At 39.8% G+C, this 44,288-nt stretch carries 42 protein-coding genes and 3 pseudogenes; 17 read left to right on the top strand and 28 right to left on the bottom strand.

Annotated elements, in window-relative coordinates:
* Positions 1-227 precede the first annotated feature (227 nt).
* Entirely contained in the window at positions 228-575 is a 348-nt protein-coding gene (locus tag BFU02S_RS04620; RefSeq protein WP_066367231.1) for a YojF family protein, read from the top strand.
* A 20-nt stretch (positions 576-595) separates the two neighbouring features.
* Complete coding sequence (bshB2, locus tag BFU02S_RS04615) at positions 596-1,261, top strand: bacillithiol biosynthesis deacetylase BshB2 (protein ID WP_066367228.1); 666 nt, start codon at positions 596-598, stop codon at positions 1,259-1,261.
* 32 nt (positions 1,262-1,293) lie between these two features.
* On the opposite strand, the gene BFU02S_RS17630 is transcribed toward bshB2, so the two are convergent.
* Positions 1,294-1,647, bottom strand: a complete 354-nt coding sequence (locus tag BFU02S_RS17630) for an HAD-IIB family hydrolase (protein WP_369690642.1) — start codon at positions 1,645-1,647, stop codon at positions 1,294-1,296.
* Positions 1,648-1,697: 50 nt separating this feature from the next.
* Positions 1,698-2,147, bottom strand: a complete 450-nt coding sequence (locus BFU02S_RS17625) for an HAD family hydrolase (protein ID WP_369690641.1) — start codon at positions 2,145-2,147, stop codon at positions 1,698-1,700.
* 154 nt (positions 2,148-2,301) lie between these two features.
* Here BFU02S_RS17625 and BFU02S_RS16970 point away from each other — a divergent pair, with 154 nt between their 5' ends.
* Positions 2,302-2,457 carry a hypothetical protein gene (locus BFU02S_RS16970; protein ID WP_169797574.1) on the top strand — a complete coding sequence of 52 codons (156 nt, stop codon included), beginning with the start codon at positions 2,302-2,304 and terminating at the stop codon, positions 2,455-2,457.
* A 32-nt stretch (positions 2,458-2,489) separates the two neighbouring features.
* Here BFU02S_RS16970 and BFU02S_RS04605 read toward each other — a convergent pair whose 3' ends face one another.
* The 16 genes and pseudogenes from BFU02S_RS04605 to BFU02S_RS04530 all read right to left on the bottom strand — a co-directional run bounded on the left by BFU02S_RS04605 (position 2,490) and on the right by BFU02S_RS04530 (position 19,041).
* On the bottom strand, positions 2,490-3,596 hold the full coding sequence (locus BFU02S_RS04605) for a PRK06851 family protein (protein ID WP_066367226.1): 1,107 nt from the start codon (positions 3,594-3,596) through the stop codon (positions 2,490-2,492).
* 450 nt (positions 3,597-4,046) lie between these two features.
* Complete coding sequence (locus BFU02S_RS04600; RefSeq protein ID WP_066367224.1) at positions 4,047-4,754, bottom strand: ABC transporter ATP-binding protein; 708 nt, start codon at positions 4,752-4,754, stop codon at positions 4,047-4,049.
* Position 4,755: 1 nt separating this feature from the next.
* Positions 4,756-5,532: an ABC transporter ATP-binding protein gene (locus BFU02S_RS04595; RefSeq protein WP_066367222.1), complete on the bottom strand. Its 777-nt coding sequence runs from the start codon at positions 5,530-5,532 to the stop codon at positions 4,756-4,758.
* Positions 5,510-6,481 (bottom strand): branched-chain amino acid ABC transporter permease, encoded by a 972-nt coding sequence (locus BFU02S_RS04590; RefSeq protein WP_066367219.1) that lies wholly within the window; start codon positions 6,479-6,481, stop codon positions 5,510-5,512. Before BFU02S_RS04590 ends, BFU02S_RS04595 begins: the two co-directional genes overlap by 23 nt.
* A 15-nt stretch (positions 6,482-6,496) precedes the next feature.
* Positions 6,497-7,375 carry a branched-chain amino acid ABC transporter permease gene (locus BFU02S_RS04585; RefSeq protein WP_066367240.1) on the bottom strand — a complete coding sequence of 293 codons (879 nt, stop codon included), beginning with the start codon at positions 7,373-7,375 and terminating at the stop codon, positions 6,497-6,499.
* Positions 7,376-7,505: 130 nt separating this feature from the next.
* Positions 7,506-8,693, bottom strand: coding sequence for an ABC transporter substrate-binding protein (locus tag BFU02S_RS04580; protein ID WP_066367218.1), 1,188 nt, complete (start codon positions 8,691-8,693; stop codon positions 7,506-7,508).
* A gap of 358 nt (positions 8,694-9,051) precedes the next feature.
* A complete protein-coding gene (locus BFU02S_RS17580; protein ID WP_066367215.1) occupies positions 9,052-10,146 on the bottom strand; it encodes a cell wall-binding repeat-containing protein in 1,095 nt (364 codons plus the stop codon).
* A 124-nt stretch (positions 10,147-10,270) separates the two neighbouring features.
* The gene (locus tag BFU02S_RS04570; RefSeq protein WP_066367213.1) at positions 10,271-11,008 is read right to left on the bottom strand and encodes a hypothetical protein; all 738 of its coding nucleotides are present in this window, start codon (positions 11,006-11,008) and stop codon (positions 10,271-10,273) included.
* Between the two features lie 130 nt (positions 11,009-11,138).
* Positions 11,139-12,995 carry an ABC transporter ATP-binding protein gene (locus BFU02S_RS04565; RefSeq protein WP_066367239.1) on the bottom strand — a complete coding sequence of 619 codons (1,857 nt, stop codon included), beginning with the start codon at positions 12,993-12,995 and terminating at the stop codon, positions 11,139-11,141.
* Positions 12,996-13,009: 14 nt separating this feature from the next.
* Positions 13,010-14,734, bottom strand: coding sequence for an ABC transporter ATP-binding protein (locus tag BFU02S_RS04560; RefSeq protein WP_066367209.1), 1,725 nt, complete (start codon positions 14,732-14,734; stop codon positions 13,010-13,012).
* A 163-nt stretch (positions 14,735-14,897) separates the two neighbouring features.
* Entirely contained in the window at positions 14,898-15,245 is a 348-nt protein-coding gene (locus tag BFU02S_RS04555) for an ASCH domain-containing protein (protein WP_066367207.1), read from the bottom strand.
* A 76-nt stretch (positions 15,246-15,321) separates the two neighbouring features.
* A pseudogene (locus tag BFU02S_RS04550) lies at positions 15,322-15,537 on the bottom strand (GMC oxidoreductase); the annotation flags it as partial.
* Positions 15,538-15,851: 314 nt separating this feature from the next.
* Positions 15,852-16,523 (bottom strand): ABC transporter permease subunit, encoded by a 672-nt coding sequence (locus BFU02S_RS04545; RefSeq protein WP_235841980.1) that lies wholly within the window; start codon positions 16,521-16,523, stop codon positions 15,852-15,854.
* 157 nt (positions 16,524-16,680) lie between these two features.
* Entirely contained in the window at positions 16,681-17,478 is a 798-nt protein-coding gene (locus BFU02S_RS04540; protein ID WP_066367201.1) for a DUF2705 family protein, read from the bottom strand.
* A gap of 6 nt (positions 17,479-17,484) precedes the next feature.
* Entirely contained in the window at positions 17,485-18,369 is an 885-nt protein-coding gene (locus tag BFU02S_RS04535) for an ABC transporter ATP-binding protein (RefSeq protein WP_066367197.1), read from the bottom strand.
* A gap of 48 nt (positions 18,370-18,417) precedes the next feature.
* Complete coding sequence (locus BFU02S_RS04530) at positions 18,418-19,041, bottom strand: TetR/AcrR family transcriptional regulator (RefSeq protein WP_066367194.1); 624 nt, start codon at positions 19,039-19,041, stop codon at positions 18,418-18,420.
* A 384-nt stretch (positions 19,042-19,425) separates the two neighbouring features.
* On the opposite strand from BFU02S_RS04530, the gene pepT reads away from it, so the two are divergent.
* Positions 19,426-20,661, top strand: a complete 1,236-nt coding sequence (gene pepT / locus BFU02S_RS04525) for a peptidase T (RefSeq protein WP_066367191.1) — start codon at positions 19,426-19,428, stop codon at positions 20,659-20,661.
* Positions 20,662-20,749: 88 nt separating this feature from the next.
* Positions 20,750-20,875, top strand: coding sequence for a DUF4023 domain-containing protein (locus tag BFU02S_RS16255; RefSeq protein ID WP_084360986.1), 126 nt, complete (start codon positions 20,750-20,752; stop codon positions 20,873-20,875).
* A gap of 44 nt (positions 20,876-20,919) precedes the next feature.
* On the opposite strand, the gene BFU02S_RS04520 is transcribed toward BFU02S_RS16255, so the two are convergent.
* The 5 genes from BFU02S_RS04520 to BFU02S_RS04500 form a co-directional block, all read right to left on the bottom strand.
* Entirely contained in the window at positions 20,920-21,522 is a 603-nt protein-coding gene (locus BFU02S_RS04520; protein ID WP_066367187.1) for a hypothetical protein, read from the bottom strand.
* 14 nt (positions 21,523-21,536) lie between these two features.
* Complete coding sequence (locus BFU02S_RS04515) at positions 21,537-22,715, bottom strand: ParM/StbA family protein (protein WP_066367186.1); 1,179 nt, start codon at positions 22,713-22,715, stop codon at positions 21,537-21,539.
* A 606-nt stretch (positions 22,716-23,321) separates the two neighbouring features.
* Positions 23,322-25,067, bottom strand: coding sequence for a L,D-transpeptidase family protein (locus BFU02S_RS04510; RefSeq protein ID WP_066367183.1), 1,746 nt, complete (start codon positions 25,065-25,067; stop codon positions 23,322-23,324).
* 175 nt (positions 25,068-25,242) lie between these two features.
* Positions 25,243-25,743 (bottom strand): preQ(1) synthase, encoded by a 501-nt coding sequence (queF, locus tag BFU02S_RS04505; protein ID WP_066367181.1) that lies wholly within the window; start codon positions 25,741-25,743, stop codon positions 25,243-25,245.
* A 354-nt stretch (positions 25,744-26,097) separates the two neighbouring features.
* The gene (locus BFU02S_RS04500; protein ID WP_066367179.1) at positions 26,098-27,378 is read right to left on the bottom strand and encodes an MFS transporter; all 1,281 of its coding nucleotides are present in this window, start codon (positions 27,376-27,378) and stop codon (positions 26,098-26,100) included.
* A gap of 220 nt (positions 27,379-27,598) precedes the next feature.
* Between BFU02S_RS04500 and BFU02S_RS04495 the strand changes: the two genes are divergently transcribed.
* The 5 genes from BFU02S_RS04495 (at position 27,599) to BFU02S_RS04475 (ending at position 34,283) form a co-directional block, all read left to right on the top strand.
* Positions 27,599-28,846, top strand: a complete 1,248-nt coding sequence (locus BFU02S_RS04495; protein ID WP_066367177.1) for a dicarboxylate/amino acid:cation symporter — start codon at positions 27,599-27,601, stop codon at positions 28,844-28,846.
* 115 nt (positions 28,847-28,961) lie between these two features.
* Positions 28,962-29,645, top strand: coding sequence for a response regulator (locus BFU02S_RS04490; protein WP_066367172.1), 684 nt, complete (start codon positions 28,962-28,964; stop codon positions 29,643-29,645).
* A gap of 187 nt (positions 29,646-29,832) precedes the next feature.
* Positions 29,833-31,434 carry a DcuS/MalK family sensor histidine kinase gene (dcuS, locus tag BFU02S_RS04485; protein WP_066367236.1) on the top strand — a complete coding sequence of 534 codons (1,602 nt, stop codon included), beginning with the start codon at positions 29,833-29,835 and terminating at the stop codon, positions 31,432-31,434.
* Between the two features lie 78 nt (positions 31,435-31,512).
* On the top strand, positions 31,513-32,892 hold the full coding sequence (locus BFU02S_RS04480) for an NAD-dependent malic enzyme (RefSeq protein ID WP_439950987.1): 1,380 nt from the start codon (positions 31,513-31,515) through the stop codon (positions 32,890-32,892).
* Between the two features lie 266 nt (positions 32,893-33,158).
* Positions 33,159-34,283, top strand: a complete 1,125-nt coding sequence (locus BFU02S_RS04475; protein WP_066367166.1) for an N-acetylmuramoyl-L-alanine amidase family protein — start codon at positions 33,159-33,161, stop codon at positions 34,281-34,283.
* 112 nt (positions 34,284-34,395) lie between these two features.
* Here BFU02S_RS04475 and BFU02S_RS17215 read toward each other — a convergent pair.
* Together BFU02S_RS17215 and BFU02S_RS04470 are read right to left on the bottom strand one after the other, a co-directional pair.
* A pseudogene (locus BFU02S_RS17215) lies at positions 34,396-34,654 on the bottom strand (type II toxin-antitoxin system RelE family toxin).
* Positions 34,623-34,880, bottom strand: coding sequence for an XRE family transcriptional regulator (locus tag BFU02S_RS04470; RefSeq protein ID WP_066367164.1), 258 nt, complete (start codon positions 34,878-34,880; stop codon positions 34,623-34,625). Before BFU02S_RS04470 ends, BFU02S_RS17215 begins: the two are co-directional and overlap by 32 nt.
* Before the next feature lie 512 nt (positions 34,881-35,392).
* On the opposite strand from BFU02S_RS04470, the gene BFU02S_RS04465 reads away from it, so the two are divergent.
* Genes BFU02S_RS04465 through BFU02S_RS04455 form a run of 3 tightly spaced genes read left to right on the top strand, consistent with a single transcriptional unit; the run spans position 35,393 to position 36,411 of the window.
* Positions 35,393-36,007, top strand: a complete 615-nt coding sequence (locus BFU02S_RS04465) for an RNA polymerase sigma factor (RefSeq protein ID WP_066367162.1) — start codon at positions 35,393-35,395, stop codon at positions 36,005-36,007.
* On the top strand, positions 35,994-36,155 hold the full coding sequence (locus BFU02S_RS17475) for a YvrJ family protein (RefSeq protein WP_066367153.1): 162 nt from the start codon (positions 35,994-35,996) through the stop codon (positions 36,153-36,155). Before BFU02S_RS04465 ends, BFU02S_RS17475 begins: the two co-directional genes overlap by 14 nt.
* 4 nt (positions 36,156-36,159) lie before the next feature.
* Positions 36,160-36,411, top strand: coding sequence for a helix-turn-helix domain-containing protein (locus tag BFU02S_RS04455; protein WP_066367150.1), 252 nt, complete (start codon positions 36,160-36,162; stop codon positions 36,409-36,411).
* A gap of 134 nt (positions 36,412-36,545) precedes the next feature.
* Here BFU02S_RS04455 and BFU02S_RS04450 read toward each other — a convergent pair.
* Positions 36,546-37,016: pseudogene (locus BFU02S_RS04450) on the bottom strand (universal stress protein); the annotation flags it as partial.
* A 313-nt stretch (positions 37,017-37,329) separates the two neighbouring features.
* Between BFU02S_RS04450 and rsbW the strand changes: the two are divergent.
* Positions 37,330-37,800 (top strand): anti-sigma B factor RsbW, encoded by a 471-nt coding sequence (gene rsbW / locus BFU02S_RS04445; RefSeq protein WP_066367147.1) that lies wholly within the window; start codon positions 37,330-37,332, stop codon positions 37,798-37,800.
* Complete coding sequence (gene sigB, locus BFU02S_RS04440) at positions 37,778-38,548, top strand: RNA polymerase sigma factor SigB (RefSeq protein WP_066367144.1); 771 nt, start codon at positions 37,778-37,780, stop codon at positions 38,546-38,548. Before rsbW ends, sigB begins: the two co-directional genes overlap by 23 nt.
* 249 nt (positions 38,549-38,797) lie before the next feature.
* On the opposite strand, the gene BFU02S_RS04435 is transcribed toward sigB, so the two are convergent.
* Positions 38,798-39,127, bottom strand: coding sequence for a YflT domain-containing protein (locus BFU02S_RS04435; protein ID WP_066367143.1), 330 nt, complete (start codon positions 39,125-39,127; stop codon positions 38,798-38,800).
* 253 nt (positions 39,128-39,380) lie between these two features.
* Here BFU02S_RS04435 and BFU02S_RS04430 point away from each other — a divergent pair, with 253 nt between their 5' ends.
* Together BFU02S_RS04430 and BFU02S_RS04425 are read left to right on the top strand one after the other, a co-directional pair.
* Positions 39,381-42,131: a response regulator gene (locus tag BFU02S_RS04430; protein WP_066367140.1), complete on the top strand. Its 2,751-nt coding sequence runs from the start codon at positions 39,381-39,383 to the stop codon at positions 42,129-42,131.
* Positions 42,132-42,144: 13 nt separating this feature from the next.
* A complete protein-coding gene (locus tag BFU02S_RS04425; protein ID WP_439950986.1) occupies positions 42,145-42,999 on the top strand; it encodes a CheR family methyltransferase in 855 nt (284 codons plus the stop codon).
* 43 nt (positions 43,000-43,042) lie between these two features.
* On the opposite strand, the gene BFU02S_RS04420 is transcribed toward BFU02S_RS04425, so the two are convergent.
* Positions 43,043-44,179, bottom strand: a complete 1,137-nt coding sequence (locus BFU02S_RS04420) for a fused response regulator/phosphatase (RefSeq protein ID WP_066367138.1) — start codon at positions 44,177-44,179, stop codon at positions 43,043-43,045.
* Positions 44,180-44,288: the final 109 nt, after the last annotated feature.

The raw sequence follows: 44,288 nt of genomic DNA, 5'->3' as shown, positions 1-44,288 counted from the left end.
TTTCCTTCGGTGAATGACCATGCTTTTTCGTAAGTTATTTAACCTGTTTTTTTGCACCCCGAAAGAGAACTCTTTAAGTGATCAGGGCAGCCTTTCCTTTTTGACACTACTGTCCTCAAGCACCAATTTCGCATTTTTTGGTTGATTTTAGTATGATAATTACATTATGAACTATTCTATTGTTTAGAAAATAAATTGAACCTGTCATAAGGGAAAGGAGGAAGTTTATGGAAATAGCGGAGATTCAAAAAGTACAAGAAGCGATCAACAGCTTTGCCAATAAAGATGTCTACATTCACCTGGAAACGACAAATGGTGCCTATGCATCACATTTCAATCAGGGTTTCTTTTCTGCCGGCGCTTACATCCGCAATGCCCTTGTCCGCTATGAATTGGGGAAAATCACCGGGAACGGCCCTTATCGGGTTGGCTTAAAAATCAATCTTGGCTGGGTGTACGCAGAAGGCATTACGCATTATGAAATAGATGAACAAGGAAGACTGCTGCTTGCTGGACATGACTTTGACGGAAAACTGGCCGTTGCCCTGGAAATAAGTACGACTCCGTTTGAATAAGTAAGAAAGGAGAACCAGTCATGAAAAAAGAACGCCATGTCCTTGTCGTCTTCCCGCATCCTGATGACGAAGCATTCGGGGTATCCGGGACCATCGCTACCCATATTAAGAGTGGGACACCCGTGACCTATGCCTGCTTGACATTAGGAGAAATGGGACGCAACATGGGCAACCCTCCATTTACGAATCGGGAAAATCTGCCGAAAATCAGAAAAAAAGAATTGCAGGAGGCAGCGCATGTATTAGGCATTCAAGATCTTAGAATGCTAGGATATCGCGATAAAACGGTTGAGTTCGAAGATGAAGAAAAGCTTTCGAACCATCTGCTTTCCATCATCCATGAGGTAAACCCCTCACTAATCATTACCTTCTATCCCGGATATGCTGTCCATCCTGACCATGATGCCACCGGTGCGGGTGTCGTTCGTGCTGTCAGTAAATTAGCGCCGGATGCGCGGCCGACCTTACACTGTGTTGCATTCTCAAATAATTGTGTTGAAGAACTCGGAGAAGCCGATATCATTCACGATATCAGTCCTGTAATCGACAAAAAGCTTGCTGCTATCAAAGCCCACCGTTCACAAACGGAGTTTACCTTTAAAGATATGGCCGAAAAGTTAAAAAATCAGGATCCACAGGTAATGGCCCGAGTTCAATTTGAGCGATTTTGGACCTATAAATGGTAAAAAGCCCTCAAAACTAGAGGGCTTTTTACTATTTATAAAACGGAGAGAATAGCCTTTGCCACACCGCTTTCTTCATTTGTATGTGTAACCTCATCACAAAGAGACTTAATTTCGTATGTGGCATTTCCCATTGCCACAGCCTTGCCGACCCGCTCAAACATCGAAACATCGTTATAATTATCACCGATCGCCATCGTCTCCGATAAGGAGATGTTTTTCTCTTTGACAAAAGACTCCAGGGCAATGCCTTTTTGCGCATTTCGATTCGTAATTTCAAGATTATCATGACCTGAGGAAGTGACTGTCAATTCATCGAGACTGGCAAGCGTTTCTTCTGCCACTTTTAGCTTGTCCGCATCTAGGGAAAACGCAAGGAACTTATAAATATCATGTTCTTCTGAAGCAAAAAGCAGTTCATAATCTTCAACCGGATAGATTAAGCCGTCGTTGATCCTCGCTTGTGCCGCACGTGCCGCCTCATCTGATTCACATTGGGGTTGGCACTCAGAACAATATCAACAAGAATCGCCACCGCTTTATTGGGGTCAATTGTGTATGCTCCCTTATTGGTATACACTTCAAAATAAATATCGGCTTCTGCTAAACGGGCAGCTGCTGCCCTCGCCAATTGTTTATCAATGGGAGAGGAGGTAATGATTTCTCCTGCCTTCGAACGCACTTCAGCTCCATTGACACAAATAACCGGGCAGTTTAACCCTGCTTCTTCTAAAGCATAAGTAGCTTCCTGATAAGACCTGCCTGTCGACACGACTACTTCAATACCCCTTGCCTGTGCAGCCAAAATTGCCTGCTTATTTTCTTCACTAATTCGCTGCATCGAATTCAATAATGTTCCGTCCATATCAGTTGCAATACATTTGATCATGCCGTTTCACCCTTCAATTTCTTTTCAATAAATATTCTAACATGATTTGGAAGCAATTGCTCCTAATCAAATCTTCTCCCTTATTTTTTACATTTCCGGCACGCATAAACAAATCAGCTTCAACCAAACTAAAAACGTGACAGGAGGGATTTTCATGACAAAGAAGTACAATAGAGGAAGCGGGAACCAAAATTCACCAAAATCAGGCCACGCTGAAGCGGAGTTTGCTGCAGAATTTACCAGTGGTGATAATAGCAAAGGCAATAAACGTAATAAAGGACAGCAAAGCAAAACCAACCCGCATCAATAAAACGGGTGCCGGGACATTCCGGCACCTTATTCCTAGCCAAGGACCACTCCCTCAGCCAGTGCGTTGATTTCATCAACGATTTTCTTTTGGAACATTTCCACCACGGAAAAATTCATCGCGGAAATATAGATTGTCTCCAGCTCATCATGCAGCTGCTTCGCCCGAGCGAGCCAGCTTGTTGCTTCGGCCATTTTGGCTTTATATTCCGCCTGGATTTGGCTAATCATTTCTTCATACAACTCATCCGTTCCTGGCTCAATCAAAATCTCATACATATCTATAATTTCATCACCGTCACGGCTTGGGAAATATTCGTGCGGCTCTGTGCTGTCAAAAATCGCAATCCCCAGTTCACGGAATATCACCATATCGAGGCTGTTCGGGTCAAAGCCGCAATGATAAATTTCCACATCTACGCCGCGCTCCTCGGCCCCAGCGGCCAATTTTTTCAGCATTGTTGACTTCCCGGAACCAGGCCGTCCTTTAATGAAATAGCGCTTTTGGATTTCTTCTGTCAAATTTGGGATAAAGTCCACAGCACCTTTTGGAGTTGCCGCCCCTAAAAACCGGCGGCGGACATCCGGCTCCTTATTCAACTTCATTTTTCCAAAAAACGACTCAATTAGTTTATTTGTTAACTGATCAGCTTTTTCAAAATCCATGCTGTTAATATAAATTTTTTCCCAATCATCATGAGAGTCCAATGCTTCCTTGAAGGTAGCATAAGCTTTGTCAAAACTTTTGCTGATCTGATAGATCAATAATTGGATGGTCTGTTTATGAGCTCGCAATTTTTGGGCATCCCAAGCTTCACCAAGATTGATATACTCTTCTACTGCCCCAGGGGCCTTCGGTTCAATTATATGAGGTGCCGTTCCGTCGACAATTCCCACCTTTAGCGCCGGAATGATGACGCCATCAATCGAATCATTGTCGGAAGAGCAATGTAAAAATTCAATATCATAACCTTTTGCATTCCATTCCTGGCCGATTTTTTTCATTAATGACGATTTCCCGGTTCCAGGTCCGCCTTTTAAAATAAATAACCGGTCTAATCCCTGCAGATTGGAATCATACAAATTGTGGAATCCTCTAGCGGTATTGCCACCGGCAAAATAATTTTTAACTTTCCCTGCCATTTGTGAACACTCCTTATAAGCGGGTTCTAAAATATGCCTTTGGTAAATACTGTTTGACGATCACTAAGATTGATTCACAATATCCTATGCATTTGCCTATTATAGGTGAGTGCCTATGGATTTTCTTTAAGCAAAAATATTTTGGGGAATTTTTGTACAACTAGGGGGATGACTACAATGAAGTAAAAATAGATGAAGACCTTGTTTCTTGGGGCTTAACTACCGTTTTGGACTTCATCTCCCTAATGAAGACCTTTTTCCTCGCTTCTTACCTACCATTTTGGGCTTCATCTACCTAATGAAAACCACTTTACCCGGTACTCAACTTCCGTTTTGGCCTTCATCTACCTGATGAAGACCATTTCCCTCCTTCCCTACTTCGGTTTTGGGCTTCATCGAACCGATTCATTTTTTAATAGAAAAAGGGGCCGGATTACCGGCTCCCCCTGTTCAATGTCCGCCGAGATAGGCCTTTCGAATCTGATCACTATTACTTAGTTCAGCAGCGCTGCCATCCGCCACGATTTTCCCTGTTTCAATGACATAGGCACGGTCAGCAATCGACAACGCCATATGGGCATTTTGTTCAACAAGCAGAATCGTGGTTCCCGTTTTATTGATTTCCTCAATAATCCGAAAGATGGTTTTCACTAACAACGGTGCAAGTCCCATGGAAGGTTCATCCAAGAGCAGCAGCCGCGGCCGTGCCATCAGCGCCCGTCCCATGGCCAACATCTGCTGCTCACCGCCTGAAAGCGTGCCTGACAGCTGCTTGCGGCGTTCTTCAAGTCGCGGAAAAAGCTGATACACTTTGTCAAAGTCTTCGCGGATCTCTTTTTTATCCTTACGCAAATAAGCCCCTAGCTCTAAGTTTTCTTCAACAGTCATGTTAGCAAACACGCGGCGTCCTTCCGGAACCTGGGAAATTCCCCGTTTTACAATTAATTGCGGCAATTTGCCGGCTACATTTACATTTTCAAATATAATCTCGCCGGTTTTCGGCTTCAACAACCCGGAAATGGTTTTTAACAGCGTACTTTTTCCCGCACCGTTGGCCCCAATCAGCGTAACAATTTCTCCTTGATTAATGTCGAGAGAAACGCCCTTCAGCGCATGGATATTGCCATAGTATACATTGATATCATTTATTTTCAGCATGTTACGAGACCTCCTCGCCTAAGTACGCTTCGATGACTTTTGGATTATTTCGGATCTCCTCCGGAGTACCTTCGGCAATCAATTGACCATGGTCAAGCACATAAATTCGCTCGCAAATGCCCATCACAAGCGACATATCATGTTCAATTAAAAGGATGGTCAACTGGAATCGTTCCCTGATCAAAGCAATTAACTCCATCAGTTCCGCAGTTTCTTGCGGGTTCATTCCCGCGGCTGGTTCATCCAGCAGCAATAATTTAGGACCCGCGGCAAGTGCCCGGGCAATTTCCAAACGGCGCTGCTGTCCGTAAGGCAGATTCTTGGCCTTCTCATTCATCACCGTTTCCAGCTTAAATATCTTTAAAAACTCAATTGCTTTTTCATGCATTTCCCTTTCTCCAGAAAAATGGGAAGGGAGGCGGAAGATCGAACTTAAAATTGAATGCTTGGAAAGAGAATGATAAGCAACCTTTACATTATCTAACACCGATAATTCGCCAAACAAACGAATATTCTGAAAGGTACGGCTGATTCCCTTTTTCGTAATTTTATATGGAGCCTGTCCGTTTAGCTTTTCTCCTTCTAAGGAGATACTTCCTTCCGTAGGGACATAAACCCCGGTTAACAGGTTAAAAAACGTCGTTTTTCCGGCACCGTTCGGACCGATTAAACCGACAAGTTCGCCTTTATTTAATTCCAAGTTGACATCAGATACGGCCTTTAGCCCGCCAAAGCGGATTCCTGCTTTCTCTACTTTAAGCAACGGTGTGCTTGTCATTTTGCACTCCTCCTTTAGCGGTCTTGCCAACTTTAAAGAATGCGGTAATTTCCTTCGTTCCCATTAATCCTTGCGGGCGGAACAACATCATAACAATCAACACAAGACTATATATGACCATTCGGACTTCCGGGTAATTCGAGAGATAAGTAGAAATGATGGTTAATAGAATTGCCGCTATAACTGCCCCTGACATACTGCCCAAACCGCCCAGCACGACCAGAATCAGAATATCAAAGGATTTTAAAAAGCCAAAATTTGTCGGCTGGATGATATAAAAATTATGAGCATACAAGGCTCCGGCTACACCGGCAAAGAAGGCCCCGATCACAAAAGCTACTACTTTATAAAAAGTCGTATTGATGCCCATTGCGTCGGCAGCAATTTCATTCTCGCGAATGGCAATACATGCCCGACCGTGACGCGAATTAGTAAAGTTCGTAATTACAACAATAGTGATAATGACACAAGAGATGACCCAAGGCCAGGTCACCATGTGCGTAACCGACATACCGCTGGCCCCGCCAACATAATTCATATTTAAAAAGATAATCCGCATGATTTCGCCAAAACCTAATGTAGCAATAGCTAAATAGTCTCCCCTAAGTCTTAATGTTGGGATTCCGATAATTAATCCAGCAATAGCCGCAACTATACCGGCAACAATAATCGCAACTGGAAATGGCATTCCCAACTTCATTGTGATAATGGCAGAAGTATAGGCACCAACTGCCAAAAACCCGGCATGTCCAATCGAAAACTGTCCTGTAATCCCAATAATCAAATGCAGACTTACAGCTAAAATGATGTTAATTCCAATCAGGTACAGCGTATTGGTATAGAAAGAATCCAATATCTCCCCATTTATCAGAAATTGAATGACGATTCCAATGACTACGGCTAAAACGATTGAAAGCCAAAACCCTTTTGTATGCTTCATACCATTCATCGCTTAAGCCACCCCCTAAACCTTTTCCTTGACATTTTTTCCGAACAATCCGGCAGGCCGCAGCAATAAAATCAAAATTAACACGACAAACGCGACACCATCCCGCCAGAGTGAGAAACCCGCCGCACTGACAAACGACTCAATGACTCCAAGCAGCAGGCCGCCCACCATTGCCCCTGGAATAATGCCAATACCGCCTAAAACGGCCGCAACGAACGCTTTAAGCCCGGGGATAATTCCCATTAACGGATCAATCGTTGTGTAATACATCCCAAAAATGACACCTGCCGCCCCTGCAAGTGCGGAACCAATCGCAAAGGTTGCAGAAATCGTGTTATTTACGTTAATTCCCATCAATTTCGCAGCATCCATATCATGAGACACTGCCCGCATCGCTTTTCCGATTTTCGTACGGTGGACAATGAATTGTAATAAAACCATTAGGATAATAGACACAGCTAAAATCATAATGGATTGTCCGCTGATGACGACACCGAAAATTTTCAAATCGTGCAAAGGAACAACATTAGGGTAAGCTTGCGGCTGTGCACCGCGCAGATAAATCGTTCCGTATTCAATGAAAAGGGAGACACCAATCGCTGTGATCAAAGCAGCAATCCTCGTGGCATTCCTTAAAGGCTTATAGGCAATCCGCTCTATTAACATCCCAAAGACAGCGCAGGCCGCCATAGAGATGATTAGCGCTGGGAAAATTCCTAAGTGAAAATAGGAAATAGAATAAAAACCAATGAAAGCACCAACCATGAAGACATCCCCATGGGCAAAATTAATTAATTTGACGATTCCATATACCATTGTGTATCCTAGGGCAATTAGCGCATAAATACTGCCAAGTGAAATCCCATTAACAATCTGCTGAATCAGCTGCTCCATATCCGAAACTCCTTCCGATGAAATAGGAATTAACCCCCAATTTCCGAAAATTGGAATAGGGAACACATCATGCTCCCTATTCATATTCACTGCTATAAAATTTGACTGTTAAACGGACACTTCTGTCTTCCTATTCAGGATTAACCTTTGTTTTAAATACTTGTTCACCTTTATTGTATTCCAGAATAACAGCAGATTTGATTGGGTCATGGTTTTTGTCAAGCTTCATCTTTCCGGTTACAAGATCAAGACCATCGGTTGCAGCAAGCGCCTTTTCAATTTTTTGCGGGTCACCTGAGCCGGCACGTTTAATGGCATCCGCAAGGAAATAAACGGAGTCATATCCTAAAGCATTGAACGCATCAGGAGATTTGCCATTGTATTTTGCTTTAAATGCTTTGACAAAAGCTTGTACCTTTGGATCCGTATCCCCAGAAGAATAGTTGTTGGTAATAAATGTATTGTTTAATGCATCTTTCCCAGCAAGCTGTACTAGAGTTGGAGAATCCCAGCCGTCGCCGCCAAGCATAGGGACATTTAAGCCTAATTCACGAGCCTGTTTGACAATTAAACCTACTTCTTGGTAGTAGCCAGGAATATAGATAAATTCAGGATTTGTCGCTTTAATCCGCGTTAACTGAGAGTGGAAATCCGTATCTTTCGCCACATAAGCTTCCTCAGATACGACTTGTCCACCATTTTTCTTTAAATAATCTTTAAAGGATGCAGCAAGGCCCTTGGAATAGTCACTTGAACTATCAATCAGAACCGCAGCCTTTTTCACTTTTAGAGTATTTGTCGCAAACTTGGCAGCAACCGTCCCTTGGAATGGGTCAATAAAGCAGGTACGGAATGCATAATCATTTAGTTTGCCATCCTTGACCGTAACGACTGATCCCGTGCCCGATGGCGTTATGAATGGTACCTTGTTGTCATGGGCAATTTGCGCTTCTGCCAGCGTATCTGTTGTTGTTGCTGCCCCAATAATAGCAGAAACCTTATCTTGGGTAATCAACTTCAGTGCACCGTTTGTTGATTCCGAAGCATCCGATTTATTGTCAACTGTTACTAGTTGTAGCTTTTTGCCATCTATACCTTTTTTGTTGATTTCATCAATTGCGAGTTCAACACCTTCTTTAATGGATTGGCCATATGAAGCAACACCGCCGGACAATTCTAAGTTGGCGCCAACTTTAATCGTGCCGCCTTTGCCCCCGCTGTTTTCGGCTGTTCCACTCGTGCTTGAACTGCAGCCTGCCATGACTCCTGCAGCCAGCATCATCGACATGAACACTCCTGCAACTTTTTTCTTCCTCATTCGTTTTCCCCCTGCTTTCTAAATTTTTAGATGTTTCAACTTTTACAAAAAAAAATAATATTCTGAAAACATTGTACATAATAATTTTCATTTCGTCTAGTATTATTTACGTATTATCCTAAAATAATTTGAAAAATAATATTTTTCTAATAATATAGCATTTACCTTGCAGTCATCTAAGATAATTTACTTTTTTATACATAAACCTCCATGAAACGAATTATTTTGTCTAAATATGAATGAATAACAAAAAAGGAGAACTTACGTGAAGCTCTCCCATGTTTATTATTATTCTATTTTTCCACATGAATTGCATTCATTAGGCTGATTGCCATGAATGAAAAGAGCAAGCTCTCTTTTATTTAATCCAAGCTCCGTCCTTGCCAAGCTTGTAGGATCCAATCTTGGTGTTTGCAGCCATATGTCCATCGCTATATAGATAGTACCATTTATTTGATACTTTTACCCAACCGCTTTTCATGTCGCCGTTTACTGAATCAAGGTAGTACCATTTGCCACTCATATAGAACCAGCCAGTCTTCATAGCACCGCTATTATCGAAGTAATACCATTTATTTGATACTTTTACCCAGCCGGTCTTCATAGCGCCACTGTTTTCCAAATAGTACCACTTGCCATTTACTTTTACCCAGCCAGTTGCCATGGCTCCGTTACCATTTAGGTAATACCATTTGCCACCGTCTTTTACCCATCCGGTTTTCATTACGCCATTGTCATCAAAGAAGTACCATTTACCGCCATCATTGAACCAGCCTGTTTGGAAATCACCAAAATCATCAAAGTAATACCATTTACCTCCTTGGTATTTCCAGCCAGCTGTTTTCACTGTTAAAGTTGCTGTAGATACGTTACCTTTATTATCCGTTAAATAGAAGGTTATAACATAAGGTGATACTGGTTCATAATTTGGATCTTTATTTTTCATCAATTCAGGTAATGCTGCAGCCGCAGGTACCATACCTGATTTAAAATCTCCGATTGTAAAAGATGGGTTGGCAGACCCAAATAAATTAGATAAATTAGCCAATTTAGTTCCGTAAACTTCTTCAGTTACCCGTTTGACCCAATTTGCATATTTGGCTGCATCTAAAACAGCCGTACCATTTACAAATTGAAGATCAAAATCATCTTTTGTAAATGGAGCTAAATCTTTAGGATTAGCTGTTGGTGGCAGTAAAGAGATCGAAACAGCAGAACTAGTCGATTTAAATTGCAAACTTTGAATATTTGTATTGCCAAATTTTTGATCACCGACTAAGTCCAGCGTAAATTGATTCTCTTTAACCTGGTTCGCATTAATGGTTTTCCCGTTGCCTAAATTAAGTGTAATCCCGGACAGCGGAACGATTGCTGCAGCATGTGAAACGCCTGCAGGAAGCGCTGTCATCAGGAACATAAATAATAGGCTTGCCAGTCCAATAAATCTTTTCACCGTAATCCTCCTCTTGGATTATGTATTTTTTTGCTGAAAATAGAAACTAGTTTACTAGTTTACAATACAATCATTCTATATAAAATTGCCAAGATATACAAGTAGTATCACAAAATTAGCAATTTTATTTTAAATAAGCTGTTGCCTTATCTAAAATGGCACTGCTTCTTTGTTTCTTTTGACTCAAGTATTGATCTTTTATTGGATTTGCTAAACTTGCGCTATAACCTGACTTTTCCAAATCCTTTACAAGGGCATTATAAATCATATTAAAGGCAGCATCTGTATTAGCCTCCAATGTTTTAGCTGCTTTACTATATTTCGAGTAAAAATAAAAATAGGAAATCGTCTCGCCCTTTGCCTTCTTTGTTTTGTATTCTTGCAAGGCATAGGATAATAGGGAATCCAATTTATTATTTGCCTGACTCTCTAGGTCATTAAATGAAGGGCTGTATTTCGCGATTATACTTTCTGCTGTTTCCTGTTGAACAGCAGCTGTTTTTCCCCCATGTTCCGCCACTTCCCTATAATGATTGGAATTTGCAGCTCCCAAGGTTCCAGCTTTTATAACATCTTGACTAACGGCTTGGCCATTGTCTGTCTTTCTGCCAGTATCAGGGCCGTTAATCTTTTGGTGAGGTACTTCTGTCTGGTTAGTCTGGTTAGTCTGGTTACTCTTTTGCTGACTTACATTTGTATAACTAGAATCCGGCAGCTGAATCTTGTAATGATTTTTAACAATATGATCTACTTTTGGATCAGCGGTCTTGTAATCTTTTCCATTCATTAGATAATAAAGGGTTCCGGCCCCGCCGGCCAATACCAAAACAATGATCATAAGAGAAATCTTCCACTTTTTCATACTCTATCCACCTTTTGAAATACTCCTTTCTACATTAACACATTTTTGTATTCTTGAGATATTTTTATTTATCGAAAAATTTCATATAAAAATGCCCCCTTCTAAATCGAAGGGGAGAGATTCACTTTCTTTAGTCTAATGCACCTTCTATATTTTTAAATTGATTATAAAACATATAATAATATCTTCCGCCTGCTGCCATTAATTCATCGTGACTGCCTTTTTCAATAATCTGCCCGTTGTCAATGACCATAATCGTATCGGCATCGCGGATGGTGTTAAGACGATGGGCAATGATAAAGCTTGTGCGATTTTCCATTAACTTAAGCAAGGCTTCTTGAATATGAAGTTCAGTTCTGGTGTCAATGCTACTTGTCGCTTCATCTAATATGAGAATCGAAGGTTTCGATAACATAACCCTTGTGATGGCCAAAAGCTGGCGTTCCCCTTGGCTTAAGCTTCCTCCGTTTTCTGAAAGATGTGTATCATAGCCGTTTGGCAGCCGTTTAATAAATCGGGCTGCCCCTGACATCTGTGCTGCTGCTTCCACCTCTTCATCCGTCGCATCTTGCTTGCCATATTTAATATTTTCTTTGATCGTTCCGGTAAACAAATACGTATCCTGCAGCACAAAACCAAATGTGCGCCTAAATGAATCTCTTGTATACTCCCTGATATCTTTGCCGTCTAACAAAATTCTTCCACCCGTTACATCATAAAAGCGTGTCAATAGGTTTACAATCGTTGTTTTACCAGCACCTGTCGGCCCTACAAGCGCATTGCTTGAACCAATTTTCGCTTCAAAGCTGACATTTTTTAAAATAGGTACATCAGGCCTATAGCCGAAACTGACATTTTCAAATTTAACATGCCCTTTTGGTTTGGAGAGTACCACAGCGTTCGGTGGATCATTCGATTCCTCCTGTTCGTCCATGATTTCAAACACCCGCTCAGCACCAGCCACACCGGACTGCAAGACATTGAAAATATTGGCCATATCATTGAGGGGCCGGACAAACTGCCTGGAGTAGGTAATAAAACTGGCAATGACTCCAACGGTAACCATATTTTTCGTGGCAAGAATCCCGCCAACAACTGCCACAACCGCAAAGCCAAGGTTATTAATTGCGTTCATGATCGGCATTAAAAATCCGGACCAAATTTGGGCCTTGAGGCCGACCTCACGGAGCTTTGTGTTGACCTTATCAAATTCTTCAATCACCTTCTCTTCATGATTAAAAGCTTTAACCACTTCAATCCCTGAGATCGTTTCTTCAATATGGCCGTTAAGCTTGCCGAGCTGGTCCTGTTGTTTTTTAAACAAAATGCTCGTTCGTTTGGCAATGGTCCGCGTCAATAGATAGACGAGTGGTACGGTAATCATGCTGGCAAGGGTCAGCAATGGGCTTAAAACAACCATCATCATAAAAGAGCCGGTAAGGATGATCAATCCCGACATTAACTGTGTGGTCGACTGCGAGATAGTCGTACTGACATTATCGACATCATTCGACAGCCGGCTCATCATATCTCCATGGGTCCGGGCATCAAAAAAGGAGATTGGCAGCTTTTGCAGCTTCCTAAACAGAGAATCCCGCAAACTTTTCACAATCCGCTGGGCCACCCCGGCCATCAGCCATCCTTGTAAAAACGTCAGCACCGCATCACCAATATAGGCACTTGTCAGAACGACAATCATCACCTCTAAAAAGGAGAAATTGACCTTTCCATGGTTGAGACTCATAGCATCGACTGCTTTTCCAATGAGGTATGGATTCATGAGCATTAGAGCGGAATCCACTAAAACAGTCAAAAAAATGAACGTAAGCATGTTTCGTTCTTTGCCAAAATACTCCCAGAGCCTGCGCAATGTTCCTTTAAAGTTCTTCGGCTTAACCACTGGACCGCGAAAGCGCGCGGCTCCTCCCGGCCTGCCTCCGGGACTTAATGGAGGAGGAACGGAAGGAGAATTCCGGGATTGGTCCATTCCATTTGCCATGTTTACTGCACCTCCTTGCCCATCTGGGAGCGGTAAATTTCCTGATAGACACTGCACTCTTTTATAAGTTCCTGATGGGTCCCTATGCCGACTATTTCACCATGATCGAGGACGACAATTTTATCGGCATCCATAATAGAAGTAATCCGCTGGGCAATTAATAAACAGGTGAGTCCCTTGGCATATGTTTTTAAGGCCTTCTTAATTTTCGCTTCCGTTGTGACATCAACCGCGCTTGTACTGTCATCTAATATTAAGATTTCCGGCCTTTTGACGAGCGCCCGGGCAATGGAAATTCTCTGTTTTTGTCCTCCGGAAAAGTTCACACCACCCTGGCCGATCATCGTTTCATACCCTTCCGGTGCGGCTATAATAAAGTCATGAGCCCCAGCAGTTCGTGCCGCTTGTTCCACTTCCGCTTTGGTTGCATCCTCTTTTCCCCAGCGGATGTTTTCCGCTACGCTTCCGGTAAATAAAATATTCTTTTGAGGGACAAGCGCAATTTTCTCCCTTAACACTTTCGGATTGATCTGTTTTATATCTTCTCCATCAACCCTTATCATGCCGCTTGAAACATCGTAAAAGCGGGAAATCAGCCCGACGAGTGTGCTTTTTCCTGAACCGGTGGATCCGATAATTCCGACTGTTTCTCCGGGGAGAATCGTAAGATTAATATTTTTTAACACCGGTTCCGTTGAAGAAGCGTATGCAAACGTAACATTTTCAAAATCAATTCGCCCTTTTTCTGTACGAGTATTAAATGATCCCCTATCCCAGGCAATCGAATCTTCTTGTAAAAAAACCTCGCCAATTCGGCCGGCTGATGCCCTGGCTCTGACATACATATTAAATACCATTGATATCATCATCAGAGACATCGATATTTGAGTCATATAATTGATAAACGCAATAATATGCCCAACTTGAATAGTTCCTGATCGAACACCCCAACCGCCGATCCAAAGCACAACGACGATTCCGAGATTCACGGTCAGCATGATGGCCGGGCTGAAAATAGACATCAAACGGTTGGCTGCAACGGCTTGATTCTTATAGTGTTCATTTGCTTTCGTGAACTTTGCCACCTCGACATCAAAGTGATTAAATGCCTTGACAACACGAACGCCGGATAAATATTCGCGCATCACGCCATTTACTCCATCCAGCGCTTTTTGCACCTTTGAAAAGCGCGGTAATCCGAGACGCATATTAAAGACAATCAGCAAGGCAACAATCGGCACGACGATCGCGAGGACAACCGCAAGATGCAGATTCAGACGGACAGCCATCACAAGACCGCCAATTGCCAAAAGCGGTGATTTGACGAATATCCGCATTAATCCGTTTACAAAAACTTGCACTTGTGTCACATCATTGGTCAGCCGCGTGATCAGCGATGCGCGGTCAAACTGATCCAAATTTTTGAAGGACATGGTTTGAATTTTTTTAAACAAATCAAACCTTAGCTCTGTGCCGAAATTTTGTGACACGATACTGGCTATCACGCTTCTTGTTCCGGCGCTTACGGCACCGAATGCGGTAATAGCAAGCATTAGTCCGCCCATTTGCAGTACGTAATGAATATCCTTACGTGCGACGCCCTTATCAATGATTTTTGCCATAATGGTTGGCTGCAGTAAATCGCAAACCGCTTCAAAGGTGAGAAATAATACCGCAATGCAAAAAGATACCCAATACTTTTTTATATATTTTGATAAAAACTTCATGATGGCCACCTCTGAACGCCTTCATCTATCATAAAGGATATTATAGATTTGCCGCCCCCAAATAACCAATTAAATAACCCGTTCTCATCAATTTATCATATTTTCCTTAGAAAAGCTTCGGCCAAAAAAAATGGCCCATATTTGTGCTATGGACCAAACTTGCTTACTCTTGTTCAACCGGGTGAAATTCGTGAACCCATACTCTCATTTGCGGCAGCCAAGGCATTCCCGGGTGAAGCGAAAGAATCGATTGTTTATATTCTTCAACTGAGTTATATCCCTCGCGGCGGGCATCATCATCCGTCAGTTCCCCCAAGCTCTGGGAATAAACCTTGTCGATCACAAACTGACGACCGCCAAGTGTCATGATTTCTCCTGGATCAGCATAGCGCCCATTGCGGCGTGTCGCTGTTTTTTGTCCGGAGAGTACTTTCTGGATATCTTCCTCAATGGTGATGAGCTTGTCTATACTACACGTTTTGGGCGGCAGTTCTGCGTTATGATTTGTCATTTGATCACTCCTCCCGATTCTTCCTCTTTTAATTCTACATTATCATGATGTTAAATATAAAAATCAAGTAAACTGCCTATACGACTTGCCCGCCTTTTTGATGGTATTTCAAGATGCCTTCAGCGGCACGGTACGATAACGCACCCACGGTATCTGTTAGGTTATAGCCGAAATTATGCGAAAATACAGATGCACCGACGACGAATACATTATCGACATCCCACATTTGCAAATACATGTTTACTGCTGAAGTGGATGGATCGGTCCCCATAATCACGCCACCTGTGTTATGGAATTTTCCTAATTAGTGGATTCCTACTACCTACTTCTAAGTAATGTTCCCAAAAAAATCTAAGCATACTCAAAAAATTTCCGGGAAATTTTGTTTAAAGAAAACCGTCAATTGGAAAGCCTATGGGCAATACAAGAGGCGAAGTGAAACTGATGCACGGCAAGGAACTTTAAGTGTTGTGAGGGTTTATAGTTGCTTACCAGCTTTAACAAAATGAGCAAAGGATGGAAAGACGGCGGAATCAGGTGATTCTGCCGTCTTAATTTTTCTTCGTGAATGATCCAAGTTAAGTTTCCAAAAACCTGCCTGACTCATCATACATTTAAATCTCTATTTTTATAAAATACATAGGTTACGGTCGTCAATGCCGCGATTAATACGACGGATATTACGACGTAGACTGCAGCAAACCCGCCTCCATACATCACATTTTTTGCTTCAAAATATTTAAAAGGCGTAAAATATTTCAAGCCTGTTAGACGATCATTCAAATCGATTGCCACTGATAAGAAATACGTAAATACAAGAATGCCTGTTGCCAGTGATGCTGCCTTTTTCGATTTCTTTTTGACAGCAGCGAGGGCACTGCCAATGACCATAAACAACAGCTGTAAAATGAACATGGCCGCCATTAACCTGGCAATCTCATCATTCACGGCCTCACCATGGCTGTATTTCGCTAACAGCATCATCGATGAAGCCATTGTCACAAGATTAAAGATGATAATATTTGTTAGTGCTGCCAATAGTTTGGCGGTAACAATTATACTTCGTGAAACGGGTTTCGTAAATAAAAACTCATAAGTTTTGTCCCGTTCTTCTTTGGCAATAACCGTTGCTCCAAGCATCGTTGCATGGATGGTTGCCATTAATAACAAATAGATAAAGAGAACACCAAAGTAACCACTAACCTTTGATAGATCCAATTGGTTAAAACCAAAAACTACCCTAAGTGATTTTGGCATATCTTTCAATAATTCAGTCATATTTTGCCCCGACTTTTAATAGGCATCAAATTTAGCCATTCCCGATGCCACCATCAAAAAGACACATATACTCCATATAATGATTGATTTCCGATTGGTCTTTAATTCTTTAAAATAGATATTCACAATAAATCACCTCCCATTTGCTTATACTTTCTTATACAGCATGAATATCCCTTTTCGCATAAATAAAATAACTTGCTGCGATTGCAAGAATCGTAATGGCAGCCCCGGCAATCAAAAAAGATGGCTCGTAACTGGAATGTTTGATGATATACGCGGTGTCAAAGTATTTAAACGGTGAAAAATAACGTTTCACTTTCTCACCAGACGTATCAAAGAACATACCCACAAAGTAGAAAGCAAAAACGACGGCAAGGGAAACAGTCAACACGGATTTGATCGTTTGGAAAATAACTGATATGATCATCCCCAAAGCGAGAAAAATGAGTTGAACAAAAAAAACCGTCAGTGAAAGCAAGAAGAAAATTTTCATGCTAAAATCATCTGCTTTAAACTGGAAAGCCATAAAGCTTGCTGCAGCGAAATAAATCATATTTGTAATGACAAGGGAAACAACTGCTCCCATCAACTTGGCAGTCAAGATTTGGCTGCGTGTCACCGGCTTTGTCAATAAAAAATCGGCTGTTTTTTCCCGGACTTCTTTGCTGACAATGGAAGTACCCAAATTCATTGCCTGTAGACTTGCGCAAAGTGTAACAAAAGATAATAGGAAGCTATAAAAGCCTACTACGGTTAAAAAATTCTTCTCATTAAAGCCAAGTGCATTTCTTATCGCTTCTGGATAATTTTTCAATACTTTTAAAAAAGCTTCAGCATCGGCATGTATAGAAGAATAAAGGGACATGAACAAGACCATCATGATGACTAAAGAAAACGTCCAGATCATCGTCGATTTACGATATGCCTTCAATTCATGTAAAAAGATATTCATCGCTCTCTAGGCCTCCTTTTCATAGTAGTGCATAAAGATCTCCTCAAGGTCCGGCTCTTCAATCCATAGATTCATAATTTCAACTCCGGCAATCTTTTTCATCACATCATTGATATTTCCTTTAAAAATAAAGCTGGTGACGTTGCCTTTAACCTCCAGATTATGGACGCCGCTGATTTGGAAGTAAGTGGCGTCCAGCGGTGCTTTTGTTTCCACTTTGAATTTTTTATACGTGTTCTCTGTTAAGTTACTGATCTTTTCTACCGTTACGATTTTTCCTTCTTTAATGATGGCAACCCGGTTACATAATCTTTGAACCTCACTCAGAATGTGGGAGGAAAATAGAATTGTGGCACCTTTTTTGTTCTCCTCCTTCAAAAGTTCAAAGAAGTTTTGCTGCATCAATGGGTCGAGCCCACTCGTCGGTTCATCGAGAATGATAAGTTTTGGCTCATGGAGTAGTCCTTGCACGATTCCGACCTTCTTTTTGTTGCCGAGCGAGAGATCATCAATTTTTTTATTAAGGTCAAGGTCCATGATATCCGCCAATTCTTTCATTCTCTTATTGCAATCCTTTTTATAAAAGCTGGCGGAATAGTTTAATAGCTCCTTTACTTTCATATTGTCATAGTAAAAGACTTCAGACGGCAGATAACCGATATTCTTTTTTATTTCCGGGGCAAACTGGATGCAGTCCTTACCAAAAATCGCCGCACTGCCACTATCAGGATAAATAAGCGACAGTAGGATTCGGATGGTGGTTGACTTTCCGGCACCATTTGGACCGATGAATCCAAAAATTTCCCCCTCCTCGACATTAAAGCTGATATTGGAAATCCCTCTTGCTTTGCCGTAGGTTTTTGTCAGGTTTTTAATTTCAATTACATCCATGGTTAAAACCTCCTTTTCTTCTTCTCAAATGGTTTGCAGATCGCTTGGTCATTCATAGAACGCATTTCTCAACATATCCAAATACTCATCCATTTCTTTCAATGCTTCCTCAATATCCAAATTCTCAATGGATAGCGATTGCACTTTCTTCTGCTGTTGAAATCCAAACCCTTCTAATGTCCAAGCAATGATGTTGAACGCTTTGTGGACATCAATTCCTTTTTTAAACTTTGAAAAATCAATATCTCCCTTAAAATCCTTAAAGTAGCTTTCGAGCAATTCTTTCCCCCTCTGACCGACTTCATGTATGACTTCCGCAGAGGTTTCCATAAAAATCGACTTAGCGAAATTAAACAATTCGGGATACATTTGAAATATTTCAAGTTTCACTAAGGCCATTTGCCGAACCCGAATAAATAAATCCCTTTCTTCCTTATCGACTTTTTCCTCAATTTGTTCCACGAGCAGTTGGGTCATGTGGTCGTACAGGAAAAAATACAATTGCTTTTTATTTTGAAAATAGTGGAATAACAGCCCTTTTGAAATGCCCGCTTCCTTGACCATCTCATTGGTTGATGCCTTATCATAGCCTTTCTGGGCAAATTCCTTCATGGCGGCATTGATGATTCGATCTTGTTTTTCCTTATCTAAGCTGAGAAATTTTGCAAACATATTTGCAGCTCCTTTCTAAAAGCCGTTGACCATATCGGTCAATCTTATTGTAATCCTATTGACCCACTTGGTCAATAGTGTTCAACCTATATTTTTTACATGAAAAATAATATTTATAATTTGTTTTTGGGAATGTGCTACGATGCTGAATAGAGGTGATTTTTAGGGCAAGTTTGTTTTTTCTTAAAAAATTACTTATCCGTTTTCTAATTGGATTGTGTCGCCTTCGCTAATTAGTTCTGGTTTTCCAATAATTGGCTCGCGCCATCCGCAAGCCCCTTCTACTTAATTAAATTGTGTTATCCGCTAACCCAAAAACGTGTAACCGCTCTCCTGTAGTGATATGATATTCATGTAAATAACGAAACAGGGGAGTGCAGCACATTGAGAGATGAACTAATTAAACGCTTTACCTCATATGTCAAGATCGACACGCAGTCTGATGAAAGCAGCGAGACTTGCCCATCCACCGAGGGGCAATGGACATTACTTCGTATGCTGGTGGAGGAGTTGAAGCACATCGGCATGCAAGAGGTCACGATTGATAAAAATGGCTACGTGATGGCGACTCTACCATCAAATACAGAAAAAAATGTGCCTACCATCGGTTTCCTTGCCCATGTCGATACAGCAACCGATTTTACCGGCAAAAATGTCAATCCGCAAATTCACGAAAACTATGATGGCGGAGACATCATTCTGAATAAAGAGCTGAATGTGGTCATGTCACCGAAGGATTTCCCAAATCTTAAAAATTACAATGGCCACACGCTAATCACTACTGATGGCACTACACTTCTTGGCGCCGATAACAAAGCGGGGATTACTGAAATTATGACCGCAATGGCATACTTGATTAACCACCCGGAAATCAAGCATGGCAAGGTTCGCGTTGCGTTTACCCCTGATGAGGAAATCGGCCGTGGACCGCATAAGTTTGACGTTGCGGCCTTCAATGCCAAGTTTGCCTATACCGTTGACGGTGGCCCGCTCGGGGAACTAGAATTTGAAAGTTTCAATGCAGCCAGCGCGAAAATCACAATTAAAGGAACCAACATTCACCCGGGGTCGGCGAAAAACAAAATGGTCAATTCCATGAAAATTGCCATGGAATTACACAACCAGCTGCCGCCACAAGAAGCACCCGAACATACCGAAGGATACGAAGGCTTCTATCATCTCCTAGCCTTTAACGGCGATGTAGAGCTGACAAAACTAGCCTATATTATCCGTGATCATGATAAGGATATGTTTCATACAAGAAAAGCAACGATGGAAGACATCGTTAACCGACTGAAAGAAAAATACGGTGCTGACCGCATTCAGCTTGAAATGAAAGATCAATATTACAACATGGGCGAGAAAATTAAACCGGTGAAAGAAATTGTTGAAATCGCCCAACAAGCCATGGAGAATTTAGACATCAAACCGATTATACAGCCAATTCGCGGCGGAACTGACGGCTCACAGCTGTCTTACATGGGCCTTCCTACTCCAAATATCTTTACCGGCGGTGAGAATTTCCACGGGAAATATGAATTTATTTCTGTTGAAAATATGATGAAAGCTACCCACACGATTATTGAAATCATAAAGCTATTTGAACAAAGAGCCCAATAATGGTGTTGAAAGAATTATTATCGCCTGCATGTTTTTCTTGCTGATCGGTTACATTAACCTTGTTTAATTAAAGGAGGGATCAAGAACTATGAAGAACGAAAGCACTCATGAATTTGTCCAAAAGTTACATGACCAGCAGGAAAAACAGCAGAAAAATAAAGAGAAACACGGAACCAATACCCCTAGTAAAAAATTACCGAATGCTCAGCATTAAATGAAAACAAGCCATGATGTGTTAAATCATGGCTTGTTTTCAAACTACTTATTCATTTTTGACAGAAATCCTCCCAGCAAGTCGTCGGCATCCAGTTCTTCCTCTTCGTTTTCCTCAGACGCTGCCGCCTGCTCTTTTATACCTTCCCAAGTAAAACTGCTCAAATCATCATCAAAATCTGATTCGGCTGCAAATGCTGTTTCTTCGGATTCCAGCTTATGGCCGGTAGAGTCAACCTTACTGTCAGAAAGTTGCGCGGGAAATTCCTGCTCCTGAAGGTATAATGCCTCATCAATATTTATTGAATTGCTATTTAACGAAGCAAGTAAGGATGTTGCCCGGATTGGGTCAGAGATTAACTGATAGATAATACTCCCAAGCATGGCTTCCGAGTGCTCATGTTTTAGCCAATCACGCTGCGCTTTCGTTAAAGCTTTTGGAAGTGGGATGGTAATTGTCTCCTTTTCCCGGGAATAGGTGCTGTTAACACCTTGTAAAACGTACTCGGCAAGCTTGCTGGAAAAATTACGCCGCTCCACTTCCTTTAATTTTTGCAATTGTTTCAATAAATGGTCAGGGGTATCGGAAGGGAGCCGGAATGATAGCGTCTGCCCTCTCTTAATTTCCACTGCAGCAGCCTTTTTCATAGGATCACCTTACATTAGTTTTTCACTGGTGCTTTGTCTTGGGCAGCTTTTTGTTTCTCCGCTTTTCTTGCATAATCAGTAATCAGCTTATAATAAGCATTGGCCATCATCCAAATGCTTTCTTTTTCGTCCTCGAAAAATTCAATATTAAATCCATCCAGCCCGTTGTTTAATGTTTTTATATAATCTTTCAAAACATGAGATCCGCCGCCGACAAAATAACAGATTTCTGTCTGCGAGTTCTTTTGCCATACATTGCGCAAAAGACGATATTGTTTTTTCGCTAAATCAAGCAAGATGCGGTCGGTGATATCATGAACGCTTGTACGGCTTCCTTTAACCATAATATGGTTACGATCATTTTTCCTCGTAATAATCTCTACGACATCGCGGCGGCTGTCCAGTTCGACACCGTGCTTCTTCCGAATTTCTTCACGAATGGCTTCCAACGCTTCAGAAACACCGATATTAAACCCTTGCGCTTTATCATCATCAACATTTCGATTTTTAATAACAGCAATATCCGTTGATAACCCACCAATATCTTGAATTAAAATTCGCTTATCAATTAAATCTTTATTAATGATCTTCAGATCATTATCCATCACGAGATTAATGAAAGCAGCAAAGCCTTCCGGATAGACCTTTACTTCACTAAATTTGATATTTACCTTTAATCCTTGGTATTTCGGAGTCACCAAAAATTCCACCTGATGAACAGAACCGATTAACTTAGAGCGGTAGCCTGCATCTTTCCCTTCCTTGACTTCGCGTAGGGGGAGGCCGGTACCTAACGTGTAATTAGCATCAATAATATTTTTGTTCCTCGGGAAATCTTTCGCATTTTCTTCTCTTACTGCATCCATTGCCAGTGTGGCAAACAGCATAATTAACGTTTGATCTTCCTCCGACTTACTGCTGCCCGGATCTAATTCCATTGTATTATCGCTTTTAGCTGCCAAATTTCCGATTCGATAGATAACGTTATTTTCTTTAAGGGCAGGGGAGTGTACTCTAATATGAATGCCATCGAGCGGATCTTTACTATCGAGTTCCTCGATCCCAATGATTGGCCGGTCTTCTTTGTCTCTAGCAATTATGTTCGGGATATTCAGTTCATACTCTAATTTGCCAAATATAGCTTTAATGGAGTCATTACCAACATCAACAGCCGCAATTCTAGATTGAGTCATTATAATCATTCCTTTTACTAGATTTAGTATGCATATTCAATATGTATGTCTAGTTACTATTCTATTAGAGCGTATCGGAGATTGCCAGATTTCTCAATGAAACTTCGCAAAAAAAATGCAAGTGTAAAATTGTAAACTATTTGTAAACAACAGGAATGATGCAAACAATTTTGTATACTTCGATGACAAAATTGTACACATAGCGTTATATCAATATGTACACGATAGAGTATATATGTAAGCAAAATCGCAAACATATTGTTTACATAATATATACATGTATACAAAAGTTGTTTACACGCAATATAAATTACAAATATTACACATCGATCGCAAAATAAACGAATATCCTGGATGCTGGCTGTTCAAATATAACCATCAATAGCAGGAGATTCATATACCAAAGGAAATAGAGAGTAAACATGTACGTAGACATGCAAACCAAATTTGTATACATGCTGTCATCAAAGCATGCAAACATATTCGTATACATGCACACATTTTCGCAAACAATTTATATACAAAAAGTATACATGTATACAAATAAATAAATACAAAAAATGGCGGTACCGAGAAGGCACCGCTTTTGCTTTTTGATAGTAAATTCTATTGCATGACCTTCCAGAATTCCTCCGCTACTGCCTGGTAACCTGCTAAACTTAGATGAATATTCTGTGGATTAGGCAAGAATTTTTGAAAATCAGTTGTGTTAATTACTTGTGCTGTTGGAACAAACGTATCGCCGTTTGCTTTTGCAGTTTGCTCAATTACGCCATTAAAGGCTTGCAATAATTGATTTAACTGTGCTTTTTGCTGTGAATCTGTTACATATGGGAATGGGTTGTAATAGCCCATTACATATACTTTGACGTTTGGATTCAACTTGCTAATCGTACTAAGAATAGAATTTAATTTTATAGCAACAGTATTGATCGTTTCAGGTGCTTTAGCAGGTTCATTTACAACTGGAAGCACGTCATTTGCCCCGATATCAATCGTAAGATGGGTAGCTTTTATAATTTCATTTTGAACGTCTGCTTTGCTTAATTGATCGATTACATCATCTGTTTTATATCCAGAGACTCCAAAATTGACAAATTTCAACAACTGATAAGATTTCGCAAAGTCTCGCGCAATGTAATCTGGATATCCCAAATCCAAGTCATTTCCATTTACATCATGTCGATCTTGACCGTCAGGTGTCATTCCGGCAGCTAAGGAATCCCCTAAAGCAACATAATCAACCTGTATCCAGGCACCGTCCTGACCTACTTTATATCCATTTACAACTGTATGAACAGCCAATGAGCCGTCTTTGTTGAGGTAATACCATTTTCCGCTGATTTGCACCCAGCCTGTAGCCATAGCTCCATTTTCTTTTAAGAAATACTTTTTACCTGACAACTCCAGCCAGCCTGTATGCATTACACCTGATGGATCGAAATAATACCAGGTGCCATTTATGGAAGTCCAGCCTGTTCTCAGTTCTCCGTTTGGCTGTAAATAATACCACTTGCCCCCTGATAGCAGCCAACCGGTGTGCATTGCACCTGAATGATCAAAGTAATACCATTTTCCACCAGTCAGAACCCAACCTGTTTTCATTGCTCCGGAGCTATCAAAATAATACCACTTGCCACGATCTAGCAGCCAGCCTGTTTTCATTGCACCGTTCGTATCAAGATAATACCAATTTCCTTTATAGGACAGCCACCCTGTCTTCATAACACCTGTTCCATCCAAATAATACCACTTACCTGATGATAGCAACCAACCTGATTTTGCTTGCCCATTCACAAAGTAATACCATTTCCCATTAGCTTGTACCCAGCCATTCATCGGACCGACATTATACCCATTGTCTTTTGCAATGGCTTCAAAGGAACTGTTAGAATTGGTAATGATGACCGGAGTATACATCTGTACTTGGTCAAACAACCAGCGGATTTCTGAGTTATGCATTCGAACACAGCCATGACTGACATAATTCCCAATAGAACTTTCGTTGTTATTGCCATGGATGGCATACGTGTCGCCATTCGTACCTCTTGCATCCAAACCTAGCCAGCGGTCACCTAAAGGATTACGAGGATCTCCCCCGGGAATTCCCAACGTATAATAGGGCCGGTTTTTAATCATCGTCACAATTCTAAATTTCCCCTCAGGGGTTAAGTCCATCGTTTTTCCTGTTGCGACACTAAATGTTCTGACTAATTTACCAGCATTATAGAATGCCAATGTATTCGTTTTCTTATTAATCATGATCAACTGTGAATTTCCTGCTGCATCTGCTGAAACACTGGTGAAAAGAATGCTGAATAAAAAAACCAAAACAACGGATAATTTTCTCATATCTCTCCTCCATTACTATGAAATCACTACTAAACTACCATGAAAATAGTACATATCTTGTCATATTTTGGAGGAGTGAATTAATTTTTTTCACAATTTGTGTTTTATGCGGTTAGGGGACATTTTTTGCCAAATAAAAATCCCCTAAAGCTTTTGGCCAAGGGGATGTCATGTCTTACCGATTATCTACTTTTTCCGGGTAGAGGTCGTGGTTCATCAAACGAAATTGGGCCATTTCTTCGTACTTCGTGCCAGGTTTTCCATAATTGCACCATGGGTCAATAGAAATGCCGCCGCGCGGTGTAAATTTTCCCCAAACTTCTATATATCTCGGATCAAGTAGGTTAATAAGATCATTCATAATAATATTGACGCAATCTTCGTGAAAGTCGCCATGATTGCGGAAACTGAACAGATATAGTTTTAGTGATTTACTTTCTACAATCTTTTTGTCCGGAATATACGAGATATAGATCGTTGCAAAATCCGGCTGACGGGTCAGCGGACATAAGCTTGTAAACTCAGGACAATTAAATTTGACGAAATAATCCCGGTCAGAGTGAAGATTATCGACTGCCTCCAAAACCTCAGGGGCATAATCAAATGAATAAGAAGTTCCGTTATTCCCTAATAATGTTAAATCCTTTAATCCTTGTTCATTGGTTCTTCCTGACATACAAAAACCTCCTGACCACAACACTGCTGGCAGGAGAGTTCTTTAAGCCTACCCTTATAAAATACGAAAAGCGCAAGCGCCTTGGTCAGCCCCGACAGGCAAATGTTCTTCTGCACTAAAAGTCTGGTTTTTGGACTTTTAGTGCATTTGGTTTTTGTCCCGAGGGGCTAGGCGCTGGAGCTGGACAATTAAAAAGCCACATCCATATGGACATGGCCTATTGTCATGAATCCATAGTTTTTTATAGAGGGTTTATAGCTATGAACCTCTCCCGCCGCAGTTAAGCGGGTATTCTTTTTTCTATACCTACTATAATGAACAGGCAAATTTTCGTCAAATGGTAATTTATTTTTTCTAAGCTGTTACTTCGTTCGGTTGCTTTGCTTCCTTATTCTCGGTTTTAATTAAGATTCCACCAATTAAACCGAGAAATGAAAAAGCGATCGGTATCATAAATCCATAATGGTAGCCAATACTGGCTGGAGCTGCATGAAAATAGTCCAATATTTTTCCAAATACACTTGGCAAAAGGACAGCGCTGATAAATCCACCAGTATTCGCGAACCCCGAAACCACACCAACCTCTTTCATCGGAAATGACTGACGAACCACTGCAAAGGTTAAAGAACTGGCGCCATTTCCATATCCAATCATCAGAAAAAGAATGATCAGCAAATAAAGGGGCGGCTTTCCACCAAATAAAACGAACACAATCCAGCTTAAGAATACAATCACATGAACAATAATATAGGGACGTTTCAGTGAACCAAACCGGCTGGAAATCCAGCTTGTGACAGGTGCGCCAATCAATGCCCCAATTAGTCCAATCATAATCAGCTGGCTTGCGCCTGAGCGGCTCATGTCATATACATGCATCCCATATGGTACTGCCCATGAACCGATAAAACCTACATACGTGCCAACAAGGCCAAAGTGACATAAAAAAGTAGCCCATGCCTGCCGGTCAGTAAAAACGCGGCACAGCAAAGTCAGTATTTTTTCCCGCTTTTGTTCCGTTTTATGAGCTGCCTTTTTTAACCCTGTATTAGCTAATCCCAATTGTTTCGGCTTTTTGACAAGGATAAAATAAAGCATTAAGCCGCAAAGGCATAAAATAATTCCAATCGTAAAAAAAGGTGTACGCCAACCAAAGCTGGAAATGAAGAAAGAAAAGGGAACGGTTGCCATCAGAAATCCAAAGCTCCCAGCCATACCAGCGAACCCAAGTAATTTGACAAATTCCTGCACTTTAAACCACTGGCTTAAAATCAACACCAAATTCACCCAAATCGTTGCATCCCCTATACCCGCAAGCAATCTTGCCAACAGAAGGAAAAAAGCATTTGGTGCCAGACTATAGATTAGCGTTCCGAGCCCATTAAGCAGAGCACCAATGATCAGCAAAAAATTTGGGCCATACCGGTCCGATAAAATACCAACAGGAATTTGCAATCCGGAATAAGCAAGAAATTGAATACTCGTTAATAACCCAATTGTTGCAGCAGTCAGATTAAAATCCTTCATCAGCTGGTCTGAAATTAAACCGGGTGCTGTACGCTGGCTGACGATTAAAAAATATGTAAATAATACGGCGGTAAACACAACCCACCGGTAACGGCTATCATGCTTTTCCAATGTTCTCTACTCCTGGCAAATTAAATTTCCATCTTAATTATACTCCATATTTTTGATTTATGGAGATTTGGAAGCTTCTTACTAAAATTTTGTATATTCCATGACCAAAATCACCAAAAAGAACGATATAACCAAAACATTGTCAGACTATTCATTAAACTCATATACTCATGTATATCATGTAAGTGTTTACAAACTAATAGATTAGGAGGATGGTCCTGTGAAGAATCATTTCAGAAGTTTGACCACACAGGTTTTGATTGCGATCGTTTTAGGAATTATCTTTGGTGCCTTATTTCCAAAAATAGGCGCAGAGTTGAAAGTTCTGTCCGATATTTTTGTGAAAATGATTAAAATGGTCATTGCTCCGATTATCTTCTTAACCATCGTTGTTGGAATTGCCGGCATGGGAGATATGAAGAAAGTCGGCCGAATTGGTGGAAAAGCGATTATTTACTTTGAAATTGTCTCCACCTTTGCCCTTGCGATCGGAATTTTGTTTGCCACTGTATTTCAGCCTGGTGCAGGGGTTAATGCGCATAGTGCAAAAGGCGACATTACCCAATATACGAAAGCTGCCGAAAGCCATGGGGTAATGGATTTTATCATGGGAATCATCCCTGATAATTTCTTTGGCGCTCTAGCAAAGGGAGATCTGCTGCCCATCCTGTTCTTAGCCGTATTATTTGGTATTGCCTTATCAGGTCTTGGAGAAAGAGGAAAATCCGTTATTGAATTGTTTGAAAAACTATCAGATACCTTTTTCCGCATTGTAAATATTATTATGTACTACTCTCCCATTGCTGCATTTGGTGCCATTTCCTATACAATTGGGCAATTTGGGATTGGTTCACTCGTCTCTCTGGGAAAATTGTTCGGCTTAACCATATTCGCCATGCTGGTATTTATTGTTGTCGTTCTTGGTTCAATAGCTAAATTCTATCGTTTTAATATATTTCAGTTTATCAATTATATTAAAGACGAAATCTTTCTGGTTCTTGGGACTTCATCTTCAGAATCAGCTTTGCCAAAATTGGTAGAGAAGCTTGAAAACTATGGCTGCTCTAAACCAGTGGTTGGTCTGGTAATTCCCACAGGGTATTCCTTTAATTTGGATGGAACATCCATCTATCTTTCGATGGCAGCTCTATTCATCGCACAAGCCTTTGGTGTTCATTTAAGTGTTGGACAGGAGGTTACCCTGCTGGGTGTGTTAATGCTTACCTCCAAAGGAGCTGCCGGTGTAACCGGTTCAGGATTTGTCACATTGGCAGCAACTTTATCGGCATTTCCGAGTGTACCTGTGGAAGGAATTGCACTGCTGCTTGGCATTGATCGGTTCATGTCGACAGCCCGCGCCCTGACAAATCTAATCGGTAACGGCGTTGCAACAGTTGTCGTATCGAAAATGGAAAATGAATTTACTGAAAATAAGGTAGGCAATCAATCCGTTGGCAAATCCGCGTAAACACATTATGTAAAATAGCATAAAGGACAGCCGTGGAATCACGGCTGTTTCTTTGGTGATGTGGACATAAGTAAGCTATAATGGAAGGCAGCGAAGAAATTAAAGGAGTGTGTTCATGCAGCCAATCCGTGTTATGATTGTCGAGGATGATCCGATGGTCATAGAGATTAATGCTGAATTTGTTTCCAAACTGCCAGGATTTGTGCTGGCGGGAAAAGCAGGCAGCGGCAAAGAAGCCATGCAGCTGCTTCAAGAACTACATCCCGATCTCTTGTTATTAGATTATTTTTTACCAGATATGAATGGACTTTCCTTGCTGCAATGGATTCGATCCCAACATTATCCTATTGATGTGATTCTTTTAACCGCCAATCGGGATCCTGAGCATATTCAGACAATTTTTCGGGCTGGCGTTGTTGATTATATTATCAAGCCTTTTCGATTTGAGCGATTTCAATCTGCATTGGAAAAATACCGTGAAACAATAAAGCTGCTAACAGATCACAAACCACTCGATCAGGCAGATGTAGATGCGATTACCGGGATCAAGCCCTATCAGTCTGAGTCCCATTCAGAGGAACTTTTGCCTAAAGGGCTGAACGACCGGACATTAAAGCAAATTCTCCACTATCTAAGAAAGCAGGCTATTCCGCTTTCATCAGAAGAGGTGGCATCCGGCACAGGCCTTAGCCGGGTAACCGTCCGCCGATATTTAGATTACCTGGAGAAAAAGGGAGAAATCAAAATGGAAGTTCAATATGGCTCTGTCGGCAGACCAATGAATAAGTACAGGTTATAAGAAAAGCGCAAGCGCCTTGGTCTGCCTGCCTGCTTCTCCGAATAATCCTCCTTGCAGGCATGCGACGAGCTGAACATAAGCTTCTTCGAAGAAGCTATGGCGCAGGAGCACATAACGAGGGGCTAGGCGCTGGAGCTAGACAATTTTCGAAGTCAAAATTTCTTATCTTTTGAAAGTAGGAAACCCTGTGCGAAGAAAAAAGCCTCTGTTCAGACTGCAAACGACGATTACCCTGTTGGTCTGCGGCGTGGTGGCATTCGCTTTATTTGTAACCGAACTGCTTATTAGTAAGGAAGTTGGAAACAATACACAAAAAAGCCAAGCTGACAAAGCGTTAAACATTGCTAGGATGACCGCTCATACCCCCATTATTGTGGAAGCTCTAAGCGGAATGCGGAATGAAAAAGATATTCAAACGTATACCAATGAAATGACAAAAGTAACAAATGTTGAATTTATCGTTGTCATGGATATGAAGGGAATTCGCAAATCTCATCCAAACCCTAGTGAAATTGGCCATCGTTTTGTCGGAGGAGATGAAGGACCTGTCCTTCATGGCCGCGAACATATCTCGACGGCAAAAGGAACATTAGGGTACTCTTTGAGGGCTTTTACACCGGTATTTTCGAAAGATGGTCAACAAATTGGTGCGGTTTCCGTTGGAATTTCTCTTAATAAAGTAAAGCAGGATGTAAGTAACAGCAAAAAGGTCATCTACTTAGCGGTTATTTTCGGAATATTGATTGGGATCGCGGTGGCAGTTATTTTAGCCAGAAAAATTAAAAAAAGCATGTTCGGGCTTGAACCGTATGAGATTGGTAAATTGCTGGAAGAACGAAATGCCATGCTGCAGTCCACGAAGGAAGGCATTATTGCAGTTGATCAGGATGCCCGCATTACGCTGATCAATAATGAAGCACTGAGACTTTTTGCAGAAGCTGGAAAAAACGACAATCCAGTCGGACGCTCTGTGGAAGACTACATTCCTAATCTGCATTTAAAAAATGTTCTAGAGACCGGAAATCCGCGAATCAACGAAGAAATCAATTTATCGGGAATTACCTTGCTATCCAACCAATTACCGATTAGTATGGGAGATGAAATTGTCGGTGCGATTACCACGTTTCGTGATAAAACGGAAATCAACCAGCTGGCTGAAGAGCTTACAGGTGTAAAGCTCTATGCCGAAGCGTTAAGGGCTCAATCCCATGAATTCATGAATAAACTGCATGTGATTTTAGGCTTGGTTCACCTTCGGCGATATGGGAAATTATCTGAATACATCAGCCAAATTTCTAATCATTTTCAAGCTGAAGTCGGCTACATTGTCAATAAAGTAAAGGACCCATCACTCGCAGGGTTCATTCTTGGAAAAATGAGCTATGCACGCGAGTTCGGCGCCGAACTTTCTTTTACAGGACAAGATATCCTGCCAGAACCTGCTGATCAAGATGTGACTCATGAACTCATTACCATATTGGGAAATTTAATTGATAATGCTTTAGAGGCCCTGGTCGAACAAGAGAACAAGAAGCTTTCGGTCCATTTCGATTACTATGATCATGAGCTTTCCTTCGAGATCGCAGATAATGGTCCAGGAATGGATGATGTAACGACCTGCAGTATTTTTACAAAAGGATTTTCCACCAAAGGGGACAATCGTGGCATTGGGCTATTTCTCGTCAAACGAAGCTTGGAAAAGCTACACGGCGATCTCAAATTTTTTTCAAAACCGGGAGAAGGTACAAAATTTATTCTAACGATCCCCTATTCTATTAAGGGAGAATAATAAAAGGTTTACTAGAAACCACACAACAGGAGGAGTATCATTTTGGCAATCTCGAAAGGAACAAGTACACATATTATTATGCGCCTGCAATTAGATTTGGAGGTCTTCTCATTTGGGGAAATTGCCAGCTGCATCGGTGCAGCCGGAGGAGATATTATTGGGGTCGACGTTATTTCCTCAAGCAAAACACAATCAGTTCGCGATATTACGATTAATGTAAATGGCCAAAGGCAAAAAGAGCTTCTTGAAGAGCTGCTGCCGAAACTTAAAGGTGTTAAGGTACTGCAAGTTTCTGACCGTACTTTCCTTATGCATCTTGGCGGAAAAATTGAAACAGCGCTGAAATCGCCGATTAAAAACCGTGAAGATTTGGCAAGGGTATACACGCCGGGAGTAGCTAATGTATGTACGGCTATTGCCAATGAGCCTGAAAAAGCCTTTACTTTAACGATCAAACGCAATACCGTTGCGGTCATTTCTGACGGTTCTGCTGTTCTTGGTTTGGGCAATATCGGCCCGTCTGCCGCAATGCCTGTTATGGAAGGAAAGGCCATGTTATTTAAGCAGCTGGCAAATGTTGACTCATTCCCAATTTGCCTGGACACGCAGGATACTGAAGAAATTATCCGTACGATTAAAGCCATTGCTCCGGCATTTGGCGGTATCAATTTGGAAGACATCTCTGCACCACGCTGCTTTGAAATCGAAGAACGGCTGAAGAAAGAACTTGATATTCCGGTATTTCACGATGATCAGCATGGGACAGCTGTTGTTCTTCTTGCAGGGCTTTTAAATGCACTTAGAATCACCAATAAAAAAATTGAAGATATTAAAATAGTGTTGACCGGAATCGGCGCAGCTGGAATTGCTTGTACAAAAATTCTCTTATCTGCCGGCGCCCGCAATATTATCGGAGTGGATAAAGAAGGGGCTATTCACCGTGATACCCATTACGACAATCCATATTGGAACGAATATGCAAAGATAACCAATCCAGATAACCTAAAAGGGTCATTATCCGATTGTATAGCAGGAGCAGACGTATTTATTGGAGTTTCTGCCCCAGGAATCTTAACGGTTGAAGATGTGAAGAGTATGGCTAAGGACCCTATTGTATTTGCCATGGCCAATCCGCAGCCGGAAATTGACCCAGAACTAGCAGAACCATATGTCAGAGTCATGGCGACCGGACGTTCCGATTATCCAAACCAAATCAATAATGTCCTATGCTTCCCAGGCATCTTCCGCGGGGCACTCGATTGCCGTGCCACTGAAATTAACGAAGCCATGAAAGTGGCAGCAGCAAAAGCCATTGCTTCAGTTGTATCCGATGACGAACTGAGTGAATCATATATCATACCTAGTGTATTCAATGAAAAAGTAGTAAAACTTGTCCGTGAGGCAGTCGTCAAAGCAGCCCATGAAACGGGTGTCGCTCGAAAAGAACCTCGGCTATAAGAAAAGCGTAAGGCATCCGCTTAGCGGCTTGTGACCTCGATCCGCTGGCGCCTAGAGCTAGGTAACTTTCGAAGTCAACATTAAAAAAATCTATAAATTCATCCATATAAAAGCGAGGAGAAATACCTCGCTTTTTTGCGTTCCTTGTTTTTTCCTCAAAAAGGAAATTATTAAATACAGATTTTTATTTTTGCGTATTGTTTTATTTTGCTAGATAGCTGTCCATACTAGTTTTAGAGGAAAAACCAAGGAGGTTGCAACATAAAATGAAGAACTTAAGGCTTATGAAAGTATTGACTGCCCTTAGTATAGTGGCTGCCCCCCTGCCGGAATTACATCAACACGCTCTTGCCAATACAGCTTCTCAAGGCACAGTAATCGCAGATGATCTTAATGTACGGGCTCAAGCAGACATGTCTAGTAAAATTGTTGGCCAGCTTCATCAGGGAGACACAGTTGAAATTATTGATTCAAAGAATAATAATTGGGATCAAATTAAACTACCAAACAACCAAACTGGATGGGTGTATAATGCCTGGCTGGCACAGACACAAAATATAGGCGCAACCGTAGAAGCCTTTGTTTTAAGAGTGCATGAAAATCCGAATTTAGAAAGCAAGGTTGTTGGCAGATTAACAAAAGGAACGAAAATAACAATCCAGGCGGAACAAACTGGATGGGCAAAAATTGTGTCTTCTTCTGGTGTGGAGGGTTGGGTGTCGGAAAATTATATTCGTAAAGACACCCCTGTAGATTCAGCTCCGCCATCAAAAAAAGAGGATTTGTCACAAGGATCAAAACCTTTGGTTGATCCGTCTATTCAAGAACCCGCACAGAATGGAGAGCTTCCTTTAAAGGGGAAAATCATTGTTCTTGATGCAGGCCATGGCGGGAAAGATGATGGGGCTACCAGTATTACAGGAACACATGAAAAATCATTAACCTTACCGACAGTTCAAACCGTTGAACAAAAGCTTAAAGATGCTGGAGCTATTGTCTATATGACGAGGAACGATGATACGTATATTCCATTAAATCAACGTTCCGGGCTCGCAAATCAGATCCACGCAGATGCTTTTATCAGCTTTCATTATAATTGGTCACAAGATTCATCAGCAAATGGATTAACTTCCTTTTACTATCAAAAATCAAATAGCCCTTTAGCCTCTGATATCTTAAATGAGGTCGTTAAAACAACAGGATTGAAAAATGATGGGGCTCAATTCGATGACTTATATGTTCTCAGAAATAATTCACAGCCCAGCACATTGATTGAACTTGGATTCCTTTCCAATAAACAAGATGATTCAACCCTTGAAAGCCCTGCCTTCCGTAACCAAGTGGCTCAAGGCGTTTATCAGGGGCTGCTCACTTATTTTTCAAACAAATAGATAAAAACTCTTTATTCTGACCCCTAAAAAATAGGGGCTTTTTCTTTTTTGTGGTATTCTGGAGGAGATGGAATTAGTAGTGAATATACGATTGAGACAAAATCTTATGATGTCACTTATAAACTCCACGATTTCCAATTGCCTGTATATATATAATTTTCTCACTGTGGTCTATATCAAATAAAACTCGAAAGGTGCCGATTCTGAGCCGATAAAAATCTGTATATCTCTTCATTGGTTTAATATCCCCTTCAGGAGGAACCTTCAAGAGACCCTATACCTTCTGCAATTCGCTCTTGTACAGATTTTTCTAGTTTAGCAATAAATTTTAATGCGGACTTATGGTAAATCAACTTGTAGTCCGAACTCACGTTTTACATCCTCCCCTGATACATACCCTTCTTTACTATTTAGTTGTTCTAACTCTTCTTCAGACAATGGTTCATCATCCGGAACATCCATATCAATTCTTTCCCAACCTTTAGATTTCTTTTTTGATCGTTGAACAAGAAATTCCAAAAAATCAAATGCTGCCTTCTGATCTTGCTGATCAAGACGGTCTATCAGCCGATATAACTCTTCTTTGCGAATGGCCATGTATTACACCTACCTTCGGGTACTATTTTTAATTTCCGCTAATATAACTAATAAAATTAAATTACCATGTCCCTATTATAAGTTCAACTTTACCATCGTTAAATTTTTTCTTTTTTCAGCTTAATCCCTATATTTAAATCTATTAGTTTCTGATCATCAGTATTGCCTTTAACCTTTGCTTCCTTTGCCTTTGCTAGGATCTTTTTAAAATGTATAACGGGACCATAAACCCCTTTTAACATTATTTCATGAAATCACCGTTCCCTTGCTATCTGCTAAAATAATCGCATTATTTGCAGATTCAAAGACAGACTGAAATTTTTTTGTTAAGGCGGTTGTATTTTTAATTGAAATTTTATCTTTATTTGGTAAAAGAAATTTAGGATCTATTTTTTATGCTATAATAAATTTACTATATGCAAACTTTAATATGAAATGATTGTGGCTATACATTAGTCATTTTTTTATCACCAATAATAGAACATATGTTCCATATAAGAGGTGTTCATATTATGGAATCACAGGAATGGAATAAGCTAGAAGAGTTTAAAAAATGCAATAAGGAATTCCTATCTAACCCCATTATCAAAAGTTTTTTAAGCAATCAAGAAAATTATCAGCTGTTTCTCGATACTATTGTTCATCCTACAGTTGAGAATAGGAACAAGTTAGACCGAATGTTTAAAGCCTTTTACTTTCATATTCGCTTTATCTCGTTCATTTCTACTTCTTTATATTTTAACGCAGTTCATTTTGACAAAAAGCAGAGACAACATTCTTCCCGGTATTTACTAACGATTGATAGTACCGTCCAAAATGAAGAAGGAATTACTTTTATAGAATTGATTCAAGATCCTGAATCAGAAATCGTTCCAGACAAATTATCAATAAGTGATGATATAGCTGATTATATAGGAGATCCTGTCTTGTATGAGGCTGTTCAAGAACTTTCTGTAAAACAAAGAGAAGTTCTTACTCTTGCCTATATCGGAGGGTTAACAGATACCGAAATCGCGAAGCTTCTTAATAAATCTCAACAATCTGTTTCAAAAATGCATAAGAAAGCTTTACGCAAAATCCAAGACCATTTTAAAAAGAAAGGAAAAGATAAGTATGAATCCTACTGATCTACCTCAATGGATTTCCATTCTAGGGAATTTCGGTTTCCCTATATGTATTTCCATTTACCTATTAATCCGATTTGAAAATAAGCTAGAGCATTTTGGAGAAATACTAACCCAACTTGCCGAGATGATGAAAGAAAAAAAGGAATGATTTTATGACAAATAGACTATATGACCTTGTAAAAGAATCACGGTCTAATAACGAAGCATTGGAAACTGTTATTGAATTATTCGAACCAAAGTTAAAAAAATCATTATATATGACAAATCCAAATGATAGAGAAGATTTAGCACAGGAATTAAAACTTAAAATGATTTCATATATCACTGAATATGATGTGGATGCTATACCTGGATTCTGGGAAATCAAAGAAAAGACGGATAAAGCCAGAAAAAAAGGATATTAAATAGTTGTTAATATTTTAGTTATTTCCTCTTTAAATAATATAATTTAAAATATAAATCAATAGTGGAACAAATTGGGTCAAATGGTTTTCATAGAAAAAAAGGGGCTACAAAAGAGCCCCTAAACACAAAAACATTATTTTACTACAAGAACATCCATTTCCGCCCTTTTCATTACACTTTCACTTACACTGCCTGTTAACAACTTCTTTAAGGTTCCTTTTCCACTATGACCTACAATGATTAAATCGACATCATGATCCACGGCAAAATCACATAAATCATGGCTTGGTGTTCCACTTAGTGATTCGAAGACAGCTGGTACACCATGTTGATTCAAGAATAATCTTGCATGATCCATAACATCAATCGAATGATCATAGGTTACTGTCTTTTGAGGATTTTGATAGACCTCTTCTCCGTGAGCCATGATTTGGGAATTGTAAATCCCCCCATCTACACTGGGTACCACTGGATAATTTACATTAGAATACCCAAGGGGGAAATCATTCATATGATCTTTCAATACATACACAACCGTAATTTTTGGATCACGAGTCATAGAATAAAGTTCAGCTGCCCTCTCTAATGCTTTCAAACTGTCTTTAGAATCATCAAACCAACAAGAATATGGTTATACATTATGATCTCCCTTTCATTTACCGATTTGTCATTCTTATACCCCTTTTTACTTCATACAAACAAAGAGATGACTGAAAATTTATCTTTCAAAACTTTCAGAGGTAAATGAAGTAGTTCTATGTTTTATTTTGTAGAAAAAGGGGTAATTAAGAAGAGATTTACTAATGGAGAATCGTAAAAAAGAAAAATGATAAACAACACCAAAAGAGTTTTATATTCACTGTTTGTAGATGACCAAAATAATATTCATATATTTATAATTTGGAGGGTTTGGAATCATGTGTGAACAAGAATTTATCGAAATGAAAATACCTGCAAAGCCGCAATATTTAGGTGTTGCAAGACTAACATTATCCGCTATTGCTAGCCAAATGGGGTTTGATTACGAAATTATTGAAGATTTGAAAATCGCTACTAGTGAAGCCATTACCAACGGAATTAAGCATGGATATAAAGGAAAACAGGACGGTCAAATTTCCATCAGCTTTGGCATCTATTCAAATCGGCTGGATATCATAGTCGCTCACACTGGGGAAAGATTTGATGTCAATCATGCGAAAATGAACATCGGTCCTTATCATGAAAGACAGCAAACGAATATCCTTCATGAAGGAGGATTAGGTCTTTATTTAATTGATAGTATTATGGATGTAGTGGAATACTTTCAAAATGAAGGAGTCACAGTTGTCATGACGAAGTACCTTGAAGGAGAGAAGGTGGAATCTATTGGAAAAGTTACCTCTCCCTAATAAATATAATTCAAACCATATTACAGAATTAATTAAATCTTTCCAAAAAACTGGAGATGAAAAGATACAAGAAAAACTAGTCCTTCATTTTACAAGGCTTGTTGACTCTATCGCAAGAAAATACTCAAAAGGCAATCATTATCATGAAGATATTTTTCAAGTGGGTATGATCGGTTTGCTTGGAGCCATTCACAGGTATGATGATTCATTTGGAAAAGCGTTTGAAGCCTTCGCGGTTCCTACCATTGTAGGAGAAATCAAACGATATTTACGCGATAAGACATGGAGCGTTCATGTCCCTAGAAGAGTGAAAGAGATCGGTCCAAAAATTAAAAAAGCCGCAGAAGATTTAACCATTGAACTGCAGCGTCCGCCAAGAATCGATGAAATTGCCTCCAGTTTAGGTCTTTCAGAGGAAGAAGTATTGGAGGCAATGGAAATGGGGAATGGTTACCAGTCTATATCAGTAGACCGCCCGATTGAATCAGAATCTGATGGAAGTATGATGACCTTACTCGATATCATCGGAAATGAAGAATCTGGTTATGAAAAGATTGATCAGCGTCTGGTCATTGAACGTGTTTTGCACGTTCTCACGGAGCAAGAACGCCTTGTCATCCAATACACTTATTTGGAAAATATGACGCAAAGGCAAGCTGGAGAGAAGATTGGTATATCCCAAATGCACGTATCCAGATTAAGGCGCTGTGCCATTAAGAAATTACGAGAAGCTATTTATGCTTATTAAGGTTTTTGTCCCGAAGGGCTAGGCGCTCCACCTAAAAGCTATTTCTTTTAGGCGTGCGTTGCTGATGCTGTCGAAGCATTTCTTGTGGAGCTGGACAATTTTCGAAGTCAAACTTTATACTTTACTTATAAGAATCCAACAAAATAGTCCCCACTTTTTATAGCGGGGACTATTTCGATTCACTCCTTTCAACGTTTATGTAATGGCAAGAGGGCTGCCTATAAAGCAATCCCGCTTTGCCTAAGTATTTTAGTCTTTTACAAACAATAGAACTTTCCCTTGATCGAGTTTTTCTTCATAAAGGCTTGCTTCATCTAAAGATATACCTATATCCTCCATCATGGTACGAAGCCGATCCCCTGTCGAACCAAACACATTTACCAGTAATGAACCTAAATCCTGCTCATTCACACCAATCGTGTTAGCACCAGCCTTTTTAGCTATTCTATTCGTTCTATCTTGATCATGCGTTAATACAAAAATATTTTCCGGATTAACGCCATTTGATTGTAATGTAATAACGGCCTTTGCAACTTCCTGCTCATTGGAAAATTCCTTCACATATGGTTTTGATTCCATTTGAATGATTCCTCCTTTGCTTTGATACTTTATACATACCTTTTTGGCTAAAAAATAAACCTTAAATGTAAGATTCCCTTACATCCTTGAACAACGCCGAAGTTTCAAAGAGCAAATTAATGGGAAATTCCCTATCAAAAGCTTTTCAAAACAAGAAAGTCATTTTTTGCAATTTACAATTTTTTATATTACCTGCTACATATAAGGATTATAATGAAAATATAAGATTTTTTTGAAGAAAGTAGGGTACTAGATGCCGAAGAATAAAAGGTTTGGGATCCGCTCAAAAATCATCTACGGAAATTTAATTGTCATTTTTTGTTTTATCATCTCTATTATTATGATCAACTATCAAATTTCTTCCCTTCAAAAGGAAAGAAATTATATTATCAAACATGATATGTCTATCCTTGAATTATCGAATCAAATGGAAAAACACGTGTTGGATATGGAAACAAGTCAATGGGATTATATTATAACTGGAAAAGAGGACTATTTATTACCATATAAAGATGCAGAAACGAAGTGGAAAGATGAATACAACCAATTATATAATTTACTGTCTGATAACCCTAATCAACAGAAAAAGTTAATGACAATTAAAGAAACCATTGAACATTGGATCCAAACTGCTGGAGACCCGACCGTTCAATGGAAAAGAGAAAATAAAACACAAGATTTAAATAATTTTTTCAAAACAGATATTGGGCAAAAGGACATGGATACCATCCGGACGCTATTTGAAACCTTCCGCACTACGGAAAAGTCATTTACCAATAACCTTGCGCAAAGATTAGACAAACAAAACTCTATGCTAACCCTTAGTTTATTCGGAATAGCCATTCTTCTAGCTGCTATCTCGATTAGTTCGGCTCTAGTGGTTTCTAAATCGATCGTAAATACCATCAATGAAGTTACTCAAACCATTATGCAGATGGTTACATCGAGAGGAAAGATTGAAAAACGCATTGTGATTAAATCAAATGACGAAATTAAAGACCTTGGGAATGCAACCAATACATTAATCGATGTTTTTACCCAGCGTCAATGGCTGCAGTCGAATATTGCTGAACTAGTGACGATGTACCAAGGAATTTCCTCTTTAGAAAAGATTACGAAAAAATTTCTTTCCGGTATTTCTCAAGTAACGGGTGCATCGTTTGGAGCTTTATATTTACGTGAACAAAACAATCAAATGATCGAATATGTAAAAAAGGCCATTTATGCAGATCCTGAAGATGATATCGGAATCAAAAGTTTCACTTTAGGTCAAGGCCTTATAGGCCAATGTGCGGCTGAAAAAAGCATATTGATTAATAATAATATTCCAAATGATTATCGTCTAATCAGTTCAGCTTTAGGCGAGATTAAACCGAACAGCATTTTAATTGCTCCTATTATTTTTGAAGGGGAAACGATTGCTGTTATTGAATTGGCAAGTCTTAACGAATTTACAGACTTGCAGCAAATTCTTATGGAAGAAGTGCTGAATACATTTGGTCTTACCTTGAATAGTGTATTAGGGAGAATGGAAATTGAAAGATTATTAAAAAAATCCCAAGCAATGACTGAAGAACTTCAAGCACAAGCAGAAGATCTGCAAACACAATCCGTAGAATTGAATATGCAATCTGAGGAATTACGAATGATTAACGAACAACTGGAAGAACGAACACAAGAAGCTGAAGAACGAGCAAGAGAGTTAGAATACGCAAAAGCAGAATTGGAAGAGAAAGCCAGACAACTTGCTCTTAGCTCGAAATATAAGTCAGAATTCATGGCAAATATGTCCCATGAATTGCGAACTCCACTTAACAGTATTTTGCTCCTTTCAGAAATGCTTACGGAAAACTCTGATCAAACTCTTTCAGAAGAAACTGTAGAATATGCCCGGGTTATTCATTCATCCGGAAAAGATCTGCTTATGTTAATTAATGATATCCTTGATTTATCGAAAGTGGAAGCAGGAAAGCTTGAAATGACTTTTGCCGAGGTGAGTCTTAACGAATTGCCCTCACAGTTGGAAGCTAATTTCTCCCCAATCGCAAAACAAAAAGAGTTAGATTTCACTATTATGAAAGAAGCAAATGTACCAGATATTTTCTATACAGATGAGCAACGCTTTCAACAAATTATTAAGAATCTGTTATCGAATGCTCTTAAATTCACAGAAAGCGGATCTGTTTCTTTAATCATTCGAAAAGTAGAAGACAAATTGGCTCAAAGATGGTTCCAAATGAAAGAGGCTGAATATTGGCTTGAAATTTCAGTGCAAGACACGGGCATCGGCATTCCTAAAGCTAAACAAACACTTATTTTCGAAGCATTTCAGCAAGCAAATGGTGCCACGGAAAGAAAGTACGGCGGCACCGGACTTGGTTTATCCATTTGCAAGGAGTTTGCGAAACTTCTTGGCGGAAGAATTGTTCTCAAGAGCGAAGAAGGTGTGGGAAGCACATTTACACTTTATCTTCCAAGTCTACCAAACGGGATTCATCATGTGAAAGAAGCGGACACTTACGAGGAAATTGTGGCAACCATCCAATATGAGGATGAAATGGCCATGGAAGAAGAAATCAATGAAGTTGAAAATGCACATTCCAGAATTGTTACATTGGAGAATAATGTATTTTCGAATAAAAATGTCCTAATAGTAGATGATGACAGGCGCAATATTTTCACATTGGAAAAAGCCATAAAGAAAGAAGGCATGAATGTCTTTACTGCCAATAATGGAATTGAATGTCTCAAAATTTTAGAAGAACATCCTAACTTTGATATCGTCCTTATGGATATCATGATGCCTGAAATGGATGGATATGAAACAATGAAAAACATCCGTAAAATCAAGAAATTTGAATCTTTACCGATCATCGCTCTTACGGCAAAAGCAATGAAAAATGACCGGGAAAAGTGCTTGGAAGCGGGTGCTTCTGATTATATTAGTAAACCTGTAGAACTTACACAACTTCTTTCAGCTATGCGGGTCTGGTTAACAAGATAGGTGGTTTGATAAAGTGATGGATCCATATGAGGTAAATGAACATGAGATTGAATTAGATGAAACCAAAAACTTGGAGATTGACTTACTATTACAAGGTATTTACCAGTTATCCGGATACGATTTTCGTCAATACATGAGATCCTCTATTTGGCGCCGTATCAAAAATAGAATGAGAGTGGAGAAGGTTCCTACTGTCACACGTTTACTTGAGAAAGTCATCCATGAACCTGCTTTTATTAAAGTGTTACTTGATGATTTTTCTATTAATGTAACGGAAATGTTTCGGGATCCACATTTTTTCTATTCATTCAGAACAAAAGTGGTCCCTTTATTAAAAGATCTTCCTGAAATACGTATTTGGCATGCGGGTTGTTCTACTGGGGAAGAAGTATTTTCGATGGCTATTTTATTGCATGAAGAAAACTTATTGGAAAAGGCAAAAATTTACGGAACCGATATGAATGAAAACATATTAGAAAAGGCAAAACACGGCATGTTTCCATTAGGGAAAATGCAAAATTACACAAAAAATTATTTAAAATCCGGTGGGACTCATTCTTTTTCTGAATATTATACAACGGATCATAAATACGCACATTTCCATTCAGCTTTAAAGAAGAATATCATCTTCTTCCAACATAACCTTGTAACAGATCGATCATTTAATGAGTTTCATGTGATTATTTGCCGAAATGTACTCATTTACTTTAATACCAATCTGCAACAACAAGTCCATGAGTTATTTTATGAAAGCCTATGTCCTAATGGCTTTCTAGCACTTGGCGATAAAGAGACCATTCGTTTCGTAACCAGAGCCGATTCTTATATAGAATTTGATGCTGCTGAACAGATCTATCGAAAAGTATAAAGATAAAGAAAAGACTACCAGCCTTTTAAAGCTGGTAGTCTTTTTACATGGCTTTAATCATCAGAATGCACATGTCATCAGGCTGATTCAAATGCTTCTCATCTGGTAACACGAGATGAAGAGGTGATCCAGACATTTCCCATTTTTCCTGTGTGAGGGTTTTCATTTTATCTATTATTTGCTCTTCATCAGGAATATTCGCATCCACCACACCATCGGTATACAGCATAATTTGAATATCATTATTGTAATGAATCATAGATTTTTGTACTTCTATTTGTTCAAATAAACCAATAGGATGACACCCTAGCTCAAGGGAATAGGAAACTTCCCCATCTGCGCACGCAAATCCAGGTGGATGACCGGCATTCACATATTCAACCGTTTTCTTTTCTGTATCAATCACAAGGTAAATAGCTGTGAAATAGTAATTCAAATATTTGTCTGGATTATGGATCATCGTCATATAACGGTTTAATTCTTTTATGATGTCCACCGGATCTACAATACGTTTCATCATATCTTTCAAGGCGGAAAAAATAAACATACAAACAAGGGAAGCAGATATGCCGTGCCCCATCATATCTAACAGCATGATGGCATAACGGTGATCACTGATCTTTTCCCAGTAATATATATCACCTGCCAATTTAAACGAGGGACAATGGGAGACTTGTATTTGAATATTGTTTTCCTTCAGCGGAGAATTTAACAAACTTCTTTGGACTTGAGTGGCTAAATCCAATTCACTTTGGAGTTTCTTATCCTGTTCTTTATGCCAATCCTTCTCATATTTTAGGCGAAGCGCAACACGAATACGTGCGAGCAGTTCTGTTTTGTTAATAGGTTTTGTGACATAGTCCGTTCCGCCGCAATCTAGCGCCTCTGCTAATTTTTTTGTATCTTCAATTGCAGTTATAAAAATAATGGGGATGTCTTTTAATTTCTCCTCCTCTTGGATCCGGCGGCAAGCTTCTAAACCATCCATCTCCGGCATCATAATATCAAGTAATATTAAATCCACATCCTCATACCTTGGCTTTATTGAATCAATTTTAAGGTAATCAAAAAGTTCATAAGCCGATTTAAGAGATACACAATCTGTATATCCAGCGTTTTTTAAGATCTTTTCAATCACAAACAGATTAACCGAATTATCATCAACTAGAAGAATTGTCATATTATTTACTGCTCCTTTTCCAAGGTTCCTTTCATTATACTTAAAAATACTGATTATTGTAAATTTATGTAATAAAAATAATATATTTTTAATTTAATTATATTGTCTC

It is taken from the genome of Neobacillus fumarioli NBRC 102428 (genome assembly GCF_001591485.1).
Lineage (GTDB): Bacteria > Bacillota > Bacilli > Bacillales > Cytobacillaceae > Neobacillus > Neobacillus fumarioli.
Note: the sequence above shows the minus strand (reverse complement) of the source record. Positions and strands in the feature narration are given on the sequence as shown.

Coding starts and splice junctions, on each gene's coding strand:
- BFU02S_RS04620 (WP_066367231.1), top strand. CDS start 228: ATGGAAATAGCGGAGATTCAAAAAGTACAAGAAGCGATCAACAGCTTT.
- bshB2 (WP_066367228.1), top strand. CDS start 596: ATGAAAAAAGAACGCCATGTCCTTGTCGTCTTCCCGCATCCTGATGAC.
- BFU02S_RS17625 (WP_369690641.1), bottom strand. CDS start 2,147: ATGATCAAATGTATTGCAACTGATATGGACGGAACATTATTGAATTCG.
- BFU02S_RS16970 (WP_169797574.1), top strand. CDS start 2,302: ATGACAAAGAAGTACAATAGAGGAAGCGGGAACCAAAATTCACCAAAA.
- BFU02S_RS04605 (WP_066367226.1), bottom strand. CDS start 3,596: ATGGCAGGGAAAGTTAAAAATTATTTTGCCGGTGGCAATACCGCTAGA.
- BFU02S_RS04600 (WP_066367224.1), bottom strand. CDS start 4,754: ATGCTGAAAATAAATGATATCAATGTATACTATGGCAATATCCATGCG.
- BFU02S_RS04595 (WP_066367222.1), bottom strand. CDS start 5,532: ATGACAAGCACACCGTTGCTTAAAGTAGAGAAAGCAGGAATCCGCTTT.
- BFU02S_RS04590 (WP_066367219.1), bottom strand. CDS start 6,481: ATGAATGGTATGAAGCATACAAAAGGGTTTTGGCTTTCAATCGTTTTA.
- BFU02S_RS04585 (WP_066367240.1), bottom strand. CDS start 7,375: ATGGAGCAGCTGATTCAGCAGATTGTTAATGGGATTTCACTTGGCAGT.
- BFU02S_RS04580 (WP_066367218.1), bottom strand. CDS start 8,693: ATGAGGAAGAAAAAAGTTGCAGGAGTGTTCATGTCGATGATGCTGGCT.
- BFU02S_RS04570 (WP_066367213.1), bottom strand. CDS start 11,008: ATGAAAAAGTGGAAGATTTCTCTTATGATCATTGTTTTGGTATTGGCC.
- BFU02S_RS04565 (WP_066367239.1), bottom strand. CDS start 12,995: ATGGACCAATCCCGGAATTCTCCTTCCGTTCCTCCTCCATTAAGTCCC.
- BFU02S_RS04560 (WP_066367209.1), bottom strand. CDS start 14,734: ATGAAGTTTTTATCAAAATATATAAAAAAGTATTGGGTATCTTTTTGC.
- BFU02S_RS04555 (WP_066367207.1), bottom strand. CDS start 15,245: ATGACAAATCATAACGCAGAACTGCCGCCCAAAACGTGTAGTATAGAC.
- BFU02S_RS04545 (WP_235841980.1), bottom strand. CDS start 16,523: ATGACTGAATTATTGAAAGATATGCCAAAATCACTTAGGGTAGTTTTT.
- BFU02S_RS04540 (WP_066367201.1), bottom strand. CDS start 17,478: ATGAATATCTTTTTACATGAATTGAAGGCATATCGTAAATCGACGATG.
- BFU02S_RS04535 (WP_066367197.1), bottom strand. CDS start 18,369: ATGGATGTAATTGAAATTAAAAACCTGACAAAAACCTACGGCAAAGCA.
- BFU02S_RS04530 (WP_066367194.1), bottom strand. CDS start 19,041: ATGTTTGCAAAATTTCTCAGCTTAGATAAGGAAAAACAAGATCGAATC.
- BFU02S_RS16255 (WP_084360986.1), top strand. CDS start 20,750: ATGAAGAACGAAAGCACTCATGAATTTGTCCAAAAGTTACATGACCAG.
- BFU02S_RS04520 (WP_066367187.1), bottom strand. CDS start 21,522: ATGAAAAAGGCTGCTGCAGTGGAAATTAAGAGAGGGCAGACGCTATCA.
- BFU02S_RS04515 (WP_066367186.1), bottom strand. CDS start 22,715: ATGACTCAATCTAGAATTGCGGCTGTTGATGTTGGTAATGACTCCATT.
- BFU02S_RS04510 (WP_066367183.1), bottom strand. CDS start 25,067: ATGAGAAAATTATCCGTTGTTTTGGTTTTTTTATTCAGCATTCTTTTC.
- queF (WP_066367181.1), bottom strand. CDS start 25,743: ATGTCAGGAAGAACCAATGAACAAGGATTAAAGGATTTAACATTATTA.
- BFU02S_RS04490 (WP_066367172.1), top strand. CDS start 28,962: ATGCAGCCAATCCGTGTTATGATTGTCGAGGATGATCCGATGGTCATA.
- BFU02S_RS04480 (WP_439950987.1), top strand. CDS start 31,513: ATGCGCCTGCAATTAGATTTGGAGGTCTTCTCATTTGGGGAAATTGCC.
- BFU02S_RS04475 (WP_066367166.1), top strand. CDS start 33,159: ATGAAGAACTTAAGGCTTATGAAAGTATTGACTGCCCTTAGTATAGTG.
- BFU02S_RS04470 (WP_066367164.1), bottom strand. CDS start 34,880: ATGGCCATTCGCAAAGAAGAGTTATATCGGCTGATAGACCGTCTTGAT.
- BFU02S_RS04465 (WP_066367162.1), top strand. CDS start 35,393: ATGGAATCACAGGAATGGAATAAGCTAGAAGAGTTTAAAAAATGCAAT.
- BFU02S_RS17475 (WP_066367153.1), top strand. CDS start 35,994: ATGAATCCTACTGATCTACCTCAATGGATTTCCATTCTAGGGAATTTC.
- BFU02S_RS04455 (WP_066367150.1), top strand. CDS start 36,160: ATGACAAATAGACTATATGACCTTGTAAAAGAATCACGGTCTAATAAC.
- rsbW (WP_066367147.1), top strand. CDS start 37,330: ATGTGTGAACAAGAATTTATCGAAATGAAAATACCTGCAAAGCCGCAA.
- BFU02S_RS04435 (WP_066367143.1), bottom strand. CDS start 39,127: ATGGAATCAAAACCATATGTGAAGGAATTTTCCAATGAGCAGGAAGTT.
- BFU02S_RS04430 (WP_066367140.1), top strand. CDS start 39,381: ATGCCGAAGAATAAAAGGTTTGGGATCCGCTCAAAAATCATCTACGGA.
- BFU02S_RS04420 (WP_066367138.1), bottom strand. CDS start 44,179: ATGACAATTCTTCTAGTTGATGATAATTCGGTTAATCTGTTTGTGATT.